Origin of the sequence: Lysinibacillus alkalisoli (assembly GCF_014643595.1) — a bacterium.
GTDB classification, from domain to species: Bacteria; Bacillota; Bacilli; order Bacillales_A; family Planococcaceae; genus Metalysinibacillus; species Metalysinibacillus alkalisoli.
Window position 1 is genome coordinate 1 of the sequence record NZ_BMJT01000010.1, and the last position, 57,671, is coordinate 57,671.

General features: G+C 37.1%; 55 protein-coding genes and 3 riboswitches. Of the genes, 15 read left to right on the forward strand and 40 right to left on the reverse strand.

Features of this window, described 5'->3' with window-relative positions; all coding sequences use genetic code 11:
• Positions 1-283 precede the first annotated feature (283 nt).
• Positions 284-1,618 carry an NCS2 family permease gene (locus IEW44_RS13285; RefSeq protein ID WP_188615546.1) on the reverse strand — a complete coding sequence of 445 codons (1,335 nt, stop codon included), beginning with the start codon at positions 1,616-1,618 and terminating at the stop codon, positions 284-286.
• 48 nt (positions 1,619-1,666) lie between these two features.
• A riboswitch (purine riboswitch) is annotated at positions 1,667-1,768 on the reverse strand.
• Between the two features lie 166 nt (positions 1,769-1,934).
• Here IEW44_RS13285 and IEW44_RS13290 point away from each other — a divergent pair.
• Complete coding sequence (locus IEW44_RS13290; protein ID WP_188615547.1) at positions 1,935-2,732, forward strand: CbrC family protein; 798 nt, start codon at positions 1,935-1,937, stop codon at positions 2,730-2,732.
• 55 nt (positions 2,733-2,787) lie between these two features.
• Here the strand turns inward: IEW44_RS13290 and IEW44_RS13295 are convergent, their stop codons facing one another.
• From IEW44_RS13295 to IEW44_RS13315, 5 genes are all read right to left on the reverse strand, one after another.
• On the reverse strand, positions 2,788-3,522 hold the full coding sequence (locus IEW44_RS13295) for an ABC transporter permease (RefSeq protein ID WP_229704247.1): 735 nt from the start codon (positions 3,520-3,522) through the stop codon (positions 2,788-2,790).
• A complete protein-coding gene (locus tag IEW44_RS13300) occupies positions 3,523-4,218 on the reverse strand; it encodes an ABC transporter permease (protein WP_188615548.1) in 696 nt (231 codons plus the stop codon). It abuts the gene before it with no gap.
• Positions 4,215-5,108, reverse strand: a complete 894-nt coding sequence (locus IEW44_RS13305) for an ABC transporter ATP-binding protein (RefSeq protein ID WP_188615549.1) — start codon at positions 5,106-5,108, stop codon at positions 4,215-4,217. The genes IEW44_RS13300 and IEW44_RS13305 overlap by 4 nt, the downstream gene beginning before the upstream one ends.
• A gap of 189 nt (positions 5,109-5,297) precedes the next feature.
• The gene (locus IEW44_RS13310; protein ID WP_188615550.1) at positions 5,298-6,572 is read right to left on the reverse strand and encodes a sensor histidine kinase; all 1,275 of its coding nucleotides are present in this window, start codon (positions 6,570-6,572) and stop codon (positions 5,298-5,300) included.
• Positions 6,569-7,243: a response regulator transcription factor gene (locus IEW44_RS13315; RefSeq protein ID WP_188615551.1), complete on the reverse strand. Its 675-nt coding sequence runs from the start codon at positions 7,241-7,243 to the stop codon at positions 6,569-6,571. The genes IEW44_RS13310 and IEW44_RS13315 overlap by 4 nt, the downstream gene beginning before the upstream one ends.
• 457 nt (positions 7,244-7,700) lie before the next feature.
• Here IEW44_RS13315 and IEW44_RS13320 point away from each other — a divergent pair, with 457 nt between their 5' ends.
• Complete coding sequence (locus IEW44_RS13320) at positions 7,701-8,768, forward strand: metallophosphoesterase (RefSeq protein WP_188615552.1); 1,068 nt, start codon at positions 7,701-7,703, stop codon at positions 8,766-8,768.
• A 26-nt stretch (positions 8,769-8,794) separates the two neighbouring features.
• Here the strand turns inward: IEW44_RS13320 and IEW44_RS13325 are convergent, their stop codons facing one another.
• The 3 genes from IEW44_RS13325 to IEW44_RS13335 are packed head-to-tail and all read right to left on the reverse strand — an operon-like array spanning position 8,795 to position 11,020.
• Positions 8,795-9,190, reverse strand: coding sequence for a hypothetical protein (locus tag IEW44_RS13325; RefSeq protein ID WP_188615553.1), 396 nt, complete (start codon positions 9,188-9,190; stop codon positions 8,795-8,797).
• 34 nt (positions 9,191-9,224) lie between these two features.
• A complete protein-coding gene (locus IEW44_RS13330) occupies positions 9,225-10,310 on the reverse strand; it encodes a sensor histidine kinase (RefSeq protein ID WP_188615554.1) in 1,086 nt (361 codons plus the stop codon).
• Positions 10,311-10,312: 2 nt separating this feature from the next.
• Positions 10,313-11,020 (reverse strand): response regulator transcription factor, encoded by a 708-nt coding sequence (locus tag IEW44_RS13335; protein ID WP_188615555.1) that lies wholly within the window; start codon positions 11,018-11,020, stop codon positions 10,313-10,315.
• Positions 11,021-11,142: 122 nt separating this feature from the next.
• Here IEW44_RS13335 and IEW44_RS13340 point away from each other — a divergent pair, with 122 nt between their 5' ends.
• The 5 genes from IEW44_RS13340 to IEW44_RS13360 all read left to right on the forward strand — a co-directional run bounded on the left by IEW44_RS13340 (position 11,143) and on the right by IEW44_RS13360 (position 15,937).
• Positions 11,143-12,054 carry an ABC transporter ATP-binding protein gene (locus IEW44_RS13340; protein ID WP_188615556.1) on the forward strand — a complete coding sequence of 304 codons (912 nt, stop codon included), beginning with the start codon at positions 11,143-11,145 and terminating at the stop codon, positions 12,052-12,054.
• Complete coding sequence (locus IEW44_RS13345) at positions 12,054-12,743, forward strand: ABC transporter permease (RefSeq protein WP_188615557.1); 690 nt, start codon at positions 12,054-12,056, stop codon at positions 12,741-12,743. The genes IEW44_RS13340 and IEW44_RS13345 overlap by 1 nt, the downstream gene beginning before the upstream one ends.
• Before the next feature lie 87 nt (positions 12,744-12,830).
• Positions 12,831-13,487 carry a hypothetical protein gene (locus IEW44_RS13350; RefSeq protein WP_188615558.1) on the forward strand — a complete coding sequence of 219 codons (657 nt, stop codon included), beginning with the start codon at positions 12,831-12,833 and terminating at the stop codon, positions 13,485-13,487.
• 119 nt (positions 13,488-13,606) lie between these two features.
• The gene (locus tag IEW44_RS13355; protein WP_188615559.1) at positions 13,607-14,761 is read left to right on the forward strand and encodes a pyridoxal-phosphate-dependent aminotransferase family protein; all 1,155 of its coding nucleotides are present in this window, start codon (positions 13,607-13,609) and stop codon (positions 14,759-14,761) included.
• A 270-nt stretch (positions 14,762-15,031) separates the two neighbouring features.
• Positions 15,032-15,937 carry a diacylglycerol/lipid kinase family protein gene (locus IEW44_RS13360; RefSeq protein WP_188615560.1) on the forward strand — a complete coding sequence of 302 codons (906 nt, stop codon included), beginning with the start codon at positions 15,032-15,034 and terminating at the stop codon, positions 15,935-15,937.
• Between the two features lie 126 nt (positions 15,938-16,063).
• On the opposite strand, the gene IEW44_RS13365 is transcribed toward IEW44_RS13360, so the two are convergent.
• Together IEW44_RS13365 and IEW44_RS13370 are read right to left on the reverse strand one after the other, a co-directional pair.
• The gene (locus tag IEW44_RS13365; RefSeq protein WP_188615561.1) at positions 16,064-16,786 is read right to left on the reverse strand and encodes a helix-turn-helix domain-containing protein; all 723 of its coding nucleotides are present in this window, start codon (positions 16,784-16,786) and stop codon (positions 16,064-16,066) included.
• Positions 16,787-16,913: 127 nt separating this feature from the next.
• On the reverse strand, positions 16,914-17,597 hold the full coding sequence (locus IEW44_RS13370) for an ankyrin repeat domain-containing protein (protein ID WP_188615562.1): 684 nt from the start codon (positions 17,595-17,597) through the stop codon (positions 16,914-16,916).
• 374 nt (positions 17,598-17,971) lie between these two features.
• On the opposite strand from IEW44_RS13370, the gene IEW44_RS13375 reads away from it, so the two are divergent.
• Positions 17,972-18,682, forward strand: coding sequence for a ferredoxin--NADP reductase (locus tag IEW44_RS13375; protein ID WP_188615563.1), 711 nt, complete (start codon positions 17,972-17,974; stop codon positions 18,680-18,682).
• A gap of 56 nt (positions 18,683-18,738) precedes the next feature.
• Here IEW44_RS13375 and IEW44_RS13380 read toward each other — a convergent pair whose 3' ends face one another.
• The 13 genes from IEW44_RS13380 to IEW44_RS13440 form a co-directional block, all read right to left on the reverse strand.
• Positions 18,739-19,131 (reverse strand): hypothetical protein, encoded by a 393-nt coding sequence (locus IEW44_RS13380; RefSeq protein WP_188615564.1) that lies wholly within the window; start codon positions 19,129-19,131, stop codon positions 18,739-18,741.
• A gap of 17 nt (positions 19,132-19,148) precedes the next feature.
• Positions 19,149-19,541 (reverse strand): hypothetical protein, encoded by a 393-nt coding sequence (locus IEW44_RS13385; RefSeq protein WP_188615565.1) that lies wholly within the window; start codon positions 19,539-19,541, stop codon positions 19,149-19,151.
• 143 nt (positions 19,542-19,684) lie between these two features.
• Positions 19,685-21,238, reverse strand: coding sequence for a glutamine-hydrolyzing GMP synthase (gene guaA, locus IEW44_RS13390; protein WP_188615566.1), 1,554 nt, complete (start codon positions 21,236-21,238; stop codon positions 19,685-19,687).
• 88 nt (positions 21,239-21,326) lie between these two features.
• A riboswitch (purine riboswitch) is annotated at positions 21,327-21,428 on the reverse strand.
• A gap of 31 nt (positions 21,429-21,459) precedes the next feature.
• A complete protein-coding gene (locus IEW44_RS13395) occupies positions 21,460-23,610 on the reverse strand; it encodes a DUF4129 domain-containing transglutaminase family protein (RefSeq protein WP_229704249.1) in 2,151 nt (716 codons plus the stop codon).
• Positions 23,610-24,734: a DUF58 domain-containing protein gene (locus IEW44_RS13400; protein WP_188615568.1), complete on the reverse strand. Its 1,125-nt coding sequence runs from the start codon at positions 24,732-24,734 to the stop codon at positions 23,610-23,612. The genes IEW44_RS13395 and IEW44_RS13400 overlap by 1 nt, the downstream gene beginning before the upstream one ends.
• Positions 24,731-25,675 carry an AAA family ATPase gene (locus IEW44_RS13405; RefSeq protein WP_188615569.1) on the reverse strand — a complete coding sequence of 315 codons (945 nt, stop codon included), beginning with the start codon at positions 25,673-25,675 and terminating at the stop codon, positions 24,731-24,733. Before IEW44_RS13405 ends, IEW44_RS13400 begins: the two co-directional genes overlap by 4 nt.
• A 131-nt stretch (positions 25,676-25,806) precedes the next feature.
• Positions 25,807-26,484, reverse strand: coding sequence for an ABC transporter ATP-binding protein (locus tag IEW44_RS13410; protein WP_188615570.1), 678 nt, complete (start codon positions 26,482-26,484; stop codon positions 25,807-25,809).
• Positions 26,481-27,287 (reverse strand): ABC transporter permease, encoded by an 807-nt coding sequence (locus IEW44_RS13415; RefSeq protein ID WP_188615571.1) that lies wholly within the window; start codon positions 27,285-27,287, stop codon positions 26,481-26,483. The genes IEW44_RS13410 and IEW44_RS13415 overlap by 4 nt, the downstream gene beginning before the upstream one ends.
• Positions 27,284-27,745, reverse strand: coding sequence for a nitrous oxide reductase accessory protein NosL (locus IEW44_RS13420; RefSeq protein WP_229704248.1), 462 nt, complete (start codon positions 27,743-27,745; stop codon positions 27,284-27,286). Before IEW44_RS13420 ends, IEW44_RS13415 begins: the two co-directional genes overlap by 4 nt.
• The gene (locus tag IEW44_RS13425; protein WP_188615572.1) at positions 27,742-28,998 is read right to left on the reverse strand and encodes a right-handed parallel beta-helix repeat-containing protein; all 1,257 of its coding nucleotides are present in this window, start codon (positions 28,996-28,998) and stop codon (positions 27,742-27,744) included. The genes IEW44_RS13420 and IEW44_RS13425 overlap by 4 nt, the downstream gene beginning before the upstream one ends.
• 60 nt (positions 28,999-29,058) lie before the next feature.
• A complete protein-coding gene (locus IEW44_RS13430; protein ID WP_188615573.1) occupies positions 29,059-29,766 on the reverse strand; it encodes a nitrous oxide reductase accessory protein NosL in 708 nt (235 codons plus the stop codon).
• Between the two features lie 170 nt (positions 29,767-29,936).
• A complete protein-coding gene (gene nadE / locus IEW44_RS13435; RefSeq protein ID WP_188615574.1) occupies positions 29,937-30,764 on the reverse strand; it encodes an NAD(+) synthase in 828 nt (275 codons plus the stop codon).
• A gap of 12 nt (positions 30,765-30,776) precedes the next feature.
• The gene (locus tag IEW44_RS13440) at positions 30,777-32,246 is read right to left on the reverse strand and encodes a nicotinate phosphoribosyltransferase (protein ID WP_188615575.1); all 1,470 of its coding nucleotides are present in this window, start codon (positions 32,244-32,246) and stop codon (positions 30,777-30,779) included.
• Between the two features lie 147 nt (positions 32,247-32,393).
• Between IEW44_RS13440 and IEW44_RS13445 the strand changes: the two genes are divergently transcribed.
• From IEW44_RS13445 to IEW44_RS13455, 3 genes are read left to right on the forward strand one after another with little or no spacing between them, the layout of a single operon-like run.
• A complete protein-coding gene (locus tag IEW44_RS13445; RefSeq protein WP_188615576.1) occupies positions 32,394-33,110 on the forward strand; it encodes an ABC transporter ATP-binding protein in 717 nt (238 codons plus the stop codon).
• Positions 33,107-33,859, forward strand: a complete 753-nt coding sequence (locus IEW44_RS13450) for an ABC transporter permease (RefSeq protein ID WP_188615577.1) — start codon at positions 33,107-33,109, stop codon at positions 33,857-33,859. Before IEW44_RS13445 ends, IEW44_RS13450 begins: the two co-directional genes overlap by 4 nt.
• A 16-nt stretch (positions 33,860-33,875) precedes the next feature.
• A complete protein-coding gene (locus IEW44_RS13455) occupies positions 33,876-34,865 on the forward strand; it encodes a proline dehydrogenase family protein (protein WP_188615578.1) in 990 nt (329 codons plus the stop codon).
• A gap of 111 nt (positions 34,866-34,976) precedes the next feature.
• On the opposite strand, the gene IEW44_RS13460 is transcribed toward IEW44_RS13455, so the two are convergent.
• From IEW44_RS13460 to IEW44_RS13495, 8 genes are all read right to left on the reverse strand, one after another.
• Positions 34,977-35,582 carry a response regulator transcription factor gene (locus IEW44_RS13460; RefSeq protein WP_188615579.1) on the reverse strand — a complete coding sequence of 202 codons (606 nt, stop codon included), beginning with the start codon at positions 35,580-35,582 and terminating at the stop codon, positions 34,977-34,979.
• A 7-nt stretch (positions 35,583-35,589) separates the two neighbouring features.
• On the reverse strand, positions 35,590-36,747 hold the full coding sequence (locus IEW44_RS13465; protein ID WP_188615580.1) for a sensor histidine kinase: 1,158 nt from the start codon (positions 36,745-36,747) through the stop codon (positions 35,590-35,592).
• 80 nt (positions 36,748-36,827) lie between these two features.
• Entirely contained in the window at positions 36,828-37,853 is a 1,026-nt protein-coding gene (gene desA / locus IEW44_RS13470) for a Delta(5) desaturase DesA (RefSeq protein WP_188615581.1), read from the reverse strand.
• Positions 37,854-38,052: 199 nt separating this feature from the next.
• Positions 38,053-41,478, reverse strand: a complete 3,426-nt coding sequence (gene metH / locus IEW44_RS13475; protein ID WP_188615582.1) for a methionine synthase — start codon at positions 41,476-41,478, stop codon at positions 38,053-38,055.
• Entirely contained in the window at positions 41,471-43,312 is a 1,842-nt protein-coding gene (locus IEW44_RS13480) for a bifunctional homocysteine S-methyltransferase/methylenetetrahydrofolate reductase (RefSeq protein ID WP_188615625.1), read from the reverse strand. Before IEW44_RS13480 ends, metH begins: the two co-directional genes overlap by 8 nt.
• Before the next feature lie 77 nt (positions 43,313-43,389).
• Positions 43,390-43,492: riboswitch (SAM riboswitch) on the reverse strand.
• A 106-nt stretch (positions 43,493-43,598) separates the two neighbouring features.
• Positions 43,599-44,996: a protoporphyrinogen oxidase gene (gene hemG, locus IEW44_RS13485; RefSeq protein WP_188615583.1), complete on the reverse strand. Its 1,398-nt coding sequence runs from the start codon at positions 44,994-44,996 to the stop codon at positions 43,599-43,601.
• A gap of 19 nt (positions 44,997-45,015) precedes the next feature.
• Positions 45,016-45,666 (reverse strand): tetratricopeptide repeat protein, encoded by a 651-nt coding sequence (locus tag IEW44_RS13490; protein WP_188615584.1) that lies wholly within the window; start codon positions 45,664-45,666, stop codon positions 45,016-45,018.
• Between the two features lie 13 nt (positions 45,667-45,679).
• Positions 45,680-46,708: a YdcF family protein gene (locus tag IEW44_RS13495; protein WP_188615585.1), complete on the reverse strand. Its 1,029-nt coding sequence runs from the start codon at positions 46,706-46,708 to the stop codon at positions 45,680-45,682.
• A gap of 132 nt (positions 46,709-46,840) precedes the next feature.
• Between IEW44_RS13495 and IEW44_RS13500 the strand changes: the two genes are divergently transcribed.
• On the forward strand, positions 46,841-47,275 hold the full coding sequence (locus IEW44_RS13500; RefSeq protein ID WP_188615586.1) for a hypothetical protein: 435 nt from the start codon (positions 46,841-46,843) through the stop codon (positions 47,273-47,275).
• Complete coding sequence (locus IEW44_RS13505; RefSeq protein WP_188615587.1) at positions 47,266-47,553, forward strand: DUF2653 family protein; 288 nt, start codon at positions 47,266-47,268, stop codon at positions 47,551-47,553. Before IEW44_RS13500 ends, IEW44_RS13505 begins: the two co-directional genes overlap by 10 nt.
• Before the next feature lie 61 nt (positions 47,554-47,614).
• On the opposite strand, the gene IEW44_RS13510 is transcribed toward IEW44_RS13505, so the two are convergent.
• Positions 47,615-49,231: a long-chain fatty acid--CoA ligase gene (locus tag IEW44_RS13510; RefSeq protein WP_188615588.1), complete on the reverse strand. Its 1,617-nt coding sequence runs from the start codon at positions 49,229-49,231 to the stop codon at positions 47,615-47,617.
• Positions 49,232-49,364: 133 nt separating this feature from the next.
• Between IEW44_RS13510 and IEW44_RS13515 the strand changes: the two genes are divergently transcribed.
• Positions 49,365-49,751 carry a GyrI-like domain-containing protein gene (locus IEW44_RS13515; RefSeq protein WP_188615589.1) on the forward strand — a complete coding sequence of 129 codons (387 nt, stop codon included), beginning with the start codon at positions 49,365-49,367 and terminating at the stop codon, positions 49,749-49,751.
• A 47-nt stretch (positions 49,752-49,798) separates the two neighbouring features.
• On the opposite strand, the gene IEW44_RS16030 is transcribed toward IEW44_RS13515, so the two are convergent.
• A complete protein-coding gene (locus IEW44_RS16030; protein ID WP_268236385.1) occupies positions 49,799-49,921 on the reverse strand; it encodes a hypothetical protein in 123 nt (40 codons plus the stop codon).
• Between the two features lie 149 nt (positions 49,922-50,070).
• On the opposite strand from IEW44_RS16030, the gene IEW44_RS13520 reads away from it, so the two are divergent.
• Complete coding sequence (locus IEW44_RS13520) at positions 50,071-50,682, forward strand: superoxide dismutase (protein WP_188615590.1); 612 nt, start codon at positions 50,071-50,073, stop codon at positions 50,680-50,682.
• A 133-nt stretch (positions 50,683-50,815) separates the two neighbouring features.
• Here IEW44_RS13520 and IEW44_RS13525 read toward each other — a convergent pair whose 3' ends face one another.
• From IEW44_RS13525 to IEW44_RS13550, 6 genes are all read right to left on the reverse strand, one after another.
• Complete coding sequence (locus IEW44_RS13525) at positions 50,816-51,961, reverse strand: acyl-CoA dehydrogenase family protein (RefSeq protein WP_188615591.1); 1,146 nt, start codon at positions 51,959-51,961, stop codon at positions 50,816-50,818.
• A 14-nt stretch (positions 51,962-51,975) separates the two neighbouring features.
• Positions 51,976-52,743 carry a 3-hydroxyacyl-CoA dehydrogenase gene (locus IEW44_RS13530; protein ID WP_188615592.1) on the reverse strand — a complete coding sequence of 256 codons (768 nt, stop codon included), beginning with the start codon at positions 52,741-52,743 and terminating at the stop codon, positions 51,976-51,978.
• Positions 52,744-52,756: 13 nt separating this feature from the next.
• Complete coding sequence (locus IEW44_RS13535; protein WP_188615593.1) at positions 52,757-53,905, reverse strand: thiolase family protein; 1,149 nt, start codon at positions 53,903-53,905, stop codon at positions 52,757-52,759.
• 6 nt (positions 53,906-53,911) lie between these two features.
• Positions 53,912-55,435, reverse strand: coding sequence for a class I adenylate-forming enzyme family protein (locus IEW44_RS13540; RefSeq protein WP_188615594.1), 1,524 nt, complete (start codon positions 55,433-55,435; stop codon positions 53,912-53,914).
• A 392-nt stretch (positions 55,436-55,827) separates the two neighbouring features.
• On the reverse strand, positions 55,828-56,901 hold the full coding sequence (locus tag IEW44_RS13545) for a CopD family protein (protein WP_188615595.1): 1,074 nt from the start codon (positions 56,899-56,901) through the stop codon (positions 55,828-55,830).
• On the reverse strand, positions 56,898-57,431 hold the full coding sequence (locus tag IEW44_RS13550; protein WP_188615596.1) for a copper resistance CopC family protein: 534 nt from the start codon (positions 57,429-57,431) through the stop codon (positions 56,898-56,900). Before IEW44_RS13550 ends, IEW44_RS13545 begins: the two co-directional genes overlap by 4 nt.
• Positions 57,432-57,671: the final 240 nt, after the last annotated feature.

A 57,671-nucleotide genomic window follows, 5' to 3' on the forward strand; every position in this document is an offset into this window, starting at 1 on the left:
TTGTTTCATTTTCATGAAACGTTTTATTGATTAACGTTTTGCTTGTTCAGTTTTCAAAGGTCATTGCGCTGTTTGTTTCAGCGACTTTTTATAATATGTCATGTCGTTCATAATAAATCAACACTTTTAAAAATAAATTTTATTGAGTTGTCGAAGTGAACATTTACTATAATACACTCTTCTATCTTTGTTTGCAAGTGTTTTTTTAATCCAATAAAAAAACTCATATCCCTTCCTATTAATATAGAAAAAGAGAACATATTAAATATGTTCTCTTAACATCTTATAAAAAAATAAAGTACATGATAAAGATTACAAATAAACCATACATAATAGGATGAATTTCTTTTGCTCTACCTGAAACTACCATAGTAATAGGATAGAAAATAAATCCAATCGCAATGCCTGTCGCTATAGACGATGTCAATGGCATGGCAATCACAACTAAAAATGCTGGAACAGCAATTTCAAATCGATCCCATTCAATTAAACGTAAAGCACTAGCCATCAATACACCTACAATAATCAATGCTGGTGCTGTCACAGCAGACGTAATTACACTAAGTAGTGGGAAAAAGAATAACGAAAGTAAGAATAATATACCTGTCACTACCGCTGCAAACCCTGAACGTGCACCTGCTGCTACACCCGACGTAGATTCAACGTATGAAGTTGTAGTGGATGTACCAAAAATAGCACCTGTTACTGTTGCTAAAGAATCTGCTAATAACGCTCTACCTGCACGAGGTAGTTTATCATCTTTAATGAGACCTGCTTGATTGGCTACAGCTACTAATGTGCCTGCTGTATCAAAGAAATCAACAAATAAAAATGTTAATACAACAACTAAAAAATCAATAGTCATAAGTGAACTAAAGTTATTCATAATAGGTTCGAATGCCGCACCAAATGTTGGTGAAACATCAGGAATACCTGAAACAATTTTTTCTGGTAAAGGTACAATTTTAAACGCCATGCCAACAATTGCTGTAATCAGAATGCCATAAAAAACGCCACCCTTAATACCTTTTGTCATAAATATCACTGTGATGACTAATCCAAAAATAGCTAATAATGAGTTTGGATTTTTTGTAATCTCGCCAATGGTTACGAGCGTACTTTCATTAGCAACAATAATACCAGCATTCTTCAAACCGATAAATGTAATGAATAATCCAATACCTGCACCAACAGCATGTTTTAATTGCATAGGAATAGCATTGATAATAATCTCACGTAAACCTGATACAGATAAAACAATAAATATTAAACCTGAACATAACACACCTGTTAAGCCCACTTGCCAAGGAATGCCCATACCTAGAACTACTGAAAAGGCAAAGAAAGCATTTAACCCCATACCAGGTGCTAATGCAATAGGATACCTTGCAATAATCCCCATAAATAATGAACCTACAGCCGCTGCTAATGCAGTTGCTACAAATACAGCACCATAATCCATACGCATATCATCTGGAATACCCTCAACACCGTCCAAAGATAACATCAGCGGATTAACCACTAAAATATATGCCATCGCTAAAAATGTCGTGATGCCTCCTATAATCTCCCTGCGATAATTCGTGCCCAACTCATCAAATTGGAAATATTTTTTCATAACTACTATTTGCCTCCGTTAGTCGTCTGTAACAATCAAACGGCACAAAAGAATCTATATTCTTAGCGTAGTCAAGCCATTTACGGTGGCTTGGTAGAAACTATCGGTCCGTATTCCCGATATTATACGACGACTTTTTTATTTACCTTCGTAATATATCATTGAAAATTAACAAAATCAATACTATACACGAACATTTTTTGTGATTATTAAAAGAAAGTTCGTGATTATTCCCATTTTTTATTATTAATAGGCAAACCATATACCTTAGCATAAAATATAATAAAACACTTATTATAAAGGAGTATTGCCCCGTATGACCTATCAAAGTCTTATTACAGCTATGAAAAACTTTCGATCAACACAAGATCGTTCGTCCTTTGATCAAGTTTGTTTAGAAATTGAGCATCATAAACATAATAAAATGACGCGCAAGGATATGGTAATGCTAGTGGATGCCTATGCATGTATTGGTAAGTACGCTTTAGCGAGTTCTTTATGTGAAATGATTCCTAATAAATCAAAAAAAGAATTTAAAAAATACCAAACAATTAAAAATAAACCAGACCTTCATTTTACATTTGTTGAGCTAAGTCAGATGGATACATCACAATTGCCAACATTTACATATTGTCCTAACCCACTAGAAAGTGGCATACTATCTTTTGGTGCACCTGAAGTATGCGATTGTTGCGGGGAAGTAGTCACCATTTATTCAGAAGCAGGATTATATTGTATGGAGGAAGTTCATTTATTATGTCCTCATTGCATTCATAGTGGCAAAGCTGCCAAGAAATTTAACGGCACCTTTCAACAAATGCATGAATTTGTCTCTAAGCCACACGCTAACTATGAACTGAGCTGTTGTACACCAGGTTATATTAGTTGGCAAGGCGAGTATTGGCCTGCTCATTGTGATGACCATTGTGCATTTATAGGATTTGTTGGTGCTAATGAACTTGATGACCTCGGTATTTGGGATACTGTAGAACATACTACAGCATATGACATAAACGTATTACAAGAATATATGAGAGATGGTGGGGATTTACAGGGTTACTTATTTCAATGCTTACACTGTAAAACATATGTATTGTATGCAGATGCCTCGTAATCGCATAACATCATTCAAAAACATCCTACCAACACGAGATGGTAGGATGTTTTTATTAAATCGCTTTTTGTTTAAAGGTTGCAATGCCTAGCACTAAAAATACAATGAAGCTACCACCTGTAACGAGTAACATTTGACTGATTGGGATAAATAACATGCCTGACATACTTTCATCCACATACATTGCAAAAAATGGTTGTGCCCAAGGGTAAAATGGACCAAATCTTTCTGAGTTGATGGCTAATATACTTGGTAATGTAAATACAACATTGATAGTGAAAGCTACAGCAAAACTACGCCAATGCATCGCTGCCCATAATTGTAAAGCAATCATTGGAAAAGTGGCTAGCCATCCACCAATTATAAATTTCCCTACTGTCCAGTAAGGAAATACGACGTCAAATCCTTTCACAGTACCTGCAATAAAAATAACAAGGCCATATATCATTTGTATAATGAGTACTAATAAAGCAATCAATATCAATTTTGATACATATATTTGAGTGCGTGTGACTGGTAAAGTCGCCCATTGCTTCCAACCTCCCGCTTGATGTTCATATCGACAGATAATACAAGCGATAACGCCTGTAATCAAGGGTAAAAACAACAGAGCATAAGGTAAATTCATAAATAAAAATAACGATAACCAAGGATGATACGCTCCCATATCACCCATCATGGGATTTAACATACCAATCAGTAAAGTTAACAAGGGGCCAATTATAAGAATGGCATAAATGTGATGATGTTTTAATTTATACCATTCGGCTTTTATTAATGTACCAATCATTTACTTCGCATCCTTTCGATAAAAATCATACATCCCTACGATGAGTAATAAAGCACCTGCGACAACACCTAGACCAATATTAAATAAAGGTTGTCCCAAATAAGGCCAGCGCCAAGGGACCCATTCTGGAAATGAAAATGCCGAATAAGTTAACAGAAAATTAACGATACCTATTGTAATTGCTATTGTCTGTGATTTGCTGACTACAGAAATCCATAATTGCAAAGCAATAATAGGCAAAGTAGCTAAGACAGGTAAAAAGCTTTCTTTAACAATGGTTAGAAAAGGAATAGGCTGTTTAAAATCTAAAAAAATGCCATACATTAATGTGAAGAGAAATAATAAACTAGCTGCAAGGATAAGGTAAACAAATATCACTAGAAATTTAGCAAGATATAAACTTTTTTTTGAAATTGGCAAAGCGAGTTGTTGTTTCCATGCGTTCGTCTCTTCTTCTACATTAGTAATTTGAATGGTTAAAATAATACCTCCTAGTACGATAGCGATTGGAATAAAACTTTGTATATTTAATAAATAATATTGCCAGTAATCTGGATTTTGTTGCATTAACCACTCTTTACGCACGCCATAATTCACCATTTGCATAGCCACAACACCAAACGCACCAAGAAACGCCAGAAAGAGAAAACCTTTTCGTTTAATTTTAGCGAGCTCGGCTTTCATTAACAGCATCATTTATGTTCAGCCTCCTCAATCATCTGAAGGAAAATCGCTTCTAGTGAATGTTTTTCTTCTTCTACGCGGTATACGTCAATATTAGCTGTCACCAATTGCGCAATATAAGTTGCTACTTGTCTATTGTTATACTTTGTGCAGTAAACAACATCACCTTCTACTTCTCCACCGATAATTTGTTGCGTTTGATTAACATCATTAGTACGAATACCTAAACGATTTTTTGCTAGGGCATGCATCGCTGATATACTATCTTGATAAATCAATTTTCCTTTTGCAATAATACCTATCGTTGTAGCAATTTGGTCGATTTCAGATAATAGATGGCTAGAAATAATAATGGTAATCCCTTGCTCGGCTAACTTTTTAATTAATTGACGTATTTCAATGATTCCCTCAGGGTCCAAGCCATTTGTAGGCTCATCCAAAATGAGCAATCTCGGTTGATGCAGTAGCGCTTGTGCAATCCCTAAGCGCTGTTTCATTCCTAATGAAAAACCCTTCACCTTTTTATTTGCTACATGGGTTAATCGCACCATCTCTAACACTTCCATAATGCGTGCTTTTGGCACATCTAATACCATACGTAATACTTCTAAATTTTCTTTCGCTGTAAGATGTGGATAGTAGGAGGGGTTTTCAACAAGTGAACCTACTTGACGTAAAATAGTTTGTCGATGTTTATGTAAGTCTTGATTAAAGATGGTTACTTGACCTCTTGTCGGTTTCATCAAGCCAAGAAGCATACGGATTGTTGTTGACTTACCAGCACCGTTAGGCCCTAAAAAACCATAAATCTCCCCTTCCTTAATTTTTAAATCTACATTTGTAACAGCTGCATATTTATCAAATTGTTTCGTTAAATTTGTTGTTTGCACAATATATGTCATCATCATCACCTCATGTTCTATGTTAGAGGTGTAAGGTTAAAGAACAGGTGCAGTTTGTTTAAATTTTGTTTAAAATGACACACATAAAAAAAGTGGTAAAAGGATTGCTATACGCCCTCTACCACTTGTCTATGTGTATTGCATTTATTTTAAGCCATTTTACTACTCTCTTACAACTTGTACCAAAATTTACTGTGTGAGTGTGATTGTTGTGCCTGTCTGCGTGCTATCCACTAACAGTTGCACATCCATTTTGTCAGACATAATTTGCACAATAGACAAACCAATACCTGCACCTCTCGTATGGCTTTGCTGCTCAAAGCCTTGTCCTTTATCGCGAATGATAATGGCTTGCTTGGTTACTGTAACACTAACATATTTACCACTACTAGCATGGCGCAATACATTTTGTAAAAGATTATCTAGTATACGTTGCAGCCATATTTTATCCACTAACCATACTACTGGCATCGTTTGTAAATCTACTTCAAAGTCTTGCTCTTCAAATACAGGATACCAAGAAGCCATACTCTCTGTCACTAAGCGGTCTACTCGCAACGTTACAGGATGGTATTGCATTTTATCTGCTGTTAGCAAAGAATAAGCCATCAAGTTTTCAATCAGCTCACTCATGGTATCAATCAGATAATTGATAGACGCGGTTTGTTCTTTCGGCATATATTGAAGTTGTGCACGCATTTTAGTGAGTGGTGTTTTTAAATCATGTGATAAGTTCGCCACAAGCTCTCTGCGCAATTGTTCTTCTCGTTCCTCACGCTGCTTCGCCTCTCTTAGCTCATCTACCATATTGTTGAATGCAATCTCTACTGCACCAATTTCATCTTTCTTCGTTACTTTTGTATGGATTGGTAAGCCATCTACTTCTCGAATGGTCATGGCCTCCTCAAGATGAACTAATCGTTTTAATATACGAATAAAGAAAAATAAGGATAAGGCTAAAAATAGTAATAAGGCGCCGCTAGCAATGTATAAGAAGTTGCTTTCCATTTTAACTGCACTAAACGTTGCACGGTCTACTTGTAAAATTAATAACCCTTTCTCCTCATCATCGCCAATAAAACGCACAACAGTAAAAGTAGGGTGATTATAGTACATCTGAATGAAGCGGGTTGTAGTTGCCATATCCCATTTAGCTGGAATAGCTGTTGTATCCTTTATATACCAAGTTTGTTGCAACTCTCCCTGACCGTTAACATAGATTATGCCCGCATCAGGATAAGTTGTATGCCAATCTTCTACTACTGTTTGGATATTTTCAGGCGCTAACTTGTGAACGGTGGATGTCCACTTTGCTTCAATATCATCCAATGTTTCTGCATTTGTCATCATTTTTTCAAAATTAATACTAAACATATAAATAACCATAATAATTTGAATGAACCCCATAGCCATTAAGATTAGTACAATGTAACGTGTTAATAATGATTTGAATATTTTTTTCATGCCTTCACCCGGTACCCAATCCCTCGCACTGTTTCAATAATTGTAGGGTTAGAGGCGTCTCTTTCGATTTTCTCACGCAAATAACGAATATGTACCATTAATGTTTTATCACCATCGATATAAGGTTCCTGCCATACCCCTTCATATAGTTGTTCTTTCGTTAAAATTTGATTGAGATGTTCAATAAAATAGCGCAATAAGCCATACTGTGTTTGTGTTAATAAAATTTCTCGCTGATGCTCTTGATCAAATACTGTTAAATCTTTTGTATGAATCGCAATATGCTGTATCGTTAATACCTCATCAATTTTATGAAAACGACGTAATAAAACTTGTACCCTAGCAAGGATTTCCTCGACTTGAAATGGCTTTGTAACATAATCATCTGCTATGCTCAATCCTTCTAATTTGTCATCTAACATAGACCTTGCTGATAACATTAAAATAGGTAGGTCGTGGTATTCACGTTTCAGTTTACGCGCAATAGAAAACCCGTCTAAACCGGGTAACATAATATCTAAAATTACGATATCAGGCGTAAGTATGTGACCACTCTCCTCATATGCCTCATAGGATTTATAGTGATACACGGTAAAACCTTGTTGCTTTAAAGCACGTTGTAGCCATAAAGCAATTTCTTGTTCGTCTTCAATATATAAAATTTGAGTCATACACTTTCTCTCCTTCTATTTATTTCACCCTATTTTGTACAACATCATAAGCTAATGAAAAGTCGTTTACCCACTATCTCACATAAAATGATCCGTAGGAGAGGGCACTCTATATTGCCCCAAGTCTTTTAACAAGTTTTTTACTATACTCATGCGGTACAATAACATCATCTCGAGCCGAGACCATCGTAATTAGTAATGCTTAATGATCATGTGATAGACGTCAATCAATGTATCAACTCACACTGACGCCAGTTGCAATCGTAGCTAAACGGCTAACCACCATGCCATATCGTACACAACATGCGTAATTATGACGTGTCATTCGTATACATTGTAACAATGGAAAATACTATCTCTTACAGTAAGCACTATATAAGTATAATAAAGAACTTTATCATTACTCGTAGCTCTGCTACTTCTCATTTAACGATTATTGCCGAAAGGATGTTGTATTATGATTGTTATTTTTTTAGTGATTTTAGCCATTTATCTTGGCGCTAATTATTTCGTTGCTTTACAACTAGCAAATGAATTCCCACAATATGCTATAGCCATTTATAGTATTATTGGGTGGCTCACACTCATCGCTGTATTAACATTGGCTGTACGCAAACATAGTATTGGGAAATTACTAGGTCGCATCGGCAATTACTGGATGGGTTTAGGTTTATTAGCTGCTGTGATATTTGGGATCGCTAAATTATTACCTTTTGATACCTTTTATATCGCACTAGTGATTACTTTAATATTATTTAGTTATGGTGTCATACATGCTCACCAACTACAAGTAAAACCTTATCGCATTCAATTGAATCGCTCCATTGATCATTTACATATGGTACTCATTAGTGATGTGCATTTAGGCTATGTCAATGGTGTAACTAAATTGTATCGTATTGTTAATAAAATCAATCGTTTAAAACCTGATATCGTTGTAATCTCGGGCGACTTATTTGATAGTAACTTTAAAGCAGTACCAGAGCCAGATAAAATTGTTGCCTTGCTCAATCAAATTAAAGCAAAACACGGTGTATATTTGGCTTGGGGTAACCATGATGCTGGCGAAACATTTGAAGAAATGAAAGCCTTAATCGCTAAAACACAAATTATCTTATTAGAAGATGAAATGGTAGAAGTAGCCGATTTTCATTTAGTAGGTAGGAAAGATTGTCAACCTATTGGTGACCAAGGGGCTAAAAGACAGCCTACGCTCACACAACCCAACACAAATAAAGCGGTTATTGTACTCGACCATCAGCCATCAACCATTCATGAGTATGATGCCAATACCGATTTAATTTTGTCAGGGCATACTCATCAAGGTCAAATCTTCCCTTTTAATTATGTCACGAAAAAGCTTTTCACGATTGACTATGGTCATTTACAGCTTCCTACAGGTACACAAGTTATTGTATCGTCGGGTGTTGGCTTTTGGGGGCCACCTATGCGAATTGGCACTGATAGTGAAATTGTATCTATTAAAATTTCCACACAAGAGGAAAAAGCAGTTGGAACATCATAATGTTCCAACTGCTTTTTTAAGAGATATCAGTATGTTAATACTCCTTTTACAGAGAATGTAAAATCATGTTGTGCCACTATCTCAAATACCTCATCATACGTAGCCACAATATAATGACTATGTTGTGGAGTGAGCTTAGTATTGCCCTTTTGCTGTAGTGTGTTTAACAACGCAGAGTCCTCTACTTGCATAATACTCGCAATTAATTTATTTTCCTCGTAAAAGTCTAGCTCTATGCTTTGAAAGTAAAGTACCCGTTTAAAAACCAACTCATAAGGAATGAATTCATTATCGTCTGTTGCTGTGCTAATATCTCCTGTCAATCGCAATGTCCCGCAACTGTTGCTATAACGCACCTCATCTAAAAAAATACTATCTCTATATTGTAGTAATCCTACTTTAGGCAACTTAACTGGCTTCATTTTATCGCTCTTTTCCTATGCTAAATTTATTTTTTCATAGTTTATCACGAATCGGCAATGTAATTGTGAAACACGTACCTTGCTGTAATACACTATCAGCAACAATATTGCCGTCATGTGCTTCAATTAAACTTTGAACAATTGCCATACCTAGTCCTGTACCCTCTGTATCACTATCAGTGGTAGTCCCTCGGTAGTAACGCGTAAATAAATGGCACAATGTATCCTCATCCATCCCTTCACCATTATCTTCAATGCGAATACATAGTATTTCCTTATCTCGTGTTAAGGTAGTCGTTATACATAAAGGGCCTGCATTGTGTAAAATCGCATTTTGATAAATATTTTGTAATGCTCGCTGTAAAATAGACGCATCAAAAACGCACGCACAGTATTCCATTGTTGTATGTAATTCAAAAGTATACCCCTTGTTGGCATAAGCGTTGCTATTGGCTGCTAGTAAACTTTGAATAAACGTAACTATATTTTGTTTAGTACAATGTAAAGTAATCATACGTTGTTCATCCATACGTAACGCTAGATTCAAATCTGCTATTAACGTTTCTAAATGTTGACTCTTATCTTTAATCTCATACACAAAATTACGTTGTTCTTGCACTGTCCACTCATAATCTTGATTGAGCAATAATGTGGTATAGCCTTTAATATAAGTTAATGGTGTTTTAAGATCATGTGAAACGCCTGCTAACCATTCCCGCTTGGCCACCTCTACTTGCTCTCGCTCCACTTTTGCTTGCATTAACTGCTTCTGCATATCATCTAGTTGCCAAATTACCTCACGATATAAACGATAACGTACTTTTAATTTTCCTTTGCGATTATACATGTTAGCTTTATCATAAGTTATGTTTTCTTCGTGATTTGCGATTTGATGAATCCGCCGTAAGATAACGAGTAGTGGACTACTAACATACCAACCAAAACTGAGTAAATATAAGAAGCTCACAAGTAAAATTGCTATTATCCCTGCTTCATCCTCTTGAAGCGCAAATTGTGGCACAATAATCTCTAACACAATTGGCATTGCCACACCTAGACAAATCACCCATACAACGATACCAAGCAACAAATACAAAATAAATCGACTTTGTAATTTCATCATCACACTTCCCTAGGTGGCACAAATTTGTATCCAATCCCCCGCAAATTAACGATGAGTTTAGCTTGCTTTGCATCGTCATTTAATTTTCTACGTATCTTTGCAATATGAATCGTTACGGTTTTTTCTTCACCAAACATCTCTTCACCCCATACCTTCTCGTAAATTTGACTCGTTGTGAATACTTGGTTAGGATGTTGAAAGAAAAAGTACAACAACTCATATTCTTTTGCTGTTAAATCAATAGCTTGGCCATCGCGTAAGAAGCTTGCCTCACTTGGTATTAGTTTGAAAGGACCGTATTGAAATAACACAGGTAATGTAGGGGTATTATATTCAAATTGCCTACGCAAAATCACTCGAATACGTGCAACTACTTCTAGTGGGTTAAAAGGTTTTGTAATATAATCATCTCCACCCACACTCAAACCCGTTAACTTATCGAAGTCGCTTGTACGTGCACTTACAAAAATAATTGGCGTCGTACAATGTTGACGTATGGCACTACATAGGGTAAAACCATCTCCATCAGGCAGCATCACATCCAATAAAATCACATCAAATTTTTGTGCATATACCGCTCGTAAAGCTGCCTCTTTTGTTGTAGCTGTAGTAATATGTGTAAAATATTCTTTCTGTAAAGTAATCGTTAACAACTTTAACAACCCAACCTCATCATCCACTAACAAAACACGTGCCTTTTCTTGCATATGCTCCCTCTTTTCCTATTTTATCTTTTCTTCTTATATTACAAACCTTTTCCCTCTTGTTTACTTTGTTTTTACTTTCGTTTTTTATAGTTATGTTATTCACTCAATTGGAGGTAATCACAATGTATATGGTTCAAACTAAACAACTTACAAAACAATATGCTACAAAACGAGTCGTACAAAATGTTAACATGCACGTTAAAAAAGGCGAAATTTACGGTTTTTTAGGACCTAACGGAGCAGGTAAAACGACCATTATGAAGATGCTTTTGAATTTAATCAAACCTTCTAATGGTGAGATTTCCATTAATGAAAAATCGATTCTAGCTATGGATTATCACTATTTAAAAAATATTGGGAGCCTGATTGAATACCCCTTATTTTACGAACACTTAACTGCTAAACACAATTTACAATTACATTGTGCTTACATGCAGTTTTCAGATCCATCTGCTATTACGCAAGCATTGGACTTAGTCGGATTAACTGCTAGTACAGAGCTAAAAGTAAAAGAGTTTTCATTAGGCATGCGACAACGTTTAGCGATTGCCAGAGCAATCGTGACTAAACCCACATTATTAATTTTAGACGAACCTATTAATGGTCTTGACCCTATAGGCATCAAAGACATGAGAGAATTGCTACTTAAACTCAAAACAGAACAAAATATGACGATTTTATTATCAAGCCACATTCTTTCAGAAATTGAATGTATTGCAGATACGATTGGCATCATTGCGAATGGCATTTTGATTGAGGAAGTACAGATGAAAGCTATAAAGCAATCTGCAGAAAAAACGTTACATATTGTGTTAGACAATGCGTTAGAAGCCAAACCACTAATTGAGCAGCATTTTTTATGTAAGGTGACGTACATTAGCCCCACCTTGCTACATATTAACCAATTTTTAGAGGCAACAGCTACGCTCAATGCATTTTTAATTCGTCATCACTTTGCTGTCCATCAAATCGATGTACATCACTCATCACTTGAAGATTATTTTATTCAACTTATGCATGGAGGTAAACAATAATGTGGCAACTTATTTTACTAGATTGGCAAAAGCATCATCTTAATCAATCCTTACGTTCATTTGTGATTTGCATCATTGTTATTTTCAGTTTTAGCATCTTTTTAGGCAATGGCGGGCATAGTTTTATTTCTGCTGATGACTTTTTCACTTTATTGACTATTCTTAACAATATTACATTTATGATCTTTAGCAGTACGTTACTGGCTCGTATTATTATTCGTGAGTTTCATCAAAAGACTATACAAGTCTTATTTACGTATCCTATCGCACGCAAAAAACTTTTACTTAGTAAGGTCGTACTCGTTTATGTTTTAACATTTGCTATGTTATCGATTAGTATGCTCACAATGCAGTTGGCTACTTGGTTTGTGCAAGGCACTATGGACTTATTTCCAGACTATTATGCACTAGATGATTTATTACGTGATGTACCATTTACATTTACAAATGCTTGTATTATGGCGGGTATTGCTTTAATCCCTTTACTATTTGGTATGCGTAAAAAGTCTACAGCTACTACAATCACTTCAGCCGTTATTATTAGCTTTTTAATGAACAGTACCATCTCTAATGAGCATGCGAGGTGGAGTCTGGCTGATACAGTGATAATCCCTATCATGCTTGCTATTTTAGGGATTGGGATTGCTTATTTATCCTTCCGAAAAATTAATAAAAAAGATGTAGTGTAACTCTTCCTTATTTGAGGTAAAGTACGTATGATGAGGTGGTATGACAGATAAGTAATCTTATTACTACAATGTTAGGAGCGTATGATAATGAGCGAAGACCTGATTTACTTAGGCACAGAAGATTATGATGTATTAGAGGCGCAAAATGCAATTCCAACCTTTTGGTTTTTACTCATTGCGCCTGAAGACTTGCCAAAAATAAAAGAAAACATACGATTATGCACAGCACTAATGGCATTAGAATTTGATCAACGTAAAGCTTTTGTCGAAAGCCTAGGAGATGCTGACGAGTTAGGCATCATTACGTTACGACAAGATTATGTGCTGGAAAATGCACAACATTTGCAACAATATGTAACAACAGTAGTCCCAACATTAGCCCCGTTATTTGAAGACTTTTTACACTATTTAAAACCTTTATTTAAAGAGGATGGCTACTTACTGATTGATTTTGATGAATATATTGATTGGTATGATGATTTAGATGACTTTTACGAAGTTATTGCTACTATTGTCGAAGATGCACAAAAGCCGCCTACACCTCATGCAGGCATTGAATTTATTGATGAGGAAGATATTGTGGCAAGTACAGTTGGCTATGATGAATTAGATGGCGATGATTACCCAAACTTCGCTGAGAGTTCTGATGTTTATTTTAAGCTACTGCCAAAACACCGTATCCCTGAAACCATGCATCCTAATGGCACAAGTTTTTTTAATAAAATAAAACGTTGGTTTATCTAAACAACAGAAGATTCATTTAAATTATAGATTTAAATGAATCTTCTGATTTTTTTGTGTTATATTACAGGTAAACCCATTCCATTTTATTGGATGAGGACAAAATAAAGGGGATGTACGATATGTATGAAAATATTTTGCGCCATCCAGGCCCTACACCCATTCCTAAACGTGTAGAATTGGCTATGAATCACAACATTATGAGTCATAGAAGCGCTGAGTTTGTAGCGTTATACCATGAGACGATCAATAAAGTAAAACCTATTTTTGGCACAAAAGAGGATGTCTTATTACTGCCTTCTGGTGGTACAGCAGCACTTGAAGCGGCAGCTGTAAACACAGTTGCAAAGGGAGAAGATGTTGTTGTCATCACAGTAGGTGCTTTTGGTGACTACTTTGTATCTATTTGTGAGCGTTATGGCTTTAATGTACATAAGCTCGAAAAAAGCTGGGGAGAAGCTTGTACGGCTCAAGATTTAGCACATTTTTTAGTTGGTTTACCACCTATTAAAGCTGTTTTTATGACGTATAACGAGACATCTACAGGCATCTTAAACCCTGTTGATGAGTTAGCTAAAGTAGTGCATGAGCATACGGACGCTCTTGTTATCGTAGATGGTGTTAGTTGTATTGGTGGGGTTGAAGCTAAGATGGATGACTGGGGTATTGATATTTTAGTGACAGGCTCGCAAAAATCCATGATGTTACCACCTGGTTTATCATTTGTCGCGCTTAATCAACGTGCATGGCAAGTTATTGAAGCTAACCAGACAGAGGCTTATTATTTACACTTATTAAGTTATCGAGAGTGGGCAAAGCAAGGTATGACACCTAATACACCCACTGTGACATTAATTTATGGGCTACGTGAAGTGTGTAAATTAATTGAAGAAGAAGGCGGCATTGCTCAATCTGCTGCACGTCATACATTAATGCGAGATATGACACGTGCAGCGATGAAAGCATTAAATATTCCTTTACTAGCTGAGGATGCATATGCCTCACCTACAATTACAGCGATTAAAGCACCACAAGGGATCGAAATCAGCACGTTACTCGCCCACTTGAAACAACACTACCACATAGATTTTGCTGGTGGCTTAGGGAGCCTACAAGGTCACATATTCCGTTTTGGTCATATGGGCTATTGTTTTCCAAGTGATGTCTTGCAAGCTGTATCCCTAATAGAAGCAGCCTTACAAGACTTACATTATACATTTACACCTGGGGCGGGGGTTATTGCTGCTCAGGAAGTTTTCCTAGCTGCTCACAAATAAAAAGTTAAGGGAAGCGAATATCGCTTCTCTTTTACTTATGTCACTTACTCCCTTAACATTAAACATGCCATCACATTGGCACTTTTATTAATATGCCTGCAATAAGTAATAGTAGCTTACTTTTGAGCAATCACATCAATCATTGTATAGTACATATATAGTGTGTGCTGGAAATTTCATAAACTTATCAATATTCTATCTGATGTGTTGTTCTAACGTGGACTACTATCAATAAAGATTGACCATATTATAATGAACGAGGTGACGATGATGGCAAAATATTGTAACGCCATTTTGTTTTATCATAGCAAATCTGGACAAAGTGAAATCCATCAAACGATCGGAAAAATTACGCCTTATCTTACACAATTCACACAAACATTAACATTACATCAAACACAAGCTCAAGGTGAGATCGAATTATATTGCGCAAAGATTGCTAATGATCCTGACAACACCATTGATTTGCTTATCGTTTTAGGTGGAGATGGCACCGTTAATGAGCTAGTGAATGGCATTGTAAAAAACAATATTGATATCCCCATGGCTATTATACCTGGTGGCACCTTTAATGATTTTACACGCACCCTACAATTATCCCCAAATGCTGAAACAACAGCGAAACAATTAGTAGATACAAAAGAAGTAGCCTATGATGTTTTACAAGTGAATGATCGGTTTGCCCTAAATTTTGTAGGCTTAGGATTAATGGTGCAAAATGCTGAAAATGTTGACGCTGATGCGAAAAGTGTATTAGGTCGATTTAGCTACATTTTCTCTACCTTAAAAACATTGGCAAGCCCTGAGTCCTTTTCTTATGAGTTAACGATTGATAATCAACGATATACGGGTGATACGTATATGTTAATTATTGCTAATGGTTTATATGTTGGCGGTAATCGTCTACCTATTAGCGAGTTAAATCCTTCTGATGGCATTTGTAATGTTTTTGTTTTACAAAATGCTAGCTTCGGCGCGTTAAAAGAGTTTATTCAAGAAAAAAGCCGCATAGATTGGGAGGCATTTAACGAACATATTTCTCATTATGAAGGCTCATCATTAACACTCACTACAACACCTACTAAAAAAATTGATATTGATGGTGAGATTGACTTCACTACGCCTATTGAATTATCTGTTAAGCCAAAAGCGGTTCGCATATTAACTGTAGTGTAATGCTGTTGATTTCCTCGTATGATCTTTATTCACTTAAACAATAATTATTATACTAACATTATTAGTAAAAAAAGTGGTACTAGAGAGATATGTTCTCTAGTACCACTTGTTATCGTTTAAAGAAAATTAGTCTATGATTGCTAGAGCTTCATTTATTTCCTGGTGAATATTCTTTTTATCTTGTATTAATAAAATCATTTGTTGATGCAAGCTTTCTAATTCTAAGTCGCTTAATTGTGTTGTATGTAGCTTCATGTAACATTCGTTTATTTCCTTATCTTTATCTAACAGCTGTTGGCGATATGTTTTGCGTTGCTCCTTACATAGCTTATGAAATCCCGAAATATGACTTTCACTAAGGAAGAACGAATTATAATATAACTCTTGAATGTGAAATTGTACTACTAAAGCCCTTTCTCTCACCTTTGTTTCAATAATGGAAGTGGTAACCGCACTTTTCACTGCCCAACGAATCACAAAATACAAAATAAAAGAAAAAATAATCATGCTTCCTAAACTCACTGAAATATTATCCATATTGTTATTACTCCCCTCTAATAGTATAAGAATAAACAGCACAATAGTAATGACAAATAAACTAATAAAAACATAATAATGCTTTCGTTGATTTTTCACTTTATGTAGCATATCTTGATTTTTTAATAATAAATCATCTAATGATAAATTATAAAATAACGCTAACTGAATCAGGCTCTGTACATCTGGCAAAGTTCGTCCTGTTTCCCAATTCGATATGGTACGAGTAGATACATACAATTTTTTTGCAAGTTGTTCTTGAGTTAAATGATATGCTTGACGCTTAGCTTTTAAGATGTCACTTATTTTCAAGCCATAGCCTCCTTTCATTGTTATTATAAATTTTTGTTAGAAGAATAGCAGTAGAAAGTCTTTGCTAGTTGCTTATTTCCATAATAAAACCCTTTCCATTAAGCATAAGTGGAAAAGGTTTTATGAGTTATTGATAATATTGTAATAAGGCTATCATCTCTGAATAATTACGCTCTTTCGCATAATCTAATGCTGTTTTATTATTGTTATCCTTTAATTGTTGGTTGGCTCCTTGTACTAACAACACCCGCACAATATCTTGATAACGTTTAGAGCCATCCGTCAATGCAATAGCCTCAATAAGTGCTGTATAACCAAAATTATTTTGATGGTCTATATCCGTATTACTCTCTTCTAATAATAATCGCACATTATTGAGATGCCCTTTCTCTGCTGCTGGAATTAATGCATTTCCACCATAACGATTAAATACTTGTTCATCCGGTGTTGCATGTTGTAACATATAACGTAAAATCTCTGTCCGTCCCTCTGCTCCTACGTAGAGATAAGGGCTATCTTGTTGGTGATTTTGATAATTAATATTAGCCCCAGCATCAATTAATAATTGGCTAATCTCTATATGATTATTTTTCACAGCTACTAATAATGGTGTATCTCCATCTTGATTTGGCTTATCAAGTGAAGCTGTTTTTAACATACCTTTTACTCGCGCTATATCGTTGGCTTGAACAGCTTGATGTAACTCCTGCTCCACTTCTTTCACCTCCACTGTCTTATGTTTACTTTCTATAGACATGCAACCTTGCATTACAATTAGCAGGGTTACTAGCATCATTACATATTTATTCATCCTATCCCCTTCCATAATAGTTTTAAACCGTCACTCATATCTTGAAGTAAACATTTATGAACTGTATTACTTGTAGTGTGCCATATTTTCACTCCTATTAAAAGAATATTCTCTTTTTTCTGTTTATTTATGTATATTCATTACCTAAAATTTTATGAGAATACCGTAATTTCATGATAATGACTTACAATACATTAGTAAGACAGATCGCATTAAATGATTCTCACTTTCCATCATATGGCTAACATTTTGTACTTTTTAATTGTGATAGGTATCCAATAAGCTTATGGCATTTTACGAGGACTACACTTGATAATCATTATCATTTATTGTAGGATAAAGACAGGATATATATCGAGATTGGGGAGAGCGTATTGCAAATTTATTGGACAACAATTAAAGAAATTATTGAGGAGACACCACAAGTTAAAACGTTTATCTTACATTGCCCAGAAGATTTCACCTGGGAAGCAGGTGCACATACACACTTTGCTTTAAAAGGTTTTAATGACGGCGATGCGCCAAACCGCAACTTAGTGCGTCATATGTCCATCTCTACTTTACCTCATGAGGAGGGCATTGGCATTACAACACGTATTCGTGAGCAATGTTCCGAGTTTAAATCGATTTTAAAAAATATGAATGTTGGCGATGAAGTTGCGCTATTTAAAACACATTCAAATATTCCACTAAAACGTGAGGACAAAAATATTTACTTATTATCATCAGGTGTAGGCTTAGCTACTTTTCGACCAATTGTTTTAGACTACTTAAATAATACAGCTAATGTCAATAAAATTTATTCATTGAATGTAGATTCTTCAAAAGATTTTTTATTTACACCTGTATTCACAACTGTGAGTGATAAAAAAATCACTACTCAATTTGTCGATAACCGCACAGATTATTATGAACAAGTTAAAAACATGGCAGCTGACCCTGATGGACTTTATTATGTGGTAGGCAGTGATGAATTTTTACGACAAAACATTGCCATATTACGTGATCATGGTGTGCAACCTGAGCAAATCATGTTAGATAAACATGACCACCAGCTCCCTGAATTTTTAGCTACAAATGCATAACATAAAAGCTAGTATCGTTGTACAGTAAACGATACTAGCTTTTTATACGTATCTATTTAAGCAGTATATGCATAAATGATGCCATGTAACGCCATCATCATATGTTGTTCATCCGTTATAGACAATCCATATTGTAGAGCCATTTGTTCAGCGCCTTCAATGTAGGCAACTACTGTATTAGCATCTATACATTTTTGTTTATCTAAATATAATAAGATGTGTTGAATTTTATCTCCAAGCGCTTTGGCATCATCTTGCATCCATTGTTGATACCCTATTCTATCTTGCTTAATATAAACAGCAGGTATATTTTTAGGAAAATGCTGCTGCAAATCTTGATAAACCTTTGTCAACATAGTGCACGCAGTATGATACTCTTCCGCTATAATCAATGCCATCACATCGTCTAACTTTTGCACTTGCTCGTCTACATATTCATCAAAACTCATACAGACCCCCCTAGAATTTATTTGATCTTATCATTATAAAGTAAACCGTCATCATCAAAAGAAATAATCTTCAAACGATTATCCTGCTTAATGTAAACACTTTTATACCTTTCATGACCGCCACTATTTTCAAATAAAATCACACGCTTACCTTGATTATCCGTTTGGACAACCCCTTGATACGTTTCTATATCTATATATTGTGCTACTATCTCAAATTCTTTATACTTTTCTAAGTCACTAGACGGATTATTCGTAGTGCTTTTTTGTTCTTCTAGCTCATTCTCCATTTCCTCAACTTCTTCTTGAGTAGTTGTTGGCTGTGTATCTTCATCTTCCTTACTCATCTCATCATTTGCACAACCTGTTAACAATAACAAGCTACCCAGTATAACCACGTGTTTCTTCAAAAAAATCCTTCTTTCTTTATGCTACTAAATAGCAAAAATATATGATTTCAATCCTACAAGACTCATTAGTAAAGAACAAGCCATTTGCATAAAAAAGAGCCTGTAACAATACTGTTACAAGCTCTGAAAAATAGAGTTTATTACTATTCCCACTCAATCGTTGCTGGTGGCTTAGAGGTGATGTCGTAGACGATGCGGTTAACGTGTGGGACTTCGTTAACGATACGACGTGAGATGACTTCTAGCACGTCCCAAGGGATGCGTGCCCAGTCAGATGTCATGCCATCGATTGATGTTACAGCACGGATGCCTACTGTGTGGTCGTATGTGCGTTGGTCACCCATTACGCCTACGGATTGGATGCCTGGTAGCACTGTGAAGTATTGCCAAATATCACGTTCTAAACCGTGGTTAGCAATTTCTTCACGTAAAATAGCGTCTGATTCACGTACAATTTGTAGCTTGTCTTCTGTAATTTCGCCAAGTACACGAATACCTAAGCCTGGGCCTGGGAATGGTTGACGCCATACAATATGGTCTGGCATGCCCATCTCTGTACCTAATGCACGTACTTCATCTTTAAACAGTGCCGCTAATGGCTCGATTAATTCAAATTGCATATCTTCTGGTAACCCGCCAACATTGTGGTGAGATTTAATTGTTTGTGCAGTTGCTGTGCCTGATTCGATAATGTCTGTGTACAATGTACCTTGCGCTAAGTATTCAATGCCTTCCAATTTAGAAGCTTCATCGTCAAATACATAAATAAATTCATTACCGATGATTTTACGTTTTTTCTCTGGGTCAGATACACCTGCTAATTTATCTAAGAAGCGTCGTTGTGCATCTACTTTAATTACGTTTAAGTTAAAGCCATCCGCTAATGTTGCCATTACTTGGTCAGCTTCGCCTTTACGTAATAAACCATGATCAACAAAGATACATGTTAATTGGTCGCCAATGGCTTTGTGGATTAATACTGCTACTACAGATGAATCTACACCACCTGATAATGCACAAAGCACTTTTTTATCGCCAACCGTTTCACGAATTTTTGCGATTTCAATATCAATAAAGTTTTGCATTGACCAGTCGCCTTTTGCGTCACATACGTCAAATACAAATTTACGTAACAAGTCATTGCCATGTACAGAATGTTGTACTTCAGGGTGGAATTGTACAGCATATAGATTGCGTGACTCATCAGCCATACCTGCGATTGGGCAAGATGGGCTTGTTGCTGTAATTTCAAAGCCTGCTGGTACTTCTGTTACATGGTCACCATGACTCATCCATACAACTTGGTCTGTTGGTAAATCTGCAAAGATTTTGTTAGTAGCTGTGACATGAATATCTGCTTTACCATATTCACGTTTTTCAGAGCCTTCTACTTTGCCGTCATAATGATGTGCCATTAATTGCATGCCGTAGCAAATACCTAAAATCGGTAAGCCTAATTCAAAAATTGCAGGGTCAATATGGAACGCGCCTTCACCGTATACGGAGTTAGGGCCACCTGAGAAAATAATCCCTTTGGCGTTCATTGCTTTGATTTCTTCTGCTGTTGTCGTATGTGCATGTAACTCACTAAATACACCGAACTCACGGATACGACGTGTAATTAATTGATTGTATTGGCTTCCGAAGTCAAGTACAACAATTTTCTCTTGTTCTGTAATAATCGAACTGTTTGACACGTTTTCCACCTCTTCATTAGTTTTCTGGTAGCTTATGATGAAAAAACGCGCAGAAAAATCTCTTACGCGTTCATCTTAAGTGAATTAGCCATAGCTAACACACTATCATAGAGAGATTATTTACGGTAACCTCGTAGAGACATCTAGACCATATTTCTAGACTTATATGAAAGCATCCCATTAATTATTTGTTTAATTTTACTCTATTTAAGCGTGTAAAATCAACCTGTTGTGAGATTGATTAAATATTCCCAACTTTCTTTTAACTGCGCAAAATTTGTAATTTCATGCGTTTTACGATAAAGCAATTGTTCATATACACTCGTTAACTCACGCATAGCCGTAGTATCATACGCTTGGTCCACACGCTGTGCAAAATTATGCAAGGTTTCTCCTTGGGCACGGCGGTAACCGTATCGTGCCAATTGCTGGGTGAGTACCTCATACATTGTCATAAAGTTGTCATCGGTTTCGGCTTTACGTTTGAATTTGCGTGTGTAGTAGCCTGGTAACCATAACTTACGTGTAAATAACGCTGCAATCGCCACAATCATAGCCATAAGTAGTAAAATATAGCCTACTAAACGGTAATCATACATCAAATCACTCATCTTTTTAAAGAAAGAGGGTGCTGCTGTAGTTTGCTCTTGTTGTTCTTCTTCAAGTGTTTGCTCTTCTTCTGGTTTATCTTCTAGCTGTTGCTCTTGTTCTGTTGGTTGGTCTTCTGCGAACATATCTAAACTTGTGAAACCAATTGTCGGCTCAAATTGTACCCAGCCTACTTGAGGAAGGTAAACTTCCACCCATGAATGTGCCTCGTTATTTGTGACCAAATATTCTTCTAGCCCTGTTTCAGGGTCCTTTTGTTGATAAGTACCAGGAGCAAATCCTTTGACCCATCTCGCTGGGATATCTACTGAACGTAACATGACAATCATAGCTGTGGAGAAATTATCACAATACCCTCGTTTTGTTTCGAATAAAAATTGGTCGACATAGTCTTGGTCCTCTGCTGGTGTACCAACATTAAGCTTATCATAAGTGTACTCCCCATTTTTAAAGTACAATTCAATCGCTTTTGCCTTATCATAAACACTGTCTTTATCTTTTGTAATCTCTTGCGCTAAATCTCGCACGCGTTGTGGCACAGTAGTAGGCAGTGTTCTATTTTCAATTACTGCTGCATCATTGCGCTGATAATCTGCCATTGTCGATGCTCGTACGCTATCAATAGGATTTTTAATAGGCTCATATAAGATTTGGTACTCCTCTTCCATTGGCGTTTGTGGCGCTGTGATCTTTTCACTTGTGTTTGTCATCTGCAAGTTAGCATTATTCGCTAAAATTGTTGCAGGCACATAGGCTTGTGCATAAATGCCCAATGCCTTACCCGCTTCATAGTTTTTTATGACAGCTTGTTGAGTAGGTTGCATAACTTGATTTAATGATGTATTCACAACCCCACCTGATAACGTGCTGAAGGATTGATCAGGATTATCCTTCCAACCTTTTGATGTATAAATATTTTTAGTTTCCATACGCCAGTATTGACGCTCTGGTACTAAGGCTTTAAACACTTTAGTATCATCATCTGCTACACTGCCACCAAGTGCCTCGTCATTATTGCCATAGCCCACTTTTTTATTATCTTCATCACCTAGCGTTTCCTTAACAAATGCAACAGGGTCAGCCCATACGGAGTCATAACTTGGCAGTAATGTAGCAAAGTAGCCCCATACAATGACAAAAATAATGAACGGTGTGAGTAGCATCAGTTTTGTAGTTAACTTTAAGCGCTCCCCTGTAAGTAAACCTAGACGCTTTACGTAAAGGATGCCCATTAAAATTAAACCTAGAATTATGACACGTACCATTGCTTTCCCGCCGTCATACTCGCTAAAAGTGTCGAGTGTGGCAAGGAAAAATACCGTAATCATAAAGAAATAAAATACATTCGCTTCTGTCACTAAATATTGATGGATTAAATAAATTAACATCCAGATTAAAATAAATAATAATAAAGTACGGAAAGGATTTGTCACATCACTTAATTGTAAGGTAGCTAAGGCGATTGCATTCACTTGGATTTGTTCCATAAAGAAGTGAAAACTATCAGCTGATAGCAGGGCAACCTTCTCCGTATAGGTGTAAAAGATAAAAAGGCTAATATAGAGCAATTTAATAATTGAGACGAGCCAAAACGGCAAATAGAATACGTTTACTAATAAAGCTAAACCTACAAATAATAAAATATACTCCCCGTAACCTGTTCCTGTTAATTGTGTAATAGGGACTAACCATTCTTTTAACATTAAAAAGATAATGATATATACAATAAATAACTCTAAAATATCACTCGTACTACGTTTCATCACTGTCGAGACACCTCCCGTAGCACTTGATTGAATGAGCCTGTTACATAATGTACTTTGACATTAGCCATGTGCATTGCTTTGCCTGGCTCGCCTATAACTAAGCAAATCACTTGGCTATGAAAACGGCTAAATGCTTGTAAATCTTCTTTTGTTAAATGCGGTGTAATAAATATTGTAGTAGCAAAACCTTTGGCGTTACTTGCACGCACATCGCCATAATCTGCTGGCTGCACAATGGCTAATTGGCGCATCACATGGTCAAAATGTTGTTGATAATGGACACGTATTAACTCTGATGGATTACTCACGGTGCTAAATGCTAACTCGCCTTGTGCCTCGAAAAATGTCTTGGCTAACGATGCAGCAAGTGAGACAGTTTGTTCAAAACCTATGCTATATCGCGTATCTAATACGATACTTACCGCTTCTGATTGTCTCTCTTCAAATTCTTTTGTGCGTAACTCTTGTGATTTCGCAAATGATTTCCAGTGAATCCAAGATAAGCGGTCACCTTGCTCATAATCTCTAACCCCTACTGCCATCGTCGCATCTTTGACAGCACTCCTTGGGGTATTAGCAATACCTGACTCATACGTAGCTTGAATAGGCTGAAAAATAATTGCCTCCATTTTAGGATAAACAAGAATGGTCTCTGTTTGATTGGAAGAAAAACGATTGGTCGCAAACCCTAAGAAATCGCTACCTTGCAATGTTGTTGTCATATAACGATACTCACCACGAGGTAGATCTTTCAAAGTATAATGCCACATAAAATTCCGACTAAACCCACCAATCTTTACTGTAGCGCTATGGTTTTCACGATACATGCCCACATTTTTATTATTCATTTGCTCATGTAATGTCATATAAGCAAAAGGGAAAAATGTTTTGCGTCGCACGTAGACGTACACATCCATATCATCACCTGCTGTCACTTGCATAGGTGTAATTTCTCGCTCTACAGAGACAATGCGGTCACGCCATAATAAAACGACGAGGGCATATAATAAAAAAGGCGAGACACTAAATAAAATAAACCAGCTTACAAACCCACCTTGAAACATCGTGAAACAAAAAATTATGATTATTAACACGCTGATTTGTAATAGCTTTCGCTTCATTTTACAGGGACCCTTCTTGCTGGCACTGCTACTTTGGCTAAAATACGCTCCATAATTTGCTCTGGCATCATGTCATCATAACGTGCTTCAGGCTTTAAAATTAGGCGGTGACTAAACACATAGGGTGCTAAATATTGTACATCGTCAGGCGTTACATAATCACGCCCTTGAATGAGAGCATAAGCTTTACATGCACGCATTAAAGCTAATGAAGCACGAGGGCTAGCGCCTAAGTAAATATATTTATGGTTGCGTGTGGCAGTAGCAATCTGCACAATATAATTGCGAATTGTCGCATCAATGAAAACCGCTTCGGCTTGTTGCTGTAATGCTAAAATATCATCTAAATGCAATACGGGAGTTAACTCGGCAAATGGCGTCGCCTCTGCCATTCGTGTCAATAACTCATATTCTTCTGTTTCAGTAGGATAACCCATCTTCATTTTTAATAAAAAGCGGTCAAGTTGCGCCTCAGGCAATGGGTATGTCCCTTCATATTCAATAGGGTTTTGTGTAGCCATAACAAAAAAGGGCTGCCCTAGTGCTTTTGTTTCGCCATCAATGGAGATTGTTGCTTCTTCCATTGCCTCTAATAAAGCAGATTGTGTTTTTGGTGATGTACGGTTAATCTCATCTGCCAATACAATATTGCCCATAATGGGGCCTTCACGATATTCAAATGCTAATGTTTTAGGATTGTAAATGGAGACGCCTAATACATCTGATGGCAATAAATCAGGTGTAAATTGTATACGTTTAAAACTTGCATTAATGGATTTAGCAAGTGCTTTTACTAGCATTGTTTTCCCTACACCTGGCACATCCTCTAATAATACATGCCCCTTTGCAAGTAAACTGACTAAACTTAATTCCGCGATATTGCGTTTTCCAATCATCACTTTATCTATATTGAGTAAAATCTTTTCTATTTGTTCATTCATCTGTCATCCACCTCATTTTTCAACATGTGTTAAGCATAACGGAAAAGGCTAAGTACTGACAACTAATCTAACAATGCATACCTTTTAACTAGCGCTTTAATAAAAATAAGCTACCGAAATATTCGATAGCTTTATGGTGTAATTTGTTGCAGCCATAATTGTTCTAAATTAGCTGTGTGATGTTGTTGTAATAGCGTATGTAATGCACCATTTGCTACTAATTTACCTTCATGTAAAATTAACACATCATCCGCTAATTCTTCAGCAAAAGATAATAAATGTGTAGAAAATAATACCGTACAGCCTCGTTCTCTCTCAGCAACCATCATCTCTTTTAACTTGGCAATCCAATAAGGGTCTAAGCCATTTGTTGGCTCATCTAATATCAGTAATTGTCCTTTGCCCATTAAGCTTTGGGCTAAATTTAACCGTTGGCGCATGCCTTTCGAGAACTGTTGTACCTTCTGTTTACGTACCTCATACAAGCCAACACGTTGCAATAATGCATGTTGCTCTGCAAGTGATACTTTTTTTAGCGAACCTAATAATTCCATAATCTCGGCTGCCGTTAAAGTCGTTGGAAAATCAACATCATCTGGCATATACCGTACTTCAGAAGAGGCATGCCATACTAATTGACCTGCACTTTGTTGATCTTGTGCAGTTAATAAACGAATTAGCGTACTCTTGCCAGCACCATTACCACCTGCTAATGCTGTAATCGTACCTTGTTGCAATGTAAAATCAACGGGCTGTAACCCACGCCCGTTTGCATACTGTTGTGCTAAACCTTGTGCTTCAACAATCATGCGCTCCGCCCTCCTTTACGTATCATAATGTAAGCAAATAGTAGAGGGCATGCTACCCACAATATGCTCACAAGTGTATAGACAAGTAAGCCTGTTGTTGTTTGATAAAATTGGACAAACTCATAATACGAGGGGCCAAGTACACTTGCTTGATTGGCAAACAATAAATAACCGAATCGCAGCCATTCTATAGGATTCACATGAATGACAACAAGCGTAATCTTTTGTAAAACATGACCTGCAATTACTGTACCTACTGCCATCAAAGCATACGATATTAATAATAATAAAAAGGACCATACGACAAGCGATAACGCTAACGCATACAAACGCGTTTTAGCTATGATGCCTACTAATACCGCAATGGCTGAAAAAATCAGTATAGTTAAGAGTGTAATCATAAGAAGGGATGGTGGGATTACAACACCACCTAATAATCCGCCTAATAATAACACCACACCAAATGCCAACACTACCAGTAATAAAAAAGCACATACAATCGCTGTAAATTTAGCTACAATATAATGACGCATTTTAAGGGGATAGGTTTTCAGCAATGCCAACCATTTTGTCTCATAATCACTAGCTACCCCCATGCTTCCAATCGTTAAAATAAATAAAGGGAGTAAAAATAATAATAAATTTAAAAAGGAGGCACTTTGACGTGAGAACGTATCTGTTGCTGGTAACGCCATTTGCTGAATGACAATAATGCTTGTAAAAATAAAGGTGAATAATACACCGACCATTTGCATCCAACGACTTCGTAACATTTGTTTCCACTCTAATAAAATTAATTTCATTGATGAATGCCCCATTTAAAGTCAGCTAAATCTTGGTACTTCATTAATGTCCCCTTCCCCTCTTGCTGTTGGTAGGCTTGCGCTTCTTTTTCGTCATTAAAAACTAACACACCATAATTCATAGGGGTAAAGAAATCTTTATCATATAAATATGTCGCACTGAAAATATTAATCCACTCATTTGTCTCGGCGTCTTTAATAAATGCCGCCCCAATATCTTGCTCACCTAGCCCATCTCGTTGCATTTTTTCAACGAGACAACCAATATCATCAAACACTTTATAGTCGCCATTTTTTTCAATAATTTGCCCTGCAAAATCATCATGCACGATGCTCATATTACAAATTTTACAAATATCTGTATCATGATTAATGTCATGAGGTTCATATGTTTTTTCGCCACAAGCTGTTAATAATATGGCTGCACTGGCCATTATGGTTAATCCTAATTTTCTCATCGTTTTACATTCCTCCACCAAACCACAATTGCTACTAAGATACATGCTATGCCTATGAGTAATTGTGTGTAATTTATTTGTTTGACTGTTACGGATGATTGCATCATCTTAGGTTGATCATCTTGTAACACATTACCACCACTCGCTTGTTGATCTAATGCTGTGAGTAAAGTCACGCTTGGAGAGGCAATAAAAAATTGATAGGCAGGTTGCCTTACCATCCATTGGCCAAAACTCGAATACGCATAATAAGGCGTTTCGCCATAGCCTGAGTTATTGGGGTCAATGCCATGGTAATCATCATACGTATTACGCTGAAGTAATACACCTTTTGCATCTGACCTTGCTGTTAAAATATTGCCTTGAAAATAATTAGCCATCAACGCTGTTGTTCGATCCGTTTTAATTGCTTCAAAGGCTGTTTGATTCATGTTAAACTGGTTTGCTTTAATGCTAGTTTGGGCAGTCATTTGTAGAGCTAGACCAATGCGATTTTCAGTGATCGTATTCGCACGCACTTTAGCATTTTTTACATCATATAACGTCATACCGCTACCGTTAATCTGCATATGACGACGAATGGTATTGTTTCCTGCCGCAAAGCCGTCAACCATCATAACCATTAAACCTGTAACATTATTCTCATATGTGTTATGCCATACTTCTCCATCTTCACTATACATAAAATGTGTACCATACCTGCTATTTGTCACATTATTATGATCAATGCGAATACGTTGTACATTCTCGATATAAATGCCATCTTGCACTTGTTGAATCGTATTATTTTGAATCGTAACATCCGTACTTTGATAAAGCGCTATACCATTACCTTTCTTCGCATAATGAGCTGCAGTGCCTGTAATATAATTATCTTTAATATGGATATCTTTTGCTTGCTGCACAAAAATACCTGCATTCACATTTGACATTTTAGTATGTGTAACGGTAACCTCATTAGCCTTTTTAATGACAATGGCTCGCTGTTGCGCTTCCATTGTTATATTTTCAAGTGTGACCTGATTCGTATCCTCAATAGTGATGGCTGGCGCTTTGGTCATGCTACGTATTTTTGTACCTTCTTGACCAATAATCGTGATAGGTTTAGTTATATAATAATTGCCATTATACGTGGTGGCTGTTAAATAAAGTGTGCCTCCTGCTGGTGTGGCATCGATTTGAGTTTGTAAATCGGCTGCGTAAACAGGTATTGTCCATAAGCAAAATAAAAGAATAAGGCTTAAACGTTTCATTTTTTCACCTCACATAAACGTCGAAAAGACTAGAGAGCTGCTACTCTCTAGTCTACTATTTTAATGCCCGTGACCGCTATGGTCTTCTTCCATGTTGTCATGTGATTCTTCTTCGCTATGCATGTCATGGTCGTGACCTTCCTCACCATGCATATCATGACCTTCACCATCTTTTTTCGCTTTCATCTTTTCGTAACGCTCTTTTGCTTCTGCTTGAATATCTGCTAGCGGAGTCACAGCAGCGCCTTCATGCTCTGCGATATATTTATCTGCATCTTCACTAGTAGCAAACGAAACATAACCCCAGTTCATTGGCGATTTTAAATCGGTTTTTACAATCGTAGCATCGTCTACTTTAACCCATTCTTTCGTATTAAAGTCACGAACAAATTTATGGTTTTCTTCTTCATTCATAATTTCAGCATTTAATAAACAACCGATATCATCATAAAAAGCATTGGTACCATCTGCTTTGATGGACTGTGCTGAGAAAATACCCATCTCATGGTCTTTCACATATACTTGCATGTCACAAACTTCGCAACGTGTATCTTCGGTTGGCTCTTCTAATTTTGCGTAGATTTCATCATCTGTCATTTCAGTAGCTGCTGGTGTTGTCTCTTCTGTCTCTGTTTTTGTTGTTGTTTCTTTTTCAGCAGTTTGCTCTGTCTTTTCAGGCTCTTTTGCCTCATCTTTCTTATCGTCAGCGCCACAAGCCGCTAAGCTTAATGCAGCTAACATCATCATTGATAATCCCCATTTATTCATTGTTATGCCTCCAGTTCAAATTCTCTACTGTCTACTTTACCAACGAGCTGTGAAATAAGTTTGAAATGTTGGTGAATAATGTGCAAAATTTTTGCAGAAACTTCAAACCTTCTTTTTATTAGTATCTACTTCATCAAAAAACCGCTGAAAAGTTTCAGCGGCACTTTATCTTATATTTTCCAGAAGTCATCATACACTGTAATAGGTAAATGTCTTTTATGTTGAGAACGCAAATAATGACCTTCTAAAATTTGTTGCGCTTGATCGTCAATCTTTCTGCCTTCTAGATAGTCATCGATTTGATGATACGTCACGCCTAATGCTTCTTCATCAGGTAATGCAGGTCTATCTTCTTCTAAGTCAGCTGTTGGCACCTTATCATATAAATGAGGTGGGCATTGTAAAGCCTGTAATAAAGCTTTGCCTTGCCTTTTATTTAAGCGCCAAATCGGCATGAGGTCTGCTGCGCCATCGCCAAACTTTGTAAAGAAACCTGTAATCGCTTCTGCTGCGTGGTCTGTACCTAAAACAACAGCTTGATTAGCTGCAGCTATAGAAAATTGCACTTTCATACGTTCACGCGCTTTTTCATTCCCCTTGGCAAAGTCTGTTAACGTTACACCTGCCTGTTGCAAAGCGGCAATACTAGCATCAACTGCTGGCTTTATATTTACGGTATATACTTTTGTAGGTTGAATAAATGCTAATGCATCATTGCAATCCTCTTCATCAAATTGCTCACCATAAGGCAAACGCACAGCATGAAATGTATAGTTACGCTCAGGATATGCCGAGTTTAATTCGTCTACAGCAAGTTGTGCTAATTTACCTGTTAAGGTAGAGTCTTGACCACCTGAAATACCGAGGACAAATCCCTGTACAAAACTATTTTCCAGTGCATATGTCTTTAAGAAATCAATAGATTGACGAATCTCTGCATGGCTATCAATCATCGGTTTAACGTGAAGTTCTTGTATAATTTTTTGTTGTAACGTCAATGTTATCTCTCCTTATCGTTCGTCGATTTGGTCTACCATTTGACGCACTTCTGCAATGTTTTGCATCTTATTATCCCAGCATTTTTGACTTAAATCTACAGGATACTCCTCTGGGTTTAAAGAGCGTTTATATTCGTCCCATAGCAGTGATAAATTGTCATGTGCATAATCACGAATAGTCATTAATTGTGGTAATTCGTAGGTAATTTCTCCATTCGTAATAACATGTTCATGTAAATTTCTAGCTTCAAAATTCGTCACAAACTTCGAAATAAACGTATGCACAGGGTGGAACATTTTAATGCGCTCTTCTCGTTCAGGAAACTCATCTGCTAATGTAATATAGTCGCCCTCTGCCTTGCCATTCTCTCGGTCAATGATGCGGTATAATTTTTTCAATCCTGGTGTTGTTACCTTTTCCGCATTAGCTGAAATCTTCATCGTATCACACATTTCACCGTTTTCATTTTCAATGGCCACCATTTTATAAACGGCTCCTAATGCAGGTTGGTCATAGGCTGTAATCAGCTTCGTACCAATCCCCCACATATCCACTTTAGCTCCTTGTGCTTTTAAATTTAAGATAGTATATTCATCTAAATCATTCGATACAATAATTTTAGCATTAGGAAACCCTGCCTCATCTAACATACGACGCGCTTCTTTTGATAGGAAGGCAATATCACCACTGTCTAAACGAACACCAATAAAGTTAATTTGGTCGCCTAACTCTTGTGCCACTTTAATTGCTGTTGGCACGCCAGACTTTAATGTATTATACGTATCTACTAAAAAGACACAATCTTTATGTCGACGCGCATAAGAGTGGAAGGCATCATAATCGTTTTTATACGCTTGAACGAGTGCATGGGCATGTGTGCCTGCAACTGGAATATTAAAGAGCTTGCCTGCCCGCACATTACTTGTAGAGTCAAAACCACCAATCACTGCGGCTCTTGTTCCCCAAATAGCGGCATCCATTTCATGAGCACGTCTCGTACCAAACTCCATGGCAGTATCGTCTGGGATAATTTGTTTAATTCGACTTGCCTTTGTTGCAATTAAGGTTTGATAGTTCACTATGTTTAATAGTGCTGTTTCAATTAACTGCGCCTCCACAAGTGGTGCTTCAATCCGCACAATCGGTTCATTAGCGAAAACTAATTCTCCCTCAACCATGGCATACATATCGCCTGTAAACCGGATATCTTTTAAATAGTGTAGGAAGTCTTCTTTGTAACCTACCTCTTCTCGCAAATACGTAATATCCGTTTCACTAAAACGGAAATCTTTCAAATAAGAAAGCATGCGTTCTAACCCTGCAAAAATAGCATAACCATTACCAAAAGGTAACTTTCTGAAATACAATTCAAATACTGCTTTGCGGTTGTGCATATTGTCTGCCCAATAGGACTCTGCCATATTAATTTGATATAAATCAGTGTGAAGTGCTAAGCTATCATCTGCATAATTCGTTCTCATTAAAACCCCTTCTTCCACTATAATTAGTCATAGTATACACTATTTCCTTGAATAATCGAGTTTTTCATCAATTATCTATCATTAACGAGCATTTTTTGGTATATCTCGTTTTTTTGCTACACTATACGAGAGAAAGGTGGCATTATTATGCATGCAATTTCATTTCAAGACGTCTCATATGAAGTAACACAGAAAAAAATTTTATCTCAAATTACAGGCCATTTTACAAAAGGCCGTATTACTACACTAGTTGGCCCTTCTGGCGCAGGTAAGACAACGCTACTAAAATTATGCAACGGGTTGTTAACACCTACGACAGGACAAATCCATATTTTAAACCGAGCCTATGAAGAGTATTCACCTCCCGACTTAAGGACAACCGTCGGTATCGCCTTACAAGCAGCACCTATGATTCGTGGTACTGTTTATGATAACTTAGCTTTGCCACTCACATTAAAAAAGCAAACCTTACCACCTCAAAAAGCAGCTCATTATCTTGAGGCTGTTGGTTTATCAAAAGATATATGCCAACAAGATGCACGTGATTTATCAGGTGGACAACGGCAACGTGTCTCTATTGCACGCACCTTAATAAATGAACCAGCTATTTTATTATTAGATGAGATTACATCTGCATTAGATCAAGCGGCTGCTGATAGTATTGAAAAGCTCATCATGCAATTAAATCAACAACATGATGTTACTGTCATTTGGATTACACATAACTTAGAACAGGCACTGCGTGTAAGCGATGAGGTTTGGGTCATGATTGATGGCAAGCTCATTCAGCAAGGGACGCCAGCTATTTTACAACAGCCTACCCATCAACAAGTCCAACAATTCACTGAAGGAGCGTTAAGATGAGTTATTTTACATTATCACTAACCTTATTTTTCATTTTAATTCCCTTAGTACTCTCTAAAACTTTGCGCTTAGATTTAGAGCGAGATGTTCTGGTTGCTACTGTGCGCGCTATCGTTCAACTCTTACTTGTAGGTTATATTTTAACCTTTGTCTTTGAAGGCAATCATCCGCTTTATATGCTCATCATGATTATTATTATGATTACTACTGCTGTGTTAAATGCACGAAAAAAGGGGCAACATATTAAGGGCATCACATGGAAGCTAGCTGTTACAATTACAACAGTAGAAGTGGTCACACAAGGAATTTTATTAGGATTTAAAATTGTACCAGCAACGGCACAATATGTCATACCAATCAGTGGTATGATGATAGGTAATGCTATGGTATTATCCATTTTATTTTTAAATCGTTTTGCGGCTGAAGTCGATGCTCATCAAGATGAAATTGAATTAATTCTTTCATTAGGTGGTACACCCAAACAAGCTATTCACCACCAACTGATCCAAGCGATTAAAGCTGGGGTTTCCCCTACCATAGAGAGTCAAAAAACCATTGGTCTTGTGCAATTACCAGGTATGATGAGTGGGCAAATCATTGGTGGTGCTGACCCTATGCAAGCCGTACAATTTCAAATTTTAATTATCTTTGCCTTGCTTACTAACGCTGCAATATCTAGTATTATGTTAGGCTTCTTAAGTTACCCAGCCCTATTTACTAAACAAATGCAATTATTAAAAGAACAATAACTACGAGGTGAATACTATGGCTTTACGCTCAATGACAAAACAATTAACGTATAGTGATACTTTTACAGCAAGTGTGCAAACTATTGCACCTAAAATTGGTATGAAACCGTATTTTGGTGGTTTGACCACTGAAGAAATCATCGCTACTTGCCAACTATTACAAAGCTTGAAGGAAGAAGTGGCCATTGATTACATCGGCACAGCAATTATTGATGCTGCTGACGTGATGACAGAGAAAGCTAAAATTCAACAACTTATGACACAACTCCAAGACTTGGCCATCTCAGCCACTTTCACATTACAACCTGAGCAATTTGGTTTATTACTTGATGTGGATGAATGCTATAACGTTATTAGTGATGTGGCTGCATTTGCTAAAAAAACAGGTCACTTTATTACCTTACAAACAGCCGAATACGAACATGTACAGACCATTATTAGTATGGCGCAACAATTACAAGCAACTTATGACCATGTGAGTGTTGTGATACAAGGACAATTTTATCGCTCGCAAGACGATATTGAGGCATTGCAAGATGCGCCTGTTACTTTAAGCAAAAAATTAAGCAATACTTCCGAAGCTGTTGCCTTCCAAAAGAAGATGGATCTTGATTTAAATATGATTGCTTTAGTGGAGCAACGTCTCAAAAGTGGGGCTTATACAGTCATTGCCACACATGACCGCAATATCATTGCCTATGCCAAACGTTTAGCACAAGAATTTGATATTCACCCTAGTCAATTTGAATTCCAATTACATATTGGACAAGATGATGTATTAAAACAAGCACTAATTGCGGATGGTTACCGTGTGCGCACCTACTTCCCTGCTGGCGCATATTGGTACACGCACTTTATGAACCATGTAGCGAATCGTCCGCAAAATTTAAAATACGTATCTGAAAAGGTATTTACTAAGAAAACAAATATTGCCTTAGTGACGATTGCAGGAGCACTACTACTACGAAAAGTATTTAAACGTAAAAACAATAATAAAGAGGCTTAACAAAAAAGAGGTAAAGGGAAATAGATATTTCCCTTTACCTCTTTACACTTTTTATAGTATAAATCTATTAATTTCGTATAAGACAACTCATTGTGTAGCAATCTTTTTTACTTAACGATGCCAGCCTTTTTCTCTAGCACGCGCAATGGCTTCAATACGATTGGATACTTGTAATTTTTCTAAAATAGTCGAAATATAGTTGCGTACTGTACCAGCCGAGAGAAACAAAGTCGACGCTATCTCTTTTGTCGTCTTACCCTCTGCTACTAACTCTAGCACTTGGCTTTCACGTTCTGTTAGAGGATTTTCACTACCCGCTTCATAAACAAAGTCGACAAGCTCTGGTGCATAAATGCGTTTGCCATCTCGAATGTTGCGAATCGCTAATACTAACTCTTCAATAGGGCTATCTTTTAATAAATACCCACGCACACCTGCTTTACGTGCACGTTCAAAGTAACCAGGACGAGCAAAAGTAGTGAGAATTACAATTTTACAATCTTCTTCTTGTAATTCTTCTGCCGCATCTAAACCTGTTTTAAGTGGCATCTCAATATCCATAATACAAATATCAGGTTTGTGTTCTTTTACGAGTGTAATGGCTTCTTCACCATTTTTACCTAAGCCTACAACTTCAATATCATCTTCCATACTAAGTAATGAACTCAATGCACCAAGTAACATGCCTTGGTCTTCTGCTATTACAACGCGTATCATAAAAGCGTCACTCACCTTTCTTATAAATCTTATCCATTTTTTCTGTAACATGCTGATGCGTTAATGCAACAGGAATGGTAATCGTTAATGACGTCCCGTCTTTACTTTCTAGCTTAAACGAGCCGTTAATAAACTCCAGTCTTTCTTGCATACCCTTCAAGCCATTGCCTGTACGCATTTGTTTTGTGGATAAGCCATTGCCATTATCATGGACTAATAAATACACTTCTTTAAAATTTTGATGAAAAGCTACCTTACATTTTGTCGCATTACTATGTTTGACAACATTTGTTATCGCTTCTTTTAAGCACATGCTCAGTACATTTTCTACGAGAGGTGGCACTTGTAGTGTCTCGACATCTCCCTCAAATGTGAAATCCATTTCTGCTGCATCTAATATTTGTGCTACGCGCATTAGCTCATCCTCAAAACGCGTGGTGCGCATATTGGCAACGAGCTCTCGTACTTCTTTTAATGCAATACTAGCCGTTTGTCGTATTTCTTTAATCTCAACCAATGCTTGGTCTTTGTCACGTTCAATTAAGCGAGCGGCTAAATCACTCTTTAAGCCAATCATTGAGAGCTTTTGTCCCAATGTGTCATGTAAGTCTCTAGCAATTCGCTGTCTCTCCTCAAAAACAATTAACTCAGCAATTCGGTCTTTAGCTGTTTCAAGTTGTCCTTCTAATTTTTCCCGTCGATTTTTGGTGTACAATGTAAATGGCATTAACACTACACCAACAATTGTAAAAATAATGAAGGGTAACTGTGATAATAACACGTCCCATTTAAAGAAGAAAGTGACACCTGTAGCAATAACGGTGAAGCCAACATGCAAACCATACATAATATAAAATCCAACAGGGCGACGTATCATACCTATAGAGAAGGCTGTAAATATAGCGAGATAAACATAGCCAAAGAAAATAATCATAATCAGGCTAACGACCATCTCAAAACTAATCCACATATAAATCCTTCCACCATGTGACATCGCGGTACAGCGATTGAAAATGAAGTAAATGACAACTAACGTACCCGCCATCATAATGTCAAATAGCTCGGCTTGCTTAAAGATTGAGAAAAAAGGTAGCAAGCAGAATATAATGAGTAAATAAATACTTAGCCATGGACTGCTTGGTATAATCATGTACCACTTTTTCATAGTAAACTTCACAAACTTTCTTATTTTTGACTTCATTATATCAAAAAGTGTCGGCTAGTTTACTTTAGCCGACACCTTTATTAAATCTTAATCATATTCTTAGTGCGAATACGTTCAGTAGCCGTACGGAATGTTATAAATTTATTGTTTTCTTCGTCATATAATTTGTAACGAATAGACTCTAAACTAGTTACTAATGTAATTGTTGTTGCTTTTTGTAATGGCTTAACCTCCGTATGTGCAGCCTCTAAATGATAATTAGGGACACGTGGTGATAAGTGATGCACATGATGGAATCCAATATTACCTGTTAACCATTGTAAAACTTTAGGCAACTTGTAATAAGAACTACCTTCTACTGCTGCCTTTACATAGTCCCACTCTGAATCTTTTTCAAAATAAGAGTCTTCATACGTATGTTGGATATAGAATAACCAAATGCCTAATGCACCTGCCACAAATAATGTGACACCTTGAACTAATAAGAAGGCTTGCCAACCTAAGAAGTAAATTAACACACCACAGATCACCAATAACGTGATGTTAGTTAAATGTGTATTCATACGTTCTTTTTTCTTGGCATCTTTACGATTAAAACGATTTAATACTAGCACCATATAAAGAGGCCCTAAACCAAACATAACGAGAGGGTTGCGATAGAGGCGATAACCAAATCGCTTCATCGGTGAAGCTGCTAAATATTCTTCTAATGTTAACATATCAATATCGCCAATACCGCGCTTATCTAAGTTTGAGCTTGTTGCATGATGAATCGTATGTTCACGTTTCCATTTTTGGTAGGGGAATGATGTTAAAACACCTGTCCAAAATCCTACAATGTCATTTGCTTTTTTATTTTTAAAAAACGAACCATGTGTACAATCATGAAAAATAATAAAAGTACGTACAACAAAACCTGATGCGACAACACTTAATCCTACCGAAATCCATGGTGATACAGCCATTAGTTGATACGCTGCTACCCATAAAATCATAACGGGTAAAATAGTATTACATAATTGCATAATACTTTTCTTTAAGTCTGATTGGGCAAACCGCGCCACATCTTTACGCAATTGATTTTTCTTTTCTGCAAAGCTACTCATTATGTATGTGCCACTCCTTCGTTAACTTTCTTTGTAACCTCATCATAAAACGAAGTCGTAATCTGTTGTAGACGAAAACGTCACATCATTTTTATGACAAATGTAATATTACACTCCCCTAAAATAAACGTTTTTATCCAAATAAAAAACTTAGTGACAAAAAATGTGTTACACATTTTTCATCACTAAGTGAAATACATCACACATTAAAATATCGCGCTTCTGGATGGGCAAAAACCATAGCCGTTACACTTGCCTCAGGCTGCATCATAAACCCTTCTGTTAATTGTACACCTATATCTTCTGGCTGTAGTGTGGCAAATAACTTAGCTTGGTCTTCTAAATTTGGGCAGGCGGGATAACCAAATGAAAAACGTTGCCCCTCATATTTGGCAGCGAATCGATCGCGCATAGTAAAGTCTGTTGCATCTGGAAAACCCCATTGGTCTCGCATCTCTTGGTGAATACGCTCTGCTAATCCCTCTGCTAACTCTAATGCTGTTGATTGGAAGGCATGGCTTTCTAAAAATTTACCTTCCGCTTTTAGGGCATCCGCATACTTTGTCACCCCTTCTCCTGCTGTTACACACATTAACCCTACATAATCCGTCTCGCCACTCTCTTTTGTTTTTAAAAAATCGGCTAAACATAAATAAGGGGCAATTTGTTGTCTTGGGAATGTAAAACGCTGAATTTCCGTTATGCCATCTTCAGCGAATAATACAACATCGTCACCGTCTGCATGTGCTTTATAAAATTGATACATAGCAGCTGGTGTAAATAATTGTTGTTGTAAAAAACTGGTCACTAATTCATGTAATGCTGTGGCGCGCGGCTCTTGTGTAGCAAGCGCCTGTAATACATTTCCTTTATAACCTAAGTGGTGGCCAATCAAGGTACGCATATTCACATAAGGATATAAATGAGACACGGCATAATTATGTCGTACATGACGACGTAAGTCTTTTGGTATACGCACTGGCGCATCGATCAAGGTACGCACTGGCGTTGCTGTAGGCTTTGGTGTTGGTCGACGAGCACGCTTTTCATCTGCAACGCGTCGTTTTTCAATGGCTTCTGCCAATTCGGCTAAAACAATCGCACGTTCTACATCATCTTGCAAGCGATTAATAATAGCTAAGCCTTGCATAGCATCTTTGGCATATAAAACAGGACCATCGTATTGTGCTGAGATTTTTGTCTCTGTAAACCGCTTTGATAACGCTGCACCCCCAACTAATATTGGCACATCAATCCCTGCTTCTTTAAAGTCTTGTGCTGTAATTACCATTTGTTGAGCAGATTTTACAAGTAAACCAGACAAGCCGACTACATCTGGTTGCTCTTTACGAATCGTCTCGATTAAAGATGCTGGTGTTACTTTAATACCTAAATCAATAACTTGGTAACCGTTATTGCTTAAAATAATATCAACTAAATTTTTCCCAATATCATGCACATCGCCTTTCACAGTAGCAAGTAACACTTTACCCTTACCTGCACTAGCGTCATCTTTTTCCATATAAGGTTCAAGAAACGATACAGCAGCCTTCATAACACCTGCACTTTGTAACACCTCAGCTACAATCAACTGATTATCATTAAATAAGCGCCCTACCTCTGCCATACCTGTCATTAATGGGCCATTGATAATATGAAGTGGCGAGTCATAAAGTTGTAAGGCTTGTTCTAAGTCAGGGACTAACCCTTCTTTTGTTCCTTCAACAATATAGTAAGCTAATCTTTCTTCAACTGTAGCAGGTAAATCGGCTTCTGTTTTTTCCTTTTTCTTATCACGATAAAAATCTGTAAATGTAGCTAATGTCGCATCATTGGTGTGGAATAATAACTCATTGGCGAATTGAATCTCTGCCTCAGGTATAGACGCATAGCGTTCCAACTTCTCTGTATTCACAATGGCATAATCTAAGCCTGCTTGTGTACAGTGATATAAATATACGGCATTTAGCACCTCACGCCCCACTGGTGGCAAACCGAAAGATACATTACTCACCCCAAGTACAGTCAAACATTGTGGCAATGCTTGTTTAATTAAGCGAATACCTTCAATTGTCTCTTCAGCAGCACCGATATATTGTTCATCTCCCGTACCAACTGGGAATACAAGGGGGTCAAAAATAATATCTTGAGGGGCAATTCCCCATTTATGCACTAATAAGTCGTAAGAGCGCTTAGCAATTTCTAATTTTCGCTCTCTTGTTACAGCCATACCTACTTCGTCAATTGTACCTACCACGATGGCAGCTCCATATTTTTTAGCTAATGGTACAACCGCATCAAAGCGCTCCTCCCCATCTTCTAAATTAATTGAGTTAATAATAGCCTTGCCTTGCGAATATTTTAAAGCAACTTCTGTCACTAACTCGTCTGTGGAGTCAATAACGAGGGGCACTTTAATCTTTTTAACCGCTTCTTGAATAAAGCCCTGCATATCGTATACTTCGTCTCGGTCTGGATTCGCTAAACAAATATCAATAACATGTGCACCATTTTTCACTTGCGCACGGGCAATCTCCGCTGCTTCTTCATATTTCTCGTCAATGATAAGCTGTTTAAATTTGCGTGAACCAATTACATTTGTACGCTCTCCAATGAATAAGGGACGCATTGAATCGTCGTATTGCAACGGCTCAATACCTGAGATAACATGTTGTTGCAAATTATGTGGTTTTTTTCTTGGTGCATAACCAGCCACTGCTTCACGAATGGCTGCGATATGAGCAGGTGTTGTACCACAACAACCACCAACAATATTAAGCCACCCCTTTTCAGCAAAGCCTTTTAACTTTATGGACAGCGAGTCTGGCGATTCATGATAGCACCCTTCCTCATCTGGCAAACCTGCATTAGGATAACAACTCACATAGCTCTCTGCTAAATCAGATAAAGAGCGTAAATGATCTGTCATAAACTCTGGCCCTGTGGCACAATTTAAACCGACAGATAAAGGCTTAATATGAGCAATTGAAATATAAAAAGCCTCAATAGTTTGCCCCGCAAGTGTCGTGCCCATTGGCTCAATCGTACCTGAAATCATCACGGGTAATGTTTGTTTCGTTTCTTCAAAGGCTTGCGCTATACCAATTGTACCTGCTTTGACATTGAGCATATCTTGACTCGTCTCTAATAATAAAAGATCCACGCCACCTTCTATTAATGCTATGGCTTGTGCATAAAAATTGGTTACTAACTCATCAAACGTAATGCCACCTGTAACCGATAACGTTTTCGTTGTTGGGCCCATCGCGCCTACAACAAAGCGCGGCCATGTAAGTGTGCTATATTTTTCGGCTGCTTGACAAGCTAATTGTGCCGCTACTTTATTAATTTCAGCGGTTTTATGCCCTAGGTCATATTCATTTAATACGAGGGGTGTACCACCAAATGTATTGGTACAAATTAAGTCTGCTCCTGCTTCTAAATAGGCTTCATGTATTTTTGTAATGACATCTGGTCTTGTAAGAACAAGGTTTTCATTGCAACCATCTAAATCCTCACCCCCAAAGTCTTCTGCTGTTAATTGCTCATTTTGAAGCATCGTTCCCATCGCGCCATCCATAATTAAAATACGTTGTTCTAATTGTTCTACAATTGATTTAGCCATTTATCGAAACTCCTTTGTTTGAACGATCCCATTCGTTAATAAATTGTATTAATTGCAACGTCATATCATAGCGTAAAAATGGTGTAATTAAATAAATGCCATTAAAGTATGATGCGGCTACTTCAATTAGTTCTTGTGCAATTTTGATTCCCTCTACTGTCGATTGCTCTTTATTGTTTTCACACGCCTTCATACGCGACAATACATCTTCTGATAATTTAATCCCTGGCACTTCATGATGTAAAAACTCTGCACTCTTATAACTTGTAACAGGCATAATGCCAATATAAATCGGTGTTGTTAAATGTTTAGTTGCTTCGTATACTTCTTTAATTTTTTCTTTTGTATAAACCGGTTGCGAAATAAAATAATCTGCGCCATGCTCTATCTTCTTTTCTAACCGAGCTACCGCACGCTCCACTACACGTACATTAGGATTAAAAGCTGCTGCTACAGAAAAATTGGCCTTTTTACGTAATGGTTTACCTGAAAAAGAGATGCCCTCATTCAATTGTTTGATTAAACTGATTAACTCAAATGAAGTTACATCATACACACTAGTAGCACCAGGAAAATCACCTACTTTTGTAGGATCACCTGTCACAGCAAGCACATCATGAATACCTAGCGCATTTAAACCCATTAAATGTGACTGCAAACCAATTAAATTGCGGTCTCTACATGTAATATGTGTTAACGGCCTCACACCCTCAGCTTTAATCATGGCGCCCATCGCTACATTGCTTACACGTGGTGATGCCAATGAATTATCTGCCATCATCACAACATCTGCACCTGCTTGATATAGCTGTTTTGCCCCTTCAATAAACTGGCTTGTCTCTAAATGTCTTGGCGTATCCAACTCCACAATAATAGAGCGTGTCCGTTGCACTTTATCATGTAATGTTTCTACTAGGCGCGGTTCTGCCTCTTGAATAAATACTTGTGTAGCACGTTTTTCAACCTTTGTTGTAACAGGCCTCATACCTGCCACATGTTTTTTTACAGCGGCAATGTGTTTTGGTGTTGTACCACAACAACCACCAATCAAACGCACACCTTGTCTACAAAGTGTCACAGCAGCTCGTCCGAAATAATCATATTCCGATTCATAAACGATGCGACCGTCTTGTACATCTAGTAATGAAGCATTAGGATAGGCAGATAAAAAAGCATGATCAAGCAAACGCACACCTTCAAAGGCTTGAATTGTATGGAATGGGCCTAAGCGACAATTCACGCCAACAACATCCGCTCCATGACGTTGTAATTCATGCAATGCCGCGTTTAAGGTCATACCATTCTGTAAAATACCCGCTTCGTGCATCGAGACTTGTGCAATAATAGGCAATGTTGTCATCTCACGTAATAAATCTAATGTTGCAATTAACTCATCAAAATCATAATAGGTTTCTAGTAATAGCCCATCGACATGCTCTGCTAAAAATACATATGCCTGTGTTTCTACACCTGCTAAAATATCGTCAATCGTATGCGTTGTTTTGCGCACATCACGAATGCCACCAATCGTTCCAAGCACATACGCATTGCCATCTGCTGCTCTCTTTGCTAGTCTCACAGCTGATTCATTAATGTTAATCACTTGATTCTCCAAACCGTAACGCGCCAATTTAATGGGATTAGCACCGTATGTATTCGTTTGAATGACATCCGCTCCAGCTTCAACATACTCTTGATGAATTTTCTCTACTAGTGTGGGTTGAAGAAGGTTCATTTCCTCGTGGCAAGAGGCTAGACCATTGGCATACAGCATCGTTCCCATTGCACCATCTGCTATTACAATTTCTGTTTTTAACTTTTCTAATAACCCCATTAATTCTTCCTCCTTTTCCATAAAAAAAGCCTTCTTTTTTGTATACAAAAAAGAAGGCGAGTGCGTCTGTGATTTCCTCCTCATCTGTCTAGCGATTAGCTAGCTGGATTTAGCACCTGACTAAAGTTGTTGGTTGCTGAAGCTTCATAGGGCCAGTCCCTCCGCTTCTCTTGATAAGAATTGTATGAATTTTTCAATTATTGTTGTAGGTTATCATAGCTTTATTAACATAGTAAGTCAATACCACTTACCACATTCTACAAAATAAATTACTTTACGACTAAAATTACTGCTCTATTTCAAATAGTTGTTTAAAAACATGCTTTGCTGTTTGTTGCCCATTTGCTATACAAGCACCAATACCAACACCGTAATAAGAGCACCCTGCTAAGTGAACATGTGGATAATATACTGCCATTTGTTGCTCTAATTGTTGTAGCGCCTCTCGATGCGCCAAATCATAACGAGGCATTTGATTTGTCCATTTTGTCACCCGTACGATTTGTGGTTGTGCATCAATGTGCAAACTTTGTTGAATATCTTGTAAACCTATTTGAGCCAGCTCATCTTCTGTCATTTGCTGTAATTCATCGTAGCGTTCATTTGTATTTTTATAAAATAAACGCACTAACAAATTGCCATTTTGAGAGGTATGCTTCCATTTGCGACTTGTCCATGTCGCCGCATTGCATACCACATCAGCATGATGAGAGACAATATAACCTGTACCATCTGCGGGTAGCGAGGCATCTGGAATATCAAAGCCAACATACATCGTAATAACTGAGGCAGTCGTAAACTTTTTAAAGCTCGTTTGTAATGCCGGCACTGGCAATAATTTCGCTATTTGCGCGTTAGGTAGAGCTAAAATCAACTCATCCGCTAGTAATTCACCATCTGATGTATGTAATGTATACTTCCCTTCACAGTTGGCGATGTGTTGTACAGTCGTACTTTTTTTGATCACTGCTTCTGGCACGAGACTTTCAATACGCCGAGCTATTGTATCTAAGCCATGCTTAAACGAAATAAATTTTTTGTCCGCTGTTTTGGCAAATTGCGCTTTATTTGCTTCAAAGCCTTTAATAATACTGCCATACTTGTTTTTATAATCAATTAAATAAGGCAACGTTGAAGCAATGGACAATTCATGTAAATCTCCTGAATAAACACCTGATAGCACAGGCGCAATTTGTTTTTGTACAAGTTCTTCACCTAAGAAATAGGTTAAAAAATCACCAATGGCACTTTCTTTTGTAAAAGTTGTATTCGGTGTTGTTAAATCTTTTAAAGCGGCTTTTTTTCCTGCTTCAGAGATCAGTGTACTTGCCTGTAATGATTCAACACTCATTGGGATGCCAAATACAGCATCTTTAGGAATAGGATGTAATTGGTTATGTGTATAAATGTAAGAGATCCCTGTCTCATTGTAAACAAGCTCATCTTCTAAACCGAGCGCCTTCACTAAGGGCAATACTGCTTCATGTCTTGCCACAATGGAGTCTGCTCCTGTCTCCATAATGAAAGAACCTTCATGCTCACTATGAATTTTACCACCTAAGTATTCATTCTTTTCGATTAATATGATGTGTATAGCCTCTTTATTTTTCGTAGCTAAGCGATGTAATTCATATAATGCTGTAATGCCTGTGATGCCTCCACCAACAATAGCGACTGTTTTCATATTACTCATTCCTCCTCATTCACTTCGTTTCATATTGTTCAGCTAGTTGCGCCCAGTATATAGCTTGTTGTTTGCTTTTTTGAACGCCTATCCCTTGTTCATAAATAGTAGCCAATCTCGCACAGGAGAGTGCATCACCTAAACTTGCTGCTTGTTTATACCAATAACGGCCTTTTTCATAATGGAGGGCACCATCCTCTTGATTATGAAAAATATAGCCTAAATTATATTGGGCATCAATATGGCCTAATTGTGCCGCTTGTTCATACCAGAAAAGAGCTTTTGAAATATTTCGTTGTTGCTGTAGTAAGCCCTCATAATAAATAGACCCCAAATGATATAAGGCTAATAAATCCTGCTGTTGCGCTGCACGTTTATACCAAAAAAGAGCCTGTTCTGGTGACTCTACAATCCCAAGCCCTTTCTCACATAATACACCTAATGTAAACATCGCTTCATGTACACCCATTTTCGCTGCTACTAAAAATAATTGAAAAGCACGTTGCTCATCTTTTTCAACATACTCTCCGTGTAAATACATATCAGCTAAATTGTTTGTAGCGTCTGCATGACCTCGTTGCCAAGCTTGTTCATAATAATGAAAAGCCTGTTGCCAATCGCCACTTTCATACGCTTCATTGCCTTTCAAATAATATTGCTCTACTGACATTGACGTGCCTCCCTTATGTATAGGCTAGCAGTAATAAGCCACACATACCTGTAATCATTAAAAATACGATAATATGATATAACTTATTCATTTCTAATAGACCAATAAACTCTCGTGTAAATGCGTTGGGCACATAATAAAAAGCTGTTTTAGCGCCTACTCCCTCGGCATCAAGCCCCGCTTTACGTGCATAAATACTTGCTCTAAATACATGAAACTCGTTCGTCACAAATACAGAACGATAGGGCTTCCCTTCTGCATGTTGTTCAATTATTTTTTTAGAGAACGCCATATTTTGTGCCGTATTGACAGACTGGTTCTCCACTAAAATATGTGAGGATGGAATATCATAATTAGCCAAAATATATTGCTTCATCGCATCTGCTTCTGCTAATAACTCGTCACTTCCTTGACCACCAGACATAATTAACATAGGTGCAACACCCGTTTTCTGCTTTTTTTTATGATATAACTCAACTGCTTTATTTAAGCGACTTGCTAATAATGGCGGTACCTTATCACCGATCAGGCCTGAACCAAGGGCAATAATGTAGTCAGGCTGATACATCACAGGGGTTAAATGATAAAAAATAGCGTAAGAAATGACACAGCTATATAAAAACATAACGTAGCCAAATAACATGGCAAAATACACATACCCGATCACCATTCGGCCATCCTGAAATTGCCCAGTGAGCACCATAATAATAGGTGTGACGATTAATAAAGTGACACCAACACCAATTAATGCAAAAAAAAGATTTTTTAAACTCTTTCCTTCTTTTTCTAGCAATCGTTTACTATTAAAAAAAGTGCCAATCGTTAAAATAAATATGGTAATCGGTACAAGTGATACTAAAAAGATTAAATACAATATGGTTAATATTTGCGACTGACTACTCACTGTAGGAATGACATCTAATGCTATCTCAAATAAAATAGCAATAACAAGAAAACCAAAGAAAATCGCATTAACAAACCGACGTTTTTCTTTCACATATAAGATTGTAAATAGTAAAAATAATAAAACAATCATAAACATAACACTGTCACTCCCTTCTTTATTCATTTAAGTATAACAAATCCTTTAATTCTACATTAGTATGATTATTTTCTTTTTTTGTCGATGTCATGTAAACTATAAGTAATTAAATTTTTTGGAGGAATTACAACTATGAAAAAATTAGTCGCTGCTCTATTTGCAATGACACTTGTCTTCACGTCAATTGGTAGTTTTTTACCTGTTGATCATGATTACACTGCGGAAGCAAAAGGTTACAAATCAGGTAAAAAAGGATTTAGTAACACAAACAATAATCAATCTAATATTCAAAAGAAAGACCAAAATACCAATAATAAAAACCAATCTCCAGCTGCTAAAAAGAATGACAGCTCTAGCAAAAGTGGTGGCTTAATGAAAGGCCTAATGATGGGTGGTTTAGCTGGTCTTTTATTCGGTGGTCTATTTGGTGGCATGGGCGCTTTAGGCTCTATTTTAGGGTTACTTGTTAATATTGGTGCTATTTTATTAGTCGTATTTTTAGCTGCTAAAATTTGGAGTATGGTCACAAATAAAAAGCGTAAAGAGGATGCTAAAGAATGGAAATAATTAACGAGCAATCTGTCATTGATGCGTTATGTTTATCGCAAGCCTATCATAATGACTTACAACCTCAAGATGTGATGGTGGAGTTAACGTATGATGATGATGAGGGTTTTGGTGCTGAAGTCGAATTTCGTGATGGACGTACTGCATTATTATCACATAGTGATATGATTGGTGCATTACGTGCCTGGGTAAAAGATGTACTACATCTGGACCCTTTCTCTTCAATCATTGAACTTGTTTTAGATGATGAAGAAGGCATTATTGCACATGTAAAATAATAAAATATACCAATAAAAAGTACGCCTACAAACATATGCAGGCGTACTTTTCTTATGTGATTTATTTTTGGCTCAAATAAACGTCAATCTCTTCTCTTATTTTGGCCTTTAAAAATTTACCAACCGATGTTTTTGGGATTTCCTTCACAAAAATTACTTCATCAGGCAACCACCATTTTGCTACGTGAGCTTCTAAAAATTGTAGTAGTTCTTCTTTAGTCGCCTTTGCATTATCTTTTAATACTACACAGGCTAAAGGGCGTTCTTGCCACTTTTCATGAGGCATAGCTACAACAGCTGCTTCAAATACGGCAGGGTGAGACATTAAAGCGTTCTCAAGGTCTACAGAAGAAATCCATTCTCCGCCTGATTTAATTAAATCTTTCGTGCGATCTGTAATACGAATATAACCTTCCTTTGTCATTACAGCAATATCTCCTGTATATAGCCAACCATCTTTAAATGCCTCACTTGAGCGAGCATCTTTATAATATTCATCAGCAATCCAAGGTCCTCTAATCGTTAATTCACCCATCGTGGTATTATCCCATGGTACTTCACCATTTTCATTGATGACGCGCGTTTCAATCAATGGTACCGTTAAGCCTTGTGTAACACGTAAAGCTAATTTATCTTCTTCGCTATATTGTTCGATCTCAGAAGTGAAATTTGATAGGCTCACAACTGGTGAGGTTTCCGTCATACCATATCCTACTAAAAATGGCACGCCAAATTCCTTCTCATATTTTTGTACCAAGCCCTTAGGTGACGCCGAACCACCACTCACTACTAGACGTAAGGAACTGATATTGCGTGGCTTTTTTTCCTGTTCTTGTGCCATACCTAACCATATTGTCGGCACACCTGCTGTTAAGGTTACTTTTTCTTGCTCAATCAAATCTAATAATAAACTAGGCGTAAACATAGGCCCTGGTAAGACTTGTGTAATACCAAAATTCACACCTGCAAATGGCATGCCCCAAGCATTAACATGGAACATTGGCACAACAGGCATAATAACGTCTTTTTCGCTAAGGGCTAATGTATCTTTTAAACCACTAAGTAAACTATGCAACACTAAACTCCTATGGGTGTACGTCACACCTTTTGGCATACCTGTTGTTGCACTTGTATAACACATACCTGCTAATGTATTTTCGTCTAAATCTAAAGGAAACGCAAAATCAGGTGATGCGGCTTGTACTATTGTTTCATAATCATACAATTCAATGCCTTCGGGAGCAGCTGGTAACTCGCTATTATCTTGCATCAAGATAATTTTCTTTACGGTTTTAAAATGCGGAATTAATGGGGTTAATAAGGGATAGAGATCGCCATCTATTAGTAAAATCTCGTCTTCTGCATGATTCACGACATAGGCAATATGTTCAGGAGCTAAACGAATATTAATCATGTGTAAAATAGCACCTGCACATGGCACTGCAAAATACGCCTCTAAATGGCGATGATGATTCCATGCAAAAGAACCGACCTTCATTTCTTTTGTCATACCTAACTTTGTAAGTGCATCTGCTAATTGATGTGTCCGCATGACATAATCTTTGTAAGTAATGCGATGTGTCTTTGTCTCACTTGTTCTTGAAATAATCATTTTATTCGGGAAATACCTTTTAGCGCGGTCCAAAAAACTAGTCAACAACAATGGTGTGTTCATCATAATTTTCACTTCCCCTCTTTAGTTAGCTTTTATTATACATTAAACAGAATATTTTGACACTTATTATATTATTACTTTAATTTACAATCACTAAATATAATCATGCTACAATGAAAAGAGAGGAGAGGATACAATGGAAAAAACCGTTTATATATTAGCAGAAACACGCACGAACAATTTCAATGATAAAGATATACAAGAAAAGATTAGCAACGTTTGGCATGAAGCTAGGGAGAAAAATGAAGACGGGGTGCTGTTTGGTATTTATCACAATTATGCAGGTAATTACAAAGATGATTACACATTATCCATTGCCACATCAACACCTGTTGGTAACAAGATGATTACAATTCCTGATAATAATTACACCACATATGTAACAGAGCGCAATCATATTTTTGATACTTGGGAACAAATTTGGCAAGCTGAGGAGGATCATGTATTGCAACGCGATTATAAATTTGATTTTGAGCGCTATTTGCGTGATGGTTCTGTTCAAATTTTTATAGGCAAGAAATAACTTTAAAAAAGTGGTAAGGAATATTATAGCTCCTTGACCACTCTTTTTTATTTCATGAAACACTCCATTACAACTAAACTAATTGCTGTTAATAATAATGCCACATGCCACATACAAATAGGGGGTCTTTGTTTTTGCATATTTTTATCTTCTGAGTGTAATGATTTCATAGTACAACTCACACAAAAATATCGCTTCATCTTTTCACCTCTATTTCAGTATACCTGCTTGTAAAAGACTTGCCTTCTTTTTCGATTTGCGTTAAAGTTTCCTTAAGGAAACTTAATTTCCTAAAAGAAAATGAGGGAGTGGAATAACTTTGACCATATTTGAATTACCGAAATTACCTTATGCTGTGGATGCATTAGAACCTTATCTTGATGCACGTACCTTGGAAATACACCATGGTAAACACCATGCGACATACGTAAACAACTTAAATGCAGCACTTGAGGGGCATAATGATCTACAAAGTAAAAGCATACGTGAGATCTTAACCCATTTAGACCAAGTCCCTGAAGATATTCGAACTGCTGTACAAAATAATGGTGGTGGACATTACTGCCACTCTTTATTTTGGGAGTCTATGAAACCTAATGGTGGTGGCGAACCTACTGCTGATATTAAACGCGAAATCGAAAAATACTTTCACACATTTGATAATTTCCAAGACCAATTATCAAAAGCAGCTGTAAGTCGATTTGGTAGCGGCTACGGCTGGCTTGTCGAGCATAACGGACAACTTGAAGTATTAAGTACCGCTAATCAAAATACACCATTACAAGAAGGCAAAAACCCGTTATTAATTATTGATGTATGGGAGCATGCCTATTATTTAAAATATCAAAATCGCCGTCCTGAGTTTGTCACAAATTGGTGGCATACCATTGATTGGGATATTGTGAACGACCGCTTATTACAAACAAAATAATTTCTTTTACAGCAACCAAAAACTGCCCCTGATTATTTTCAAGGGGCAGTTTTATTAGTTGTTTGAGTTAAACATAATAATAAACTTCAACATCTTAAAAATGTAAAACACACTGTCTCGTACAAAATCATACTTATGATAATCCTAAATTTTTAGCAATGATAACTTTCATAATTTCATTCGTGCCTGCATAAATCGACATGACAGGAATATCGCGATAACGTCTTGCAATTTTATACTCTTCCATATAACCATAACCACCATGTAATTGCATACATTCAGCAGAAATCTCACGGGCTGTTTCTGTTATCCAGTATTTTGCCATCGAAACTTTAGTGACAACATCTTTCCCTGCCATATGTTCTTCAATTAGCGACTCTAAAAACGTTCGCCCTAATTCCATTTTTGTTGCCATTTCCGCCATTTTAAATTGCGTATTTTGGAAAGAGGCAATTTTAGCTCCGAATGCTGTCCGTTCTTGAATATACTGTTTTGTCAGTTCAAACATATCTTCAGAGGCAATTTGTGCAGATAAAGCTACAACAAGTCGCTCTTGCTGAAGCTTCTCCATTAAATAAGTGAATCCCTTACCTTCTTCACCTAATAAATTTGCAACGGGCACACGACAGTCTTCAAAGTAAAGCTCCGCAGTATCTTGTGAATGCATGCCTACTTTGTCTAACTTACGCCCTTTAGTGAAACCTTCTGTGTCACCTTCAATCACTAGCAAACTTACGCCTTTATGTCGTTCTTGTGGGTTTGTCTTGACGGCTACAACAGCTAAATTAGTATGAATACCATTTGTTATAAATGTTTTTTGTCCATTTACAATATAATAATCACCATCGCGTATTGCGGTTGTTTTGATATTCGCTAAATCAGAACCTGTACCAGGCTCAGTCATTGCGACAGCAGTAATATATTCCCCTGTTACACAGCCTGGTAGCCAACGTTTTTTTTGTTCAGGTGTACCATACGACTCAAGATATGGCACTACAATGTCATTATGTAAACCTACACCTGTTAACCCTGCGCCAACCCGTTCCATCTCTTCACCAATAATCACACCAAAGCTAAAATCTAAATTCAATCCCCCGTATTCCCCATCTACTTGTGGACATAAAAAGCCCATCTCACCAAGCTTTAACCAAAATGATTGTGGGATTAACTTGTCTTTCTCCCACTGTTCATAATGTGGTACTGCTTCATCTGTTAAAAATTTGCGTAGTGACTTACGAAATAATTCATGTTCAGTTGTTTCAAAACGATAACGTGCCATACTTAACAGCCCCTTTACTTTGGTTGCATACGAACTGCACCATCTAATCGAATGACTTCTCCATTCAATAAAGTGTTACGTACAATGGACTCCACTAATAAAGCATACTCACTTGGTTTCCCTAAACGCTGCGGGAATGGGGTCATCTTAGCCAGTGCATCTTGTGCTGGCTCTGGTAAACCTGCAAACATAGGCGTTTCAATTAAACCTGGTGCAATCGTCATCACGCGAATGCCTTTTTCAGCTAACTCGCGAGCTAATGGCAAGGTCATCGCTACCACACCACCTTTAGAAGCACTGTAGGCGGCTTGTCCAATTTGACCATCAAAAGCTGCCACAGATGCTGTATTCACAATAATCCCACGTTGCCCATCTCTATCTGGGGTATTATGTTGCATGGCATTTGCGGCAATACGTATCACATTAAATGTGCCTAATAAATTGATACGTAATACTTGTTCAAATTGCGCCAAACTATGCATCCCTTTGCTTGATAACACTTTAGCTGGCGGGGCAATACCTGCACAGTTTACTACAAGATTAATACAACCGTATTTTTCTGTAGCTTGATTGACTGCTCGCTCAACAGAAGTCTCATCTGTAACATCTGTTTTAATAAACAACATTTGCTCATGAGCTGCCTGAACTAATACTTGCCCTTTTTCTTCATTTAAATCTAACAAAACAGCCTTACCACCATTGGCTACAATATGTTTAGCTGTTGCCTCCCCCATACCTGAAGCACCGCCTGTAATGAGTGCCACTACCTCTTTTAATTCCATTGTGTTGTCCCCCTTATAATCGTTCAATAATCGTAGCATTTGCCATACCCATACCTTCGCAAATCGCTAATAAACCATATCGTTGATTTTCTCGATGTAGACGATGTACCATCGTTGTGATTAATTTTGTACCTGTTGCACCGAGCGGATGTCCTAATGCAATCGCTCCACCATCTACATTTAATTTAGTAGGATCTGCTTTTACGTCATGTAACCATGCTAATGGTACAGGTGCAAATGCTTCATTCACCTCATAGGTATCCATATCAGCCAAGCTTAAACCTGCCTTCATCAATACTTTTTTTGTGGCAGCAATAGGGCCAGTTAACATTAATGTAGGGTCAGAACCTACAACACTTCTTGCCACAATTTTTGCTAAAGGTTTAACACCAAGTTCATCTGCTCGTTCACGTGACATTAATAACACAGCTGAGGCGCCGTCACTCATTTGGCTCGCATTACCTGCTGTGATTACCCCGTCCTCTTTAAATACTGTGTTTAGTGTAGCTAATGTGTTAGCCGTTGTACCTGCTCTAGGGCCCTCATCGGTATCAAAAATATACGTTTCTCCATTATCATTCCTTACTTCAACACCTATAATCTCCTGTTTAAAGTGACCATTAGCTATGGCTTGGAGGGCACGTGTATGACTATTTGCTGCATATTCATTTAAAGTTTCAGCACTTAACTGCCATTTCTCAGCAATGCGTTCTGCAGATAAGCCTTGATGAATAATGTCATGTTGTTTTGTTAAGGCAACACTCGGCTTTACATCCATATAATTAGAGCCCATAGGCATTCTTGTCATGCTTTCTACGCCACCTGCAATTACAATATCCATATCGCCTGCTAAAATGGCTTGTGAGGCAAAATGCAAGGCTTGTTGACTAGAGCCACATTGACGGTCAATGGTCACCCCTGGTACGTGTGTAGGGAACCCTGCAATCAATAATGCTGTACGTGCAATGTTGCCTGCTTGTTCGGCACTTTGCGTGACACACCCTAGAATGACATCTTCAATTTCTTCTTTATCAACCTTTGCTCGTTGCACAACTTCATTCAAGACGATAGCAGCTAAATCATCCGCTCTTGTATGACGTAACGCTCCTTTTCGTTTACCTACTGCTGTTCTAACTGCAGCCACAATCACAACTTCTCTCATCCTTATCTACCCCTCTTTCATAAATGCATCTCTTAGCTGATATTTCAATATTTTCCCTGATGTATTACGTGGTAAAACATCTACATATAAAATTTGTCGTGGTACCTTATAACCAGCAATACGCTCTCGGCAATATGTTAGCAATGCTTCTTCATCAATTTTTTCGTTTGGTTTTGGCACAAGTACAGCTGTGACGGTTTCGCCCCATTTCTCGTCTGGCAAACCAATTGTTGCTGCTTCTAATATTTGTGGGTGACTATTTAATACTTGTTCGACTTCAACAGAATATACATTTTCCCCACCTGAAATAATCATATCTTTTTTACGATCAACAATTGTAATAAAGCCATCTTCATCAACTGTTGCTAGATCACCTGTCATTAACCAACCGTCTCTAAACGTTTTCTGTGTCTCCTCTGGCTTGCGATAATACTCTTTCATAATGGTTTCACCTTTTAAAACAAACTCACCTGTTTCACCTGGTTTAACATCTTCCATATCATCATTTACCACACGAGCAATTAATAAAGGCATTGATTTGCCACCCGCACCGATTTTTTCAGCATGCTCCTCTGGTGTTAAATACGTACCTCCTGGCCCCGCTTCTGTTAAACCACATAAATTATAAAATTGGTCTGTGCCAAACAACGCAATTGCATCATTAATCAGTTTTGGTGCCATTGGGGCAGCCCCGTAAAAACATGCTCGCAAAGAACTTAAATCATATTGATTGTTATTTGGGACGTTTAAAATGGCATTATACATGGCTGGTACACCAAATAATGTGGTTACTTTGTAGCGCTCAATATCTTCTAACACTTGTACAGGATTAAAATCACGATGCACGATGCATGTCATACCTGCTGCTATAGCTGTATTATTAATTAAATTCAATTGTGCCGAATGAAACATAGGGGCCATGCAAATCGTAACGTCTTGACGACTAAATTGACTAATTAGAGTAAAGGCCGTACTCACATTGATAATTGCTTGGTGATGAAATAGTGCTCCCTTTGGGTAACCCGTTGTCCCTGATGTGTATAAAATCTCAGCATCGTCTAGGATGGAGACATGTATATTGGGCTGTACTACACTACTTGACAAGAATTGTTCCCAACTTGTATTCTCTCCTGATTGGGATTGAGGCACACTTACAATAGGCACAGATTTTGTTAGGGTGGCATTTACTGTTTCTAATAATGCTTCGGATATTTCATCTCCGATAACAAGATCTGCCTCAGATTGACTTAAAATATATTCTGTTTCAATAGCAGTTAATCTAAAGTTCACAGGTACAGCCACACAACCCGCTCTTGCAATGCCATAAAAAACTATCATGAAGTAGTCTGAGTTCTTCATGAAAATGGCCACTTTACTTCCTTTTTTATATCCCTTTTCAATTAAGGCATTAGCTACCCGATTAACCTCGTCATTGAACGCCTCATATGTATATTGACGTTCACCAAAAATGACAGCTATTTTCTCTGGATGTCTTTGGGCATTTAAAGCTAAAACAGTACTTAAATCCATAAAACGACCTCCTAAACAGAATTTTCTGACTTCATAACTATTTTTAGTTTAGCAACCGTTTTTTATTACTGCAAGTGCCTATTTTTATTATTCCAAAAAATCTTTAACATATTATTATTTCAAGATAAATTTATATACCTATCGAATTTGCATATTTTTTGTACTTTATACGTTTTAAATTATGTAAAAATAATGATTAGCTCAAACAAATAAATTTTTCAACAATAGTAAATTGATCAAGTAATATGAGAGGGTGCTTCCAAAACTTATTTTATCTCACATCGTTTAGGATAACTTGTACGTTTTATTAAATTGGAATAACAGAAGAGAAAGCAAATAAGTGATAAAGGAGAAAATATACGCTGCCCTTTACCACTTATTTTGCACGCTATTTAGCTAATTTGAATACTTGAAAGTATGGCGATATACATGATACTACTTACCATAACCGTTAATACTATAGTTAGCCATATGGTATATTCTTTAACAAAGGAATAAATCATACACACCATTATCATCCCCGTCACCACAATGCCTAGAATCGCTGTGTATGACACTGTTAAAGAAATAGTAGATGTTGTAGTTATATTTAGGTCTAGCCATTGCTGGATCAATATTGGAATGGCTTCGTTTGTTACTATCACATTTTGTGGTGGCTCTTGATTACTTAAATAAGCGGTTATTGTGAATATGAGCAGTAAAACTATTGTCTCCACTCGTAGCCAAGGTAAAGGATTAAATGAAGGTTGTTGAAGTATACGTTTTTTTATCAGCACCCCATTCATTAATGCGTAATATAAGACTGGTAGCATTAAGATATTTTTCCACAGTAGAGCATGACCATATGATGTGTACCAAGAAGCAGGGTAACTTGGTATGATCAACCATAAAGCTAAAACGCCTGTTATTGCCATGCCAACTAAACAAGTCATAGCGAGTTTAGAAAACCATTGCAAAAATGATAACCAATGCTTAGTATCCTTAGCTAAAACGCTCAACCACAATAACACACCTACCCACATGCTTACAGCAAAAATATGCATCGTTTGAATGAGGGCTCCTGTATAAGGTTTTGTGGCATTGATATGACTGCCCCATGCCAAACCTATAATTAATAACAAGCTTAATACTAAGCCTACAATACGCGATGCCTTTGTCTCGCTGGCTCGTTTAATATATCCCATTAATATGATTGTTACGATAATAACCCATAAGGTTACTTTGCCCTTTTCATACGTCAAAAAGTACGTTGCCATACTCGTTGCCAGCGTATTTTTTTGCATTAAAAACAGCAAAATGGGTATCGACTGTAATAACATAATCAACATAATACAACTCGTTGCTATAAAGACAATGTATTTGGATAAATGTAATGTCGGCTTAGCGGTTTTGGGGGTAGATCGTAAAATAAAGTAACCGACAATTAGGGATAAACAAATATATTGGGACAGTTTTAACCAAATCATGCCCGTTTCTTTCTTGTTAAAATAAAGCCAACAATCACAACGGCTAATACTATAATGCCAATCAAAAAGAGATAATTGTTTTTTTCTTTTGACTGTTCATCATTAGCTTTTTGAGTATCACGTGTTGTTTTTTCTCCAGAAGCAACCACTGGTTTGTCTGTCGTTTTTTCTGTTGTAGTATTTGCTTGTTCAACAGTAAAAGTAATATTACCATCTAGCAAATGACCATCCGCACCAATAATTTGCCATACCGCTGTATATTCACCATTTGTTAAAGGTTGCGCCATAGTACCTGTCAAGGTAGCATCTTGATGTGTCATTTCCATAGCGACAAGCTCACCAGCACTATCTTTCAATTCGAATGTACTACCTTCTTCCAACTTACCTTCAAAGACTAATTGTACTGTTGTTAAGTCTTTTGTTATGATTGCGCCATCCTCTGGGTTAGAATGACTTAAATGTGTATGTGCAAACGCACTATTCATCCATAACAATAGTAACATAGGACAAATCAGTATTATTTTTCGCATATGTCTCCTCCTTTTGAATACTTCACACTATAACTAAAAAATGTGAAATTTGATTGAAAAAAGAGTGAAAAGATATAAAAATATTTCGAATAAAAGATATTTATACCTTAAGCTTGTTTTAGCACCTTATATATTTTCCAAAATAAGCGGAACACCTGCAATACTACCAAATATAGTTAAGTAGCTTTTTCCACATAAAAAAAGCACTATGAGTATGATACTGCTCATAGTACTTAATTT

What these genes read in the sequence shown, in the direction of transcription:
- IEW44_RS13355 (WP_188615559.1), top strand. Translation starts at nt 13,607, where the DNA reads ATGTATGAAAATATTTTGCGCCATCCAGGCCCTACACCCATTCCTAAA.
- IEW44_RS13460 (WP_188615579.1), bottom strand. Translation starts at nt 35,582, where the DNA reads ATGATACGCGTTGTAATAGCAGAAGACCAAGGCATGTTACTTGGTGCA.
- IEW44_RS13310 (WP_188615550.1), bottom strand. Translation starts at nt 6,572, where the DNA reads ATGAAAAAAATATTCAAATCATTATTAACACGTTACATTGTACTAATC.
- IEW44_RS13490 (WP_188615584.1), bottom strand. Translation starts at nt 45,666, where the DNA reads ATGTCAGTAGAGCAATATTATTTGAAAGGCAATGAAGCGTATGAAAGT.
- IEW44_RS13535 (WP_188615593.1), bottom strand. Translation starts at nt 53,905, where the DNA reads ATGAGAGAAGTTGTGATTGTGGCTGCAGTTAGAACAGCAGTAGGTAAA.
- IEW44_RS13340 (WP_188615556.1), top strand. Translation starts at nt 11,143, where the DNA reads ATGTATATGGTTCAAACTAAACAACTTACAAAACAATATGCTACAAAA.
- IEW44_RS13415 (WP_188615571.1), bottom strand. Translation starts at nt 27,287, where the DNA reads ATGAAATTAATTTTATTAGAGTGGAAACAAATGTTACGAAGTCGTTGG.
- IEW44_RS13345 (WP_188615557.1), top strand. Translation starts at nt 12,054, where the DNA reads ATGTGGCAACTTATTTTACTAGATTGGCAAAAGCATCATCTTAATCAA.
- IEW44_RS13450 (WP_188615577.1), top strand. Translation starts at nt 33,107, where the DNA reads ATGAGTTATTTTACATTATCACTAACCTTATTTTTCATTTTAATTCCC.
- IEW44_RS13420 (WP_229704248.1), bottom strand. Translation starts at nt 27,745, where the DNA reads ATGAGAAAATTAGGATTAACCATAATGGCCAGTGCAGCCATATTATTA.
- IEW44_RS13480 (WP_188615625.1), bottom strand. Translation starts at nt 43,312, where the DNA reads ATGGGGTTATTAGAAAAGTTAAAAACAGAAATTGTAATAGCAGATGGT.
- IEW44_RS13315 (WP_188615551.1), bottom strand. Translation starts at nt 7,243, where the DNA reads ATGACTCAAATTTTATATATTGAAGACGAACAAGAAATTGCTTTATGG.
- hemG (WP_188615583.1), bottom strand. Translation starts at nt 44,996, where the DNA reads ATGAAAACAGTCGCTATTGTTGGTGGAGGCATCACAGGCATTACAGCA.
- IEW44_RS13350 (WP_188615558.1), top strand. Translation starts at nt 12,831, where the DNA reads ATGAGCGAAGACCTGATTTACTTAGGCACAGAAGATTATGATGTATTA.
- IEW44_RS13360 (WP_188615560.1), top strand. Translation starts at nt 15,032, where the DNA reads ATGGCAAAATATTGTAACGCCATTTTGTTTTATCATAGCAAATCTGGA.
- IEW44_RS13505 (WP_188615587.1), top strand. Translation starts at nt 47,266, where the DNA reads ATGGAAATAATTAACGAGCAATCTGTCATTGATGCGTTATGTTTATCG.
- IEW44_RS13425 (WP_188615572.1), bottom strand. Translation starts at nt 28,998, where the DNA reads ATGAAACGTTTAAGCCTTATTCTTTTATTTTGCTTATGGACAATACCT.
- IEW44_RS13525 (WP_188615591.1), bottom strand. Translation starts at nt 51,961, where the DNA reads ATGGCACGTTATCGTTTTGAAACAACTGAACATGAATTATTTCGTAAG.
- IEW44_RS13530 (WP_188615592.1), bottom strand. Translation starts at nt 52,743, where the DNA reads ATGGAATTAAAAGAGGTAGTGGCACTCATTACAGGCGGTGCTTCAGGT.
- IEW44_RS13325 (WP_188615553.1), bottom strand. Translation starts at nt 9,190, where the DNA reads ATGAAGCCAGTTAAGTTGCCTAAAGTAGGATTACTACAATATAGAGAT.
- IEW44_RS13380 (WP_188615564.1), bottom strand. Translation starts at nt 19,131, where the DNA reads ATGAGTTTTGATGAATATGTAGACGAGCAAGTGCAAAAGTTAGACGAT.
- IEW44_RS13540 (WP_188615594.1), bottom strand. Translation starts at nt 55,435, where the DNA reads ATGGATTTAAGTACTGTTTTAGCTTTAAATGCCCAAAGACATCCAGAG.
- IEW44_RS13455 (WP_188615578.1), top strand. Translation starts at nt 33,876, where the DNA reads ATGGCTTTACGCTCAATGACAAAACAATTAACGTATAGTGATACTTTT.
- IEW44_RS13440 (WP_188615575.1), bottom strand. Translation starts at nt 32,246, where the DNA reads ATGAGAACGAATTATGCAGATGATAGCTTAGCACTTCACACTGATTTA.
- IEW44_RS13395 (WP_229704249.1), bottom strand. Translation starts at nt 23,610, where the DNA reads ATGAAACGTAGTACGAGTGATATTTTAGAGTTATTTATTGTATATATC.
- IEW44_RS16030 (WP_268236385.1), bottom strand. Translation starts at nt 49,921, where the DNA reads ATGAAATCATTACACTCAGAAGATAAAAATATGCAAAAACAAAGACCC.
- IEW44_RS13320 (WP_188615552.1), top strand. Translation starts at nt 7,701, where the DNA reads ATGATTGTTATTTTTTTAGTGATTTTAGCCATTTATCTTGGCGCTAAT.
- IEW44_RS13500 (WP_188615586.1), top strand. Translation starts at nt 46,841, where the DNA reads ATGAAAAAATTAGTCGCTGCTCTATTTGCAATGACACTTGTCTTCACG.
- IEW44_RS13285 (WP_188615546.1), bottom strand. Translation starts at nt 1,618, where the DNA reads ATGAAAAAATATTTCCAATTTGATGAGTTGGGCACGAATTATCGCAGG.
- IEW44_RS13300 (WP_188615548.1), bottom strand. Translation starts at nt 4,218, where the DNA reads ATGATGCTGTTAATGAAAGCCGAGCTCGCTAAAATTAAACGAAAAGGT.
- IEW44_RS13550 (WP_188615596.1), bottom strand. Translation starts at nt 57,431, where the DNA reads ATGCGAAAAATAATACTGATTTGTCCTATGTTACTATTGTTATGGATG.
- IEW44_RS13410 (WP_188615570.1), bottom strand. Translation starts at nt 26,484, where the DNA reads ATGATTGTTGAAGCACAAGGTTTAGCACAACAGTATGCAAACGGGCGT.
- IEW44_RS13510 (WP_188615588.1), bottom strand. Translation starts at nt 49,231, where the DNA reads ATGATGAACACACCATTGTTGTTGACTAGTTTTTTGGACCGCGCTAAA.
- IEW44_RS13335 (WP_188615555.1), bottom strand. Translation starts at nt 11,020, where the DNA reads ATGCAAGAAAAGGCACGTGTTTTGTTAGTGGATGATGAGGTTGGGTTG.
- IEW44_RS13305 (WP_188615549.1), bottom strand. Translation starts at nt 5,108, where the DNA reads ATGACATATATTGTGCAAACAACAAATTTAACGAAACAATTTGATAAA.
- IEW44_RS13400 (WP_188615568.1), bottom strand. Translation starts at nt 24,734, where the DNA reads ATGAAGCGAAAGCTATTACAAATCAGCGTGTTAATAATCATAATTTTT.
- IEW44_RS13290 (WP_188615547.1), top strand. Translation starts at nt 1,935, where the DNA reads ATGACCTATCAAAGTCTTATTACAGCTATGAAAAACTTTCGATCAACA.
- IEW44_RS13370 (WP_188615562.1), bottom strand. Translation starts at nt 17,597, where the DNA reads ATGAATAAATATGTAATGATGCTAGTAACCCTGCTAATTGTAATGCAA.
- IEW44_RS13445 (WP_188615576.1), top strand. Translation starts at nt 32,394, where the DNA reads ATGCATGCAATTTCATTTCAAGACGTCTCATATGAAGTAACACAGAAA.
- IEW44_RS13295 (WP_229704247.1), bottom strand. Translation starts at nt 3,522, where the DNA reads ATGATTGGTACATTAATAAAAGCCGAATGGTATAAATTAAAACATCAT.
- IEW44_RS13465 (WP_188615580.1), bottom strand. Translation starts at nt 36,747, where the DNA reads ATGAAAAAGTGGTACATGATTATACCAAGCAGTCCATGGCTAAGTATT.
- IEW44_RS13545 (WP_188615595.1), bottom strand. Translation starts at nt 56,901, where the DNA reads ATGATTTGGTTAAAACTGTCCCAATATATTTGTTTATCCCTAATTGTC.
- metH (WP_188615582.1), bottom strand. Translation starts at nt 41,478, where the DNA reads ATGGCTAAATCAATTGTAGAACAATTAGAACAACGTATTTTAATTATG.
- desA (WP_188615581.1), bottom strand. Translation starts at nt 37,853, where the DNA reads ATGAGTAGCTTTGCAGAAAAGAAAAATCAATTGCGTAAAGATGTGGCG.
- IEW44_RS13515 (WP_188615589.1), top strand. Translation starts at nt 49,365, where the DNA reads ATGGAAAAAACCGTTTATATATTAGCAGAAACACGCACGAACAATTTC.
- IEW44_RS13405 (WP_188615569.1), bottom strand. Translation starts at nt 25,675, where the DNA reads ATGAATGAACAAATAGAAAAGATTTTACTCAATATAGATAAAGTGATG.
- IEW44_RS13495 (WP_188615585.1), bottom strand. Translation starts at nt 46,708, where the DNA reads ATGTTTATGATTGTTTTATTATTTTTACTATTTACAATCTTATATGTG.
- IEW44_RS13330 (WP_188615554.1), bottom strand. Translation starts at nt 10,310, where the DNA reads ATGAAATTACAAAGTCGATTTATTTTGTATTTGTTGCTTGGTATCGTT.
- IEW44_RS13430 (WP_188615573.1), bottom strand. Translation starts at nt 29,766, where the DNA reads ATGAATAAATGGGGATTATCAATGATGATGTTAGCTGCATTAAGCTTA.